The sequence below is a fragment of the Desulfogranum marinum genome (assembly GCF_963675105.2).
GTDB lineage: Bacteria > Desulfobacterota > Desulfobulbia > Desulfobulbales > Desulfobulbaceae > Desulfogranum > Desulfogranum marinum.
Window position 1 is genome coordinate 2,567,132 of the sequence record NZ_CAXXRO010000004.1, and the last position, 57,671, is coordinate 2,624,802.

The window sequence follows — 57,671 nt, forward strand, 5'->3', positions numbered from 1 at the left end:
TAACACCTCGAAAAGAGTATACATTGTCGGGGATGAGAGGTGGCTTTATCCATAAGATATTTCAAGCACGTATTTTTCCGTTTTGGTGCTGCCCAAACAGCGATAAACCCCAACGGGGGAGTGCGTAGTAAGTGATGGGTACAACAGAGATGTCAAAAGTAAGCTCTATGGACATAGAAAAGAGTTTTCGCCATCAACTGGTGGGTCGATTTCAAAAACAAGAACAATTCACCAGCGGCTATTCCCCTCTTTTTTCCCGGTTGTGCGGTATCATAGGGCAGTGGCTTGTAGATGAGAATGATCAGGTCGGCAACTGGTTGGTCCAGGCTGCAGCCAATCGCGCCTCCTTTGATGTCCCCCTTTTACTGATGGCTGGACTCCATAAAAGTGTTCTGGCTGGGAGTGCAGAGGCGAAAGAGCCGGCAGCGTATTTTGCGACAGTTGATGGCACCAAAAGCCCAGATGATCCAAACTTGCCGCAGGTTCTTCGTCAGTCTATTCTGTTGCTGCAAGCAGATCTGGAAGTTTTTATCCAAACCGCAAGCGTTCAGACCAATGAAACCGGTCGTGGTTTATGTTGGTTGCTGCCCCTTTTGTATACCCCCTGGCAGCAAGTGCACCTTGTTGACCTGGGTGCAAGTGCAGGGCTTAACCTACTGGCAGAGCAGCGTAAATACACTTTAGTGGCTGAAGACAGCAGTAAGGAAATTGTCAGCTTAGGGCAGGGGGACAATATCGAGTTTGTGGTCAAGTGCTCTGGACGGTTTGTTCCCCCGGATCGTTCAGCCGAGACGGTGAGGGTCGTTTCCAGAATTGGGTGCGATAGGGCGCCTTTTTATTTGCAAAGCAAAGAAGATGAATATACCTTGGCATCGTTTATATGGGGTGATCAGAAAAAGCGCATGACAAGACTTCAGGAAGGCATTGCAGTGCTTCGTGCAATGGAGACAGCAGGAAACACTCTTTGTTTATATCCAGCCGATCTTCCGATGGAGCTGGATTCTTTTTTGATCCGGCATATTCCCGCTGACCCTGCTTGCCCGGTTGTTCTTTATACTACCTATTTAACCAACTACCTCGCAGATAAAGGGGCTTCTTTACTTGAACGAATCCAGCAGTGGGCTGTAAAGCAAACCAGAGATATTTTGTGGCTGCAAATGGAAATTTCACGTAATGAACTCCAGCCTCCGCACAAGGGATGGGTACTTTGGCAGGCGAATCTGTGGCAAAAAGGCATCCATTATACGTGGAATCTTGGTTGGTGCCATCCCCATGGTTCTCCTGTACACTGGTTACCGGGTGTGGAGCAGTGGGCTCGGTTTTGGCAGGAGTAACCGACGCCATCAACTCTTCAATTATAAATACAACCTAAATCCTGCAATTGCCAAGTTTGCCGAAGGTGCGAGGCTGCGTACACGCAGGCGTACTGTAGTACTTCAAGTGTGCGCAAACAAAGCAGATTCGGTAAAATCGGCAATCCCGAAGGGGGACAAGCATGAGAAAAATTCTCTTAAATGTAACTCACATAAAAAGTGAACTGATTTTTTGTTGATGAAGCCGACAACAGTCTGGAAAAACATAACTAAAAGTATTTTTGTCATGCTTGACATGCAAGATTTAGGTACAAAATTATGACTACAAACGTACTGGCAGCGAGCCGGGTGACCACCCGCCAATTTTATGGATGGGCTGCTGTTTTTGGTTCAGCTTTTTGTTTTTACCTGGCAACACTGATCATTCGTTGGTCCCATTCGACTGTCGATATTGAGACCTCTTTCTTTGTCTTTTCCCGGTTTTTGCTCGGTTTTATCGTGGTGTGCCTGAGCATGGCCTGGAATAAGCAACGACTGCAACCCCGTCGTTATCATTATTTACTGGGCCGGACCATTGCCAATACCGTAGCGGTTTTTTGTTTTTATAAGGCGGTTGCTGTTTCCTCGGTGGCGGAGGCCAATATTCTTAATATGACCTATCCTTTGTTTGTTGCCCTTTTTTCGTGGTTGTTTTTGAAAAAGCAGCGGGATGCAATAGCGGTTGCCATTGTTATGATTGCCTTGGTGGGCGTGTGGATGGTTCTTTCCCCGGGTAGCGTCGGCTTGGGTTTTCATAATTTTTGGGGACTTGCCTCGGGCTTCTGTGCTGCCTTTGCCATTATTTACCTCAACATCAGCCGTCAATATCATGATTCCCAGACCATCCTGTTTTTCATGTTTGGGGTTGGTTTGTTGATCATGTTGTTTTTTTTCAGGCACCAGCTTTTTATTCCTGACAGGAGCGAGTTTTTCTTCCTTTTTACCTGTTCCGTTGCCGGCGTTTTGGGCCAATACCTGCTGACCTACGGCTTTTTCTTTGTCACTGCCGTTGAAGGTGCGGTCATTTCTTCCACCCGTATATTGCTTGCAGCCCTTTTGGGGCCGATCCTGGCTGCCGATCCGGCCTTGAGTGTTGTCGGTTGGTTCGGCGCGCTGTTGATTTTTGGATCCAACGTGGGGTTGGCGTTGCGTCGTAAGAGTCAGGCTCATTAAATGCTCGTTACCCTGCAGCAGGGGCGAATGCCGCTATGATTCAGCCGCTTGGACAAGCCGTTTGAGCTAGCTAAAGAGTTTATACTTTTCAACAATTACAGATATCAGCATATTTTTTCAACAAAGAGGTACCCTTTGATTGCTATTGGTATTGAAGAGCTTTGTCGCCTGCAACCTGGCTGGATTAAAGGAAAACGGCTGGGGTTGCTTTCTAATCAGGCCTCAACAGATCGTAACCTGACCCATAGCCGTGATCTCCTTCTGGCCGCCTTTCCAGGGCAACTCACTTCCATGTTTTCCCCGCAGCATGGATTTTTCAGTGAGAAGCAGGACAATATGATCGAGTCCGGCAATAGTACCGATCCAACAACCGGTCTTCATTGTTATTCTCTGTACGGACAAACCCGGCGACCGTATCCTGAGATGTTCGCAGACCTGGATGTTTTGCTGGTAGACCTTATCGATGTTGGCACCAGGGTCTATACCTTTATCTGGACGGTTGTGTACTGTATGGAAGTTGCTGCAGAGACGGGCGTGAAGGTGGTTATTCTTGATCGGCCCAATCCCGTCGGTGGCCATCTGGTAGAAGGTAATGTTTTGGAAAAAGAGTGCCGATCCTTTGTCGGCATGTGCGACATTCCCATGCGCCATGGTTTGACAATGGGCGAATTAGCCAGCTTTTGCGCCATGGAACTCGGTATTGATGTTGATTTGGAGGTCATACCTGTTAAGGGGTGGCGGCGCGATATGTTTTTTGCTGAAACCGGTTTTCCGTGGGTTTTTCCCTCGCCGAATATGCCAACCGCGAGCACAGCGCTTGTCTATCCCGGGCAGGTCATATGGGAGGGGACGACTGTTTCCGAAGCCAGGGGAACCACCTTGCCGTTTGAAATGTTCGGCGCGCCTTACGTTCGGGTTGAGGAGGTTTTACACTATGTCGAACAGGAAGAATTACCGGGGTGCGTGCTGCGACCGTTGATGTTTGAACCAACCTCCGGCAAGTGGGCAGGGGAACCATGCAGTGGGTTCCAGATCCATGTGACCGCCCCCCATAGGTTCAGACCCTACAAGACCAGTCTGGTTTTGCTTCAGGCCTTGCTGATGCTGTATCCGCAAAATTTTGCCTACAAAGAACCGCCCTATGAGTACGAATTTGAACGGCTCCCCATGGATTTGATCATCGGCAGCAAAAAGATACGGCAGGAACTGGAGCAAGGGGTGCCGATTGCAGAGCTTGAGCAGGCCTGGCAACCGCAGTTGGCTGAGTACGAAAAAAAACGATCATCTGTTTTTCTTTACGAGGCGTAAGAAATACGCTAAGTTCGAGCCGCTGGCGGGGAACTATTACCATGCGGAGCGCAATTGCCGCGCACCGTTTTTACAAGGGAGAATGTCACAATGTCGCGATCATATACTCTCCAGGAACTGGCTGAATTTGTAGATGGGAAAATTGTAGGCGATGGTGCCGTTGAAATCAATGGCTTGAATGGTTTTGACCTGGCCGGACCGGGCGAAATTACCTTTTTGGTAGATAAAAAAATGATGGCAAAGTTGCCGGAATGCAAGGCGAGTGCCTGCATTTTACCCAAGGGCTTCGAATCCCTGGAACTTCCCGGGATCGTCGTTGACAGGCCGGATATTGCTGCTGCCCGCATCCATTCCCTTCTCTTAAAAAAGGACTATGCGGCAACAGGTATTCATCCTTCAGCGGTTATCGGATCCGGTTGTCGCCTCGCGAAAGCTATATCCATTGGTGCCCATGTGGCCATCGGTGATGAGGTGCACATTGGGGAAAGGGTAACCATTCATCCAGGTGTGGTTATCGAAGACCGGGTTACCATTGGCGATGATACGGTTATTTACGGCAACGTTACCATTGCAGCAGACTGTATTATCGGCAACAGGGTCTACCTGCATCACGGGGCTGTTATCGGCAGTGATGGATTTGGCTTTGCCACAGATGCCATGGGTAATCACTATTCCAAGCCCCAGGTTGGGAATGTCCGCATAGATGATGATGTGCAGATAGGTGCGTGTACCTGCGTTGATCGTGCAGCCTTCGGCACCACCTGGATTAAGTCAGGCGTTCGCATAGATAATCAGGTGCAGGTTGCCCATAACGTCGTGATTGGAGAAAACTCGGTGCTTGTTGCTCAAACCGGTATCGCCGGGAGCAGCAGTCTCGGCAGAAGTGTTGTCTTGGGCGCTAAAGCAGGGGTAAACGGCCATATTCATCTTGATGATGGGGTTATGGTAGCGGCCATGGGAGGCGTCCACAACAGTCAGCCCAAGGGAGCGCTGATTGGCGGTGCCCCTGCAATTGATGTGAAAAAATGGGGAAGGGCCACGGCAGCATTTAGTCGCTTGCCGGAAATGATAAAAGAAGTGCGTCGGTTGCGTAAGGAAGTGGACCGGCTTACCGCCTTGGTACAAAAAGGCGAGGATACTTGAGAGTCTCGATATGACCACAGAAAAAGAAATTAAGATGCCAATTGATATTAAAGGGATCCTTAATCTGTTGCCCCACCGGTATCCCTTTATCCTTGTTGATCGAATTATTGATTTTGAGCCAGGACAGAGCATCACCGGACTGAAGAATGTGTCCATGGGTGAACCGTTTTTTCAGGGACATTTCCCTGGTGAGCCTGTGATGCCTGGTGTACTTATTTTGGAAGGGATGGCTCAGACGGGCGGTATTTTAGCCTATCTCACCGAACAATCGATGATAGGCGAGAAATTGGTTTATTTTGCAGGGCTGGACAAGGTGAGGTTCCGCAAGGTCGTTCGGCCTGGTGATCAGCTCATTTTTAAGCTTGAAATGATAAAGTACAAGGCGCGTCTTACCAAGATGGCCGGGCATGCGTATGTCGGTGACGAATTGGTGACCGAAGCAGAAATGATGGCAACTTTTGCCTGAAAAACAATTTCGGGTGCATGTTCCAGAGGACAGCACCCTTTAGATAGGCTGTAACTATTCAGTAGACTCCCAGCTGCATACGATAAGACCGGATACCAGAGTATTCTTTTCATTATCCATTCCGTTTGTTCGCATTTGGTGTACTGCTCAACAGTTACAGCTCGAGTTTAAGGCGAGCTTACTTGTTATTCGCTGAATAGTTAGGATAGGACTTTTTATGAGTATACATGCCACAGCAGTGGTTGATGCGCAGGCTCAGGTTGACAGCACTGCAATTATTGATCCTTATGTTATTCTTGACGGACCTGTGATCGTCGGACCGGAAACCCGTATCTGCGCCCATGCAATGGTCTCCGGACGGACCACAATCGGGGCCCGTAACACCATTGGCTCTTTTACCTCCATTGGTGCTCCTCCGCAGGATATACATTATAAGGGTGAGGAAACCGAGCTGGTCATTGGTGATGATAACCAGATACGTGAATATGTGTCCATTCACCGAGGAACTGCCAAGGGCAATGGACGAACGGTTATCGGTAATAATAATATGATCATGGCCTACAGTCATATAGCCCACGACTGTACCATTTGCGATTATGTGATCATGGCCAATGTTGCGACCCTTGCCGGTCATGTTGAAATCGGCAATCATGCTAATCTCGGCGGTCTGGTCGCTGTCCATCAGTTTTGCCGGATAGGCGACTACGCCTATGTTGGTGGTATGTCGGGTATCGGGTTGGATGTCCCTCCTTATGTTATCATGGAAGGTACCCGTAATCAGATGCGCATATCCGGTGTAAACAAGATAGGTCTTCGCAGGGCCGGGGTAAAGCGCGATACCATCAAGAAGTTGGATGAGGCTTTTCGACTCCTGCTTCGTTCTCCGCAGCTTCTGCTCAAAGATGCACTGGCACAGATAGAAGAAGAAATGATGGACTGCCCGGAAGTACAGCTTTTGGTCGATTTTTTCCATTCAAGTAAACGCGGCGTTGTTAAGCGTACCCTGGAATAATGGGCCCAGCCGTCAACACGTTGAATCATAAATGGATGTAGCCGGTATGTCTGCCATTGGTCTCATTGCCGGAGGAGGGCAGTTTCCTCTTCTTTTTACTCAAGCTGCGCAAAAAAAGGGGCGCAAGGTTGTTGCCATAGCCCATGTCAACGAGACCTTGCCCGAGTTGGAAACCCTTGCCGATGTGATCTGTTGGGTAAAACTCGGCCAGCTCGGTAAGATAATAAAATATTTTAAGCGGGAAGGGGTCGAGGAAACCGTTTTTGCGGGGACAATCACCAAGACCCGTATTTTTAAAGATGTGCTGCCTGATTTAAAGGGCCTCACGCTATGGAATAAAATAGACGCCCGACTCGATGATGCTATTTTGCGCGCAGTTGCTGATACCCTTGAGCAGGAGGGAATAAAAGTTATTGCCTCCACCTGCTATCTTGATCACCTGTTTTTTCCCCGAGGGATTTTAACGAAAAAGAAACCTGATAAAAAACAGTGGGAAGACATTCGGTTCGGCTGGTCCATGGCTCGCCGGATAGGCAAACTTGATATTGGACAGTGTGTGGTTGTTCGTGACCGGAGTGTTCTTGCTGTAGAGGCTATCGAAGGGACAGACGCAGCCATACGCCGTGGAGGAACGCTGGCCGGTTCCGGCGCAGTGGTTGTTAAATTGAAAAAGCCTGATCAGGATTTCCGTTTTGATCTGCCGGCCACCGGCGAGCAGACCATTCAGACCATCGGTGAGGTCAAAGGGGCTGTGCTGGCAGTTGAGGCAGGACAGTCATTGCTTTTTGATCGTGCGGCAATGATCAGGGCTGCGGACAAAGCCGGCATTGTTGTGGTTGGCTTGACAGAAGATGATCAGGGCGTGCCCTGTATCTGATATCCGGCACCATGGGCGTTACCGGGGGAGCTCCTCCAAGGCATCTTCCAGATCATTGTATAGCTCGTCAACAGATTCGTAGAAGACGTTGGTGGCAGTCGAGAAATGAAGTAAAATGTTGTTGAGTTTGGTTGGAATATAAGGAAAAAGTTTTTGTAAATTCACCACCCTGTTTTGCGAGAGCAGAGACAGGTCCCGTTGGTTTATTTCACTTAATTTCTTGAGGCCCAGTTCCGGGTCTTTTTCTATATCTCGGGGATGGTAATTTCCCCGTCCTGTCAGGTAGAGTAGGATATTTCCCAGTTCGAACAGGTCCAGGGCATAGGGTTTCTCCGGCAGGTAGAAGTCGTAATCAAAGTCAATCCAGGAAAAAACACCGGTTGTTCGGTCTACAAAAATATGATCGCGGCGGATGTCGCCGTGACGAAAACCATTTTCATGGAGAATGCCTATCGCTTTGATACACCCCAGATACCGTTCCAGGATGGAGGGCAAATGGTTATAAAAATAGTCTTGGTGGGAACACTGAGGTTTGTGGATATACTTGTCAAGTCTGTTGCCGTTGATGGGGATCAGTACTCGAAGGAGGTTGCCGACGTCGTCAAGTATTGGTTCACCCTGCATAAATTGGGGGTGCCCTGTTGTGAGCTCGAGGATGCCGGCCTCTTTTTCAGGGCTGCGGTAACAGGTGATAAGGTAGCTTCCCAGCCGGATGTCAAAGGTTTCATGAAACACCAGCTTCAGAATGTATTTTTTGCCGGTGGTTAATTCTTCGGTTTTAGGTACCCATGGCTTTATCTGTTCATGGACCCCGAAACGCCCTTCTTTGGTATAGGCTGTAATAAGGTAATAGCGATCCTCAACATGAATGATGTCGCCATAATCGATTGAGGTGAAATCAGTGGTGTCGATAAACACCCTGGTTGGCCTACGCAGGCTGCGGGTAACCCTGTGGTTTGCGAGTTTTTCCTGGATCGCTACCGGAAGCGTGTCTTTATAGGTATATTTAAGCATTAACCCACCACCCACACTGCAATGTCTTTTCCGTTATGGATAAGGGCACTGGATATGGACCCAAAGAGAAATTCTTCAGACTTTGAGATTCCCCTTTTTCCCACCACGATGGTGCCGTAATTTTCTTTTTTTTGCAGGCTGAGGATGGCCTCGCTGATGGTGGTGTTGTCTGCCATCAGGCAACGGGTTGCAATGGATTCTTCAGGGACACCGCCATCTTTGAGATGTTGAGCGGCTTTACGGAGAAAAAATGTGGCCTGTTTTTGCTGGTCTTGCTGGTATTCGTCGAGGGTGGAACCTCCGCGATAGTAGTCAGGCGGCGGGGCGGGGTAAATGTGGAGCAGGCAAAGCTTAACCCCGGTGAGTTTGCCGGTAATGCTGCCGACATAATTGACTGCATTTACGGACATTTGTGAGTTGTCAATCGCAATGATAATTCGTTTCCAGTCCATAAACACCTCGTAAAAAGCATTTGATACGGATGGTAACTGTTTTTTAGCCGTCCAGTGGTACTGCACTGCGGCTGACAGAACAGTGGATGAGCGCTAGTACCTGTATACGATTAATTATATAACGTGGTTCTTGTGAAGTAAATGGAAGGGCAAAATTTTTAGGAAAGGGAAAAGGGTCGTTTGTTGTCGAACGACCCTTTACATGAAGTGGTAAACTAATATGCTGAAGGACGAATTTCCACCCGTTGGTTAAGATAGGCTTTGACCAGGCCTATGGGCACCTCTTTACGATGGAAAATACCGGCGGCCAAGGCTGCTTCCGCCTCTGTTTCAGTGAAGACCTCATAGAAGTGCTCACTGCAGCCGGCGCCGCTGGAGGCAATCACCGGAATGGTTATAGCTGTGCGAACCGCGTTGACCAGTTCGATATCGAAACCTGCATTGGTACCATCGCGGTCAATACAGTTGAGCAGGATTTCGCCTGCACCCAGTTGTTCGCATACCTCAGCCAGTGTGACCGCATCCAGATCACGTCCTTCTCTGCCGCCTTTGATGGTGCATTGGTACCAGCAGTATTTTTCCTTGTTGGGACCCGGGCGAGAGGTTTCGATAACATGGTGGTTCGGAGCGTCATCCGGACTCTCGACATAGATCCGCCGTGGATCGATGGAAATAACTACCGCCTGGTTGCCGTACACCCGGGCAATTTGTTCGATGGAGCTCAGGCCGGTGCTTTTGCCTTGGGCCAACACCTCTTCAACGATCAAAACCGCATCAGAGCCGATAGATATTTTATCTGCTCCGGATCGGAAATAAGCAGAGGCAACCTCCAAGGCTGAGTAATGGCGTCCGTTGCAGTCAGTAAAATCACGAATGCCACCACCTATGGTCAGGGGAACAAAAACGTTTTTAGAAGTCTGCTCAAGAACTTCGATCATGGGCATGTCTTCTAAAGGGAAATCTCTGAACCCGGTGATATTAAGAAAGGTAACCTCATCCGCCCCCTGTTCGTAATATTCCTGGGCAAGCTCGACCGGTTTTCCCAGGTTGCGCACGTCGCCCTTTTCGCGGACATCATACTGGTCCCCCTTGGTAACCACCAGGTCGCCATGGTCATTGGAGCGAACATCCAGGCAGGCTATGATTCTTTTGGCAAGTTTGGTGGTTTGGGGGCAGTGTGCAGGCACGGCGGCCTCTTTGTTGCCGGTCAGAAAGTTTTCCAAAAGTTGTAAACCGGCTTTGCCGCTTTTTTCCGGGTGAAACTGGGTGGCAACAATGTTGTCTTTTTGGATGGCACTGACAAACCTATACCCATAATCAGTGGTTGTCAGCGTGTAGTCGTCCGATTCCGGGGCAATGTGATAGGAGTGCACAAAGTAAAACTTTTCGTTTCCCTTGAGCTCAGCGAAAAGAGGAGACGGTTGATGGATGGTGATCCCGTTCCAGCCGATGTGCGGTACCGCTAATTCTACATCAAATTTTTTAACCGTACCTCGCAAAAGGCCAAGGCCTGGTTCATCCGGGGCTTCTTCGCTGGATTCGAACAAAGCCTGGAGGGCTACGCAGATACCAAAAAAAGGCTTGCCCGATTGCAGGTAGCGTAAGAGTGGCTCAACCAACTGCTTTTGTCGTAAAATCTGCATCATGGCGCCGAAGTTACCAACACCTGGAAAAACGAGACGCTCGGCATTATTAATGCCTTCTGCGCTGTTAACAGGGGTAACGGTCTCGCCAAGTTTTTCAATAGCATTGATAACCGAACGAACATTGCCGGCACCGTAATCAAGTAAAGTAATCATTTTTTTATTTCGAGTAGTTGCAAGGAGAGTAAGGAAACTGTACAAAGGGGTGAACTTAGAGCTGTTGGAACCACAAGTCAAGATCAATCCTCACGGTATATCAAGACTTTTCTTGTTTAATGGAAATGTGAAACATTGGTCATGCTTGAAGGAATGGCTAAGTTAACACACCAGTATGATAGGAAAAGTAGTTTTGTTGTGTGAGGGCATGCACCGGGTATGTCGAATACCATGAAAAAAGCCGCGGCACAGTACGCCGAAGCTGTTGCTGTGCGATCATTTTTCCCCCTGTTGAAGGTATTATTTAAATTATGCAGGCAATATTACTGGCAGCAGGTTTCGGTACTCGGCTCAGGCCTTTCACCGAACATCGGCCCAAACCCCTGTTTCCTGTCCTCAATACGCCGTTGCTGATTATTTTGTTACACAAACTGCGAGATGCCGGCTGTACCCGAATCGTTGTCAATTGTCATCACCTTGCGGAGCAGATAAAAAAAACGTTATCCATTTCTCCTGACATACACGTGCAGCATGAACCGGAGATACTCGGAACCGGGGGAAGTTTACGTAAAGCATTACCGCAGTTTGTAAATGAGCCTGTTTTGGTGATGAATGGCGATATATATCATGATATTGACCTTGCCGTCCTTTATCAAACACACTTGTGCAACCAATATAGGGTGACACTGGCAATGCATGATTTCCCAAGGTTTAATACGGTCTCCGTCGCTGGAGACCGAATATGTTCTTTTCAGCAGAGTAGCCAGGGCGAGAAGCAGGCATTTACAGGCATTCATGTTGTAGACCCCGACGTGTTGGAATTGATTCCTCAGGCGGGTTTTTTCCACATCATTGATCTTTACGAGGAGTTAGCCCGTGACGGCCAGGTTGGGATTTTTAGCGCTGACAACTGTTTCTGGCGTGATATTGGTACCCCCGCAGATTATCTCGATCTGCATCGGGAGCTGCTGACTGATGTGCAGGGGCAGTGTAGATGGCATATTTCTTCTGCTGCCCAGGTTGCCTCTGATGCGGTGTTTGATGACTGGGGTGCCATCGGCAAAGGGTGCGTGGTTGGCAGCGGAGCCAGGCTTGCCAGATCTGTGCTATGGGATAATGCTACGGTGGACTCCGGAAGTGTGATCGAAGACCGGATTGTTATGGGTGATGGAGATGGTGAGTAAACAAACAATGGGCAAGTATACATCCATCATTACAAAAGCAACAGGCCTGTTACAACCACATGGTATTGCCCTTATCCCTGCACAATTGCAGGTGGACCAGCTCGTGCCTGATGGCTCGACCCGTATCTTTTTACGTCTGAAGCAGAAGGACCAGCAGGTTGTCTGCGTCTTACCCCCGGAAGGGGACCGTAACGGTACGGCTGAATCGCGATCTTTTTTTGCCATTGGCCGCCATCTTCAGGGGCAAGGCGTTCCCGTCCCTTTTGTTTATGGTTTTGCTGAGTCCTGCAGTATGGTTGTCTGTGAAGATCTTGGCAACAGTCGGCTTCACGATCTCCTGGCAAAAGAACAGGGGATGACGCCCCGGTTACTTAAACTTTATGAACAGGCTGTCCGAACATTAGCGCACATGCAGGTGAAAGGAGCACGCTCTTTTGACCCAACCTGGTGCTGGGACACGCCTGTGTATGATATGCAGGTAATGCTTGAAAAGGAATCCGGGTATTTTCTCCAGGCCTTTTGCAGGGATTACCTTGAACTGACATTTGACAGTGAGGCTGTCCGGGATGATTGTGTCCGCCTTGCTCAGGCTGCTGCAAAAGCACCTGCGGAATTTTTTCTGCATCGTGATTTTCAAAGCAGAAATATTATGGTTGCAGCCGGTGATGTCCGAATCATCGATTACCAGGGCGGACGTCTGGGGCCTTTGGCCTACGATCTGGCCTCTTTGCTGCTAGACCCTTACGCACGGCTTGCAAAGGAGATCCGTGATCATTTGACCTGCACCTATTTGAAGGAGCTTGATACGCTGTGTAAGTATGATCATCGACAGTTCTTCCATGAACTCTTGCTGCTCTCTCTCCAGCGAAACCTGCAGATTCTTGGTGCTTTTGCCTTTTTAACACGGGTTCGGCAGAAACCTTTTTTTCAACAGTTTCTAGCCCCGGCCCTTACCTCACTCATCGCATTGCTTGAAAAACCTGCAGCTGCTGAGTATGCTGCTCTTTATACCCTCACCCGGCAATGCCGTACCCAATTAGATAAGAAAATATGACAACTGTTGCAGATACACTGATCGCTCTGATTGGTCGACCCAATGTCGGCAAATCAACCTTGTTTAACCGGATGACCAAAAGGCGTGATGCGCTGGTCGATCCGACTCCCGGAGTGACCAGAGATCGTCACTATGCACATGTCGTCTGGGAAGAACATCCTTTTACCCTGGTCGATACCGGAGGCATCGATGACGAAGACGATACCATTACCAATCATATCCGCCACCAAGCGATGCTTGCCATCGAAGAGGCGGATATTATTTTGTTTCTCATGGATGGTCGGCAAGGACTTAATCCGGCAGACATTGAAATTGTGGATATGTTGCGCCGGGTTGATAAGGATGTCTATTATATAGTCAATAAGATTGACGGTCCTGATATTGAACATGAACTGCTTGCTCCCTTTTGGGAACTGGGGGTGGAACAGCTCTGGGCGCTTTCCGGAGATCATGGCTATGGGTTCAAGACGCTTATGAACGCTCTGGTGGAAGATATGGAGCCAACCGGAGAAGTTGCACAATTACCTGAAAATACCATTCGCCTGGCTTTTTTCGGGCGTCCAAACGTTGGTAAATCTTCCATGGTCAACGCCATTCTCGGCCAGGACCGAATGGTGGTTTCCGAGATCTCGGGTACCACCCGCGATGCAGTGGATACACTGGTGAGTCGCGATAAATATAATTACCTGCTTATTGATACGGCCGGCATCAGGCGGAAAGGGAAAACCACGGATAAGCTTGAGAAATTTTCTATCCTTAAGGCACTTAAATCTCTTGCCCGTTGCGATATCGCAGTGGTCATTATTGATGCGGACGAAGGACTCACTGAGCAGGATACCAAGGTGATCGGCTACACCCAGGAACACGGGAAAGCTTTGATTATTCTGCTCAATAAATGGGACCTGATTGAAGGCGATAAAAAACGGCAGGAATGGTTGCTTAATGAAGTGGAGATGGCCACCAACTATATCCCTTTTGCCCCTGTTTTTAGGGTGTCAGCACTGACCGGTTACGGCATTAAACGAATTTTTCCTGAGATTGGCAAGGTCCATCGTCAGTTTCATATGCGTTTTCCGACCAGCAGTCTTAACCGGTTGCTTGAAGCCGCTGTTTCACACCATGAACCGCCCATGTATAGGGGAAGAAGGCTCAAGCTGTTTTACACTGCTCAGTTGGGGACAGCACCGCCGACCTTTGCCGTCATCGCGAGTGCGCCCAAAGGTATCCATTTTTCCTATCAGCGCTACCTTGCCAATCGATTCCGAGAGGGGCTTGGGCTTGACCGGGTGCCGGTGCGTTTATTTTTTAAGGAACGAAGTGGGCGAAAGAAAAAATAAATCTGCAGGAAAACAAGCTGTTGTCATAAAGGCCGGCGTAGGCTGAAGGGTGTCCTTAAACAAAGAGGAGGAGAGTATGAAGCGATGTTGTCTGTTGATACTGATGTCTATTTTTCTGTGCTGTAATCCGGTGACGGCGAAAACGCCCAAGCATATTTTGGTTATGGCGGCACAGATAGATGATATGATATCTCTTGATCCTGCCGAAATATTCGAATTTTCAGGTGCAGAGTATGCTGCCAATACCTATGATCGTCTGATCGGGTATGATGTGGATAATGTTGCTGAAATTTTTGGTGTCCTGGCTGAGAGCTGGACAGTTGCTGACGATGGCATGACCTTTACCTTTAAAATCCGTCAAGGCGTTACTTTTGCTTCGGGCAATCCCATGACCGCTGAAGATGTTGCTTTTTCGCTGCAGCGTGTCATTTTGCTGGATAAATCACCAGCCTTTATTATCAGTCAGTTCGGTTTTACCCCGGAAAATGTAAAAGAAAAGATCAAAGCTGTTGATGCGGAAACGCTTGTGTTTACCACCGATAAACCTTATGCACCGACCTTTGTTCTGTACTGTTTGACCGCTACTCCGGCTTCTGTAGTGGATAAGAAACTGGTTTTGAGCCATGAGCAAGATGGAGACCTTGGGTATAACTGGCTGAAAACCAATTATGCCGGCTCCGGTTCTTTTACATTAAAGACATGGAAACCGGCAGAACTACTCATGTTGGACGCCAACCAAAAGTATTGGGACGGAGTGCCGGCCATGCGGCGAGTGATTATGCGCCAGGTCTCCGAGGCTGCAACCCAGCAGCTTTTATTAGAAAAAGGGGATGTGGACATTGCCCGCGACCTGGGAGCTGACCAGCTCGACTCCCTCAAAGACAATCCAGACGTGAAACTGCACCCAAAGCCGAAAGGCGGGATTTGGTACCTGGGGCTGAACCAGAAAAACGAGGCCCTGAGTAAGCCCAAGGTCCGTGAGGCACTGAAGTATTTGGTTGATTACCAGCAGATGGCCGACACGCTTCTGCGAGGAACCATGATTGTCCATCAGGCATTTCTGCCCATGGGTTTTCTGGGCGCTTTGGAAGATAAACCCTATGCCCTTGATGTTGAAAAGGCAAAACAACTGCTTGCTGAAGCCGGGTATGGTGATGGCTTGACCCTGACTATGGCCACGCGCAACACTAGTCCGACAATGGACATGGCACAGGCCATCCAGGCGACTTTTGCCAAGGCAGGCGTGACGGTGGAAATCTTGCCCATGGATGGTAAGCAGGCTCTGACAAAGTATCGTGCCCGTAATCATGATATCTACATCGGTAAGTGGGGACCGGATTATCAGGATCCGCATACCAATGCTTCCACCTTTGCCTGGAATAGAGATAATTCCGATGAGGCTAAATCTAAACCGCTAGCCTGGCGAAATGCCTGGGATATTCCTGAAATGTCCGAGGCAACCGATGCGGCCGTTACTGAACGTGATCCGGAAAAACGTGCGGCAATGTATCAGGCTATCCAGAGAGAGCATCAGCAGGTTTCCCCTTTTGTGATCATGTTTCAGGAGATTGAGGTGGCTGCGGAACGGACTGATGTGAAAGGGTTTATCCTTGGCCCGAGTTTTGACTCCAATTTTTACTACAACGTTACCAAATAGTTTATAGGGAACGCTGCTTGAAAACAACCCCATCAATTATGGCTGGAATCGGATTAAAGATTCCAGCCATCTTTTTTTCTGTTGCCCTTACTTTTCTCGGCTTGCTTTTTATCACTTTTTTTATAGGCCGAGTGGTCCCCATTGATCCTGTGTTGGCAGCTGTCGGCGACCGAGCGACCCCGGAAGTTTACGAACGGATGCGGATTGAGTTGGGGCTCCATCTTCCTCTGTATCAACAGTTTTGGATATATCTGCTTAAGGTGTTCCAAGGCGATTTCGGCATGTCCGTACTCACGGCTAACCCGGTGCTCAAAGATATCCAGCGTGTTTTCCCTGCAACGTTGGAACTTGCAACCGTTGCCACCGCTATCGGGGTACTGGTCGGTATCCCATTCGGCATTATTGGGGCGGTATTTAGGGGCCGATGGCCGGATCATATTTTACGGGTGGTCAGTCTGTTTGGTTATTCCGTACCCGTTTTCTGGCTTGGCCTGGTTGGGTTGCTCATTTTTTACGGTCGGCTTGATATTGCTCCAGGTCCTGGTAGGATCGAGGTTTTTTACGAGGGGATGGTTGATCCTGTGACCGGACTTCTGGTTGTTGATGCCCTGTTGGCCGGTGAGTGGGATATATGCAAAAATGCGTTGGCGCACCTGGTGCTTCCCGCTTCTATCCTTGGCTATTTTTCAACGGCCTATATCAGCAGGATGACACGTAGTTTTATGCTGGATCAACTGGAGCAGGAATACATAACCACTGCCAGGGTCAAGGGGATTGCCGAATGGCGGGTGATTTGTATCCATGCTTTGGGTAACGTGCGAATCCCTTTGATTACCGTTGTTGCCCTCAGCTATGCTAGCCTGCTTGAAGGATCGGTCCTTACCGAGACGGTTTTTGCATGGCCAGGTCTTGGTATGTATCTTACCCAATCTTTATTAAGTGCAGACATGAATGCGGTGTTGGGTGCGACCATTGTTGTCGGCGGTGTGTTTATCGGCGTCAACTTATTATCTGATCTGCTGTACAAGATCTTTGACCCGCGGGCCAGGATGTAGTCATGGCAAACAACGAGTATCCGCAACAAGAACAAACTGTTGACGGTCTTCGCCAGTGGCTGCTTACCACCACTCCCTGCAGTCGACTGCAGGCAAGAGCCGGCCGGAGCTATATAGCCTGGCTCAGCTTTACCCGGAATCGACTGGCAGTGATCGGGTTGGGCATCATCACCCTGCTGGTGCTGACAGCAGTCCTTGCCCCTTTGATCGCTCCGTATCATCCCAATGTTCCCGATCTGGAGCAGCGGTTGCAGACCATGTCCATGGAACACTGGCTGGGAACAGACCAACTGGGACGAGATATCCTTTCCCGAATTTTGTACGGTTCTCGGCTGACCCTGTATGTGGTCGTGCTTGTTGCCATTATTGCCGCTCCCCTCGGGTTGGTTGTTGGTACGGTTGCGGGGTACAGTGGCGGATTGGTTGATAGTGTGCTGATGCGGATAACCGATATTTTTCTCGCCTTTCCCAAGCTGATTCTTGCTCTTGCTTTTGTGGCAGCGCTCGGGCCGGGAATAGAGAATGCTATTATTGCCATAGCTATTACCTCCTGGCCCCCATATGCGAGAATTGCAAGGGCGGAAACCATCACGCTCCGCAACTCCGATTTTATTGTTGCAGCTCGGCTGCAGGGGGCAGGTCATATTCGGTTGATCGTGCATCACATAATTCCTTTATGTCTTTCATCGGTTATTGTCAGGGTAACACTGGACATGGCAGGGATCATACTGACGGCCGCAGGATTGGGTTTTCTTGGCTTGGGTGCTCAGCCGCCGCTTCCCGAATGGGGTGCAATGATTGCCGGCGGTCGCCAGTTTTTGCTTGACCAATGGTGGGTGGCAACACTTCCCGGTATAGCCATTTTTATTGTCAGTCTCGGCTTTAATCTTTTGGGCGACGGTCTCCGTGATGTCCTTGATCCGCGATCAGGGGGCAAATGATGGAACCTTTGCTCACAGTTGAGAATCTCCAGGTCAGCTTTACCAGCCACCACCGAACGGTGGATGCGGTAAGGGGGCTGAGTTTTACCATGGGCCGGGAAAAACTTGGTATTGTCGGGGAGTCGGGATCCGGCAAGTCGGTGACAGCCAGGGCTATTCTTGGTCTTGTCGGATCTCCGGGGAAAGTGGAGGCGGAAAAGCTTGTCTTTGATGGACAGGATTTGTTGGCAGCCGACCCCGCAACCTGGCGAAGTATAAGGGGCCGTCGCATTGCCATGGTCATGCAGGATCCGAAGTTTTCCCTTAATCCGGTAATGAAAGTTGGGGCGCAGATTGTGGAGGCCTGTCGTGCGCATAGTAAAATGAGTCGAACCCAGGCCCGGGAAGAAGCGCTGGCAATGCTCAGAGCCGTGCAGATTCGTAATGCCGAGCGAGTGTTTCATCTGTATCCACATCAGGTTTCAGGCGGGATGGGGCAGCGGATCATGATTGCAATGATGCTTATTACCAGCCCTGATTTGTTAATCGCCGATGAGCCGACCTCAGCCCTTGATGTGACCGTGCAGCTGCAGCTTCTGGCTATTATGGATGATCTGGTAAGTCAGCAGGGGATGGGGCTTATTTTTATCAGCCATGACCTGCATCTGGTTGCTTCATTCTGTGACCGGGTGATCATCATGTACGGCGGGCAGGTTATGGAGGTGTGTGATGCTGCCGAGCTGCAGAATGCCGGTCATCCCTATACGCAAGGTTTATTGAGCTGCATGCCGTCTATTGATCGCAAGCAGCAGGTATTGCCGGTTTTGCAGAGGCAGGAAGCATGGCTCAACAAGATGTAATGATCGATGTGCAAGGCCTTGGCGTCAGTTTTGGTCATGGTTCAGCCAGGGTGGATGCGGTTCGTGACGTGTCTTTTCAGGTAGCCAGGGGGTGCTCCTACGGGTTGGTAGGCGAGTCAGGTTCAGGCAAATCAACAGTGCTCAAGGCACTCTGCGGTCTGTACCCCCTGCAAGGGGGGAGCATAGCCATTGACGGCAGGGCGTGTATTGGTCGTCGGAATTTGGATTTTTATCGACAGGTGCAGATGGTCTTTCAGGATCCCTATGGTTCTCTCCACCCTCGGCACACGGTTGACCGCGTCCTGCGAGAGCCGATCACAATCCATAAGCTGGAGCGAGCAGAAAGCAGGATAAGGGAGATGCTGGTTGACGTGGGCCTGGGGCCGGATTTTCGGTTTCGTTATAGTCATCAGTTATCAGGTGGGCAGCGTCAGCGAGTGGCCATAGCACGGGCGCTGATTTTGAAACCAAAAATTTTGTTGCTTGACGAGCCGACCTCAGCCCTTGATGTTTCCGTGCAGGCCGAAATGCTGAACTTGTTGCATCGGCTACGGGAAAAATATGATCTGACCTATATTCTCGTCAGCCATGATCTTGCTGTGGTGGCGCACATGTGTGATCGGTTGGGGGTGATGGTTAACGGCAGAATGGTCGAAACACTCTCCGATGTAAGCCTGCTTAATGGCCAGGCAACCCATCCCTACACCCGTCAGTTGATAAATGCCTGCCATGGCTATGACCGGAAAATGATCGATGGTTTTGTCAGGTATGAATGATCAGGGCAACGCCTTAGCCTGGATTTCTCATCAGTTCAGGCGGTGGCAGGTTCAAAGTTTTTGGTAGTGAATCATAGTACCTAAACCCTGCATTTGGAAATTTCGGAGTCTACGCTTACCTTTTACTACCAAAATACTGAAGAAGATGGCGCCGCATGGACTGACCTTTGGTGAACATTTTGTTCCCTGTATATCTCATTTGCTTTCACTGTATCATTTTGAAATTAATACTTTTTTTAAAAAATACAAAGTGTTTATGGAAAATCCTGGTTAGTCGAGGTAGCTGCTAATTAATCGCATGAAAATATCCTTTGCCGGCTGAATCAACGCATTGGGGAAATCGTAGTCCGGATTATGGAGATTCGGGCGATCTGTACCTGCGCCGACGGCAAAAAGTGCACCCTCGCAAGTTGCCGTAATCCTCCCGAAATCTTCAGACCAGCGCAGCGGCTTATTGGGGATGGTCAATGGTGCATCGCCAACCACTTCTTGAATTCGTTTTACGGCTTGGGCACCATTAACCGTTGCCGGAAAGACGTCTTGGTATTCGATGCTAACCCTAAGGCCATCTTCGGCTGCCGCGTCATGCACTATGTGTTCAATGTACTGGGTCAGCTTTTTCATGGTTGCATCTGTTTCGCTTCTTAATGTGGTCCATATTTGAGCTTCGCCAGGCGCGGTGCCAAAGGCTTTTTTACCAAGCTGGGCTCCGACAACGGTTGCAAATGCAGTTTCATCTGCAGGTACTGTTGCCGGGGGGAGGACGGACATTTTTTGGATGCATGTACACATTGCCGCTGCCGGGCTTTGACCGGTTTCAGGCTGTGCAGCATGGGCTGTGCTGCCTGAAAGTTTTACGCTCATTCCACGTGAGGCGCAGTTAAAGGTACCAGGACGGACAATTATTTGGCCAAGAGGATATCCAGGGAGGTTATGCAAGGCAAAGGCAACGTCTGGTCTGATTGCCTCAAATCGTGGATCTTGAAGCACAGCCTTGGCACCCATGCCGTTTTCTTCCGCTGGTTGAAAAAGGAGCACCACTCTGCCGTGTTGTGTTCGTTTTGCTGCCAACTCCATACCCACCGCTGCAACAATAGCCATGTGTCCATCGTGACCGCATTGATGAGCAACCCCATTGATCTTTGAACAGTAGTCGAGCTGAGAGCGTTCTTGAACCGGGACTGCATCGAGTTCACAGCGCAGCATCACTGTCGGACCTGGTGCCTGCCCTGAAAAAACCAGCGCCACTCCGCAACCGCCTAACTCTTCAAGGATGGCGTCCGGGCTGAGGGGACTGAAAAACCGGACAATTCTTTTTGCCGTATTGTGCTCTTCGCCGGATAGTTCAGGGTATGTATGGAGGGTGTGGCGAAGCTGTCGTATAGGATCATTCATGGTGCAGGCTTGGAGATGGAGGTATGTGAAAGATACAGGGCTGCTAATTGCTCTTTTAGTAAAAAAAGTTCATGAGAAATACGGGCTTTTTGGAGATTCATGCATGCTTTGCATTGCTGCTGTGTTCAGTTGCTTGGGGTGGTTCCTCCCCTTCCGGGGAAGAATCTTCGCTTTTTGAACCGAGTAAGCCGGAACTCAATAACAAGTCGGCAATCTCTGCCGTATGCATGTTAATTATTTTAATGGCATCCATCAGCTCAATATGCACAGAATGGGTTTCAAGGCTTTCCTGACGCTCTGAAAATAAACGCTGCAGGTGTGCCTGGCGGTATTCAGCATCGAGTTCTGCGTAACGGTTTTTTCTGGTAATTACCTTGCGGGCCAGTGAGTGGGCCATGGTGGTCATAGCTTCCTGCAGCCTTTGCAATTGATGACCGACTTTTCTGTGGTAAATGATAAGTTCCCGTTTACCCTCGTTGGAAAAGTCCTGTTTAAGTTTTTGTTTTTTAGAAATTAATGGAACCAGCATCTTCGTTATAGTGTCACCAATACCCTCAAGTGCATCAAGCAGCGATATTAGATACATGGTTTCTGCCGCCTGTTCCGCGGTGAGTTCGTTGCGATGAAGCTTGAGAATATAGTTACGGGTCTGTTTTTCCAGGTAATCTATCTTGTGCTCACGCATTTCGATGCCTTCAAGCAGTGTCAGGTGAGGATAAATGACATCGTGGCGGGGCTTACTGGAAACAAAGGGATAGATGGCGGCTCTATGCATCCGGTACAGGATTTTTGCCATTCGTGCTATCTCGGCCCGAACCAGCTCGATTGCAAGAGCCGGTGTCGAGAGAACTGCATCGTCGAGATGCCATGTGGCTGGTACAACACCTTTAACTACTTTTTTGTCAGGGAGGATAAAGGTGCATAGTCTAGCAATAAGTCCGACAAAGGGCAGGAACACAAAACCCAGACTGACATTGAACACTGTGTGCGCATTGGCAATTTGCCGAGCGACCCCTGCACCTCCCATATCGGTGAGATGTCTGACGACCTGCGCAAATGGTTCTATCCAGAAGAGAAATAGAAACACCCCGATTACCTCTATGATGACATAGGAAAGAGCAACTCTTTTGGCCTCTCTGGTTCTGCCGATTGCTGCAAGCACTGCAGTGATGCAAGTACCGATATTGGCTCCAAGGATGAGAGGAATGCCTGCTTCAAGGGTTATGAGACCCTGTTGGGAAATGACTATCACTACCCCGATGGAAGCGCTGCTGCTTTGTACGAGAGCTGTGAAAATCATCCCAACCATAAGACCGAGAAATGGCGTTTCCAGTCCCTTCATTACATCAATAAATTCTTGTGAGGTGCGCAGGGGAGTCATTGCATCACCCATGAGTTTCATCCCGTAAAAGAGCATGCCGAAACCCAGGAGAATATCGCCGATGGACTGAATTTTTTGACTTTTGCCAAACATCCGCATCCCAAAGCCGATACTGACCATGATCAAGGCAAGGTCAGTGAGCTTAAAGGCCACCATCTGGGCAGTGATAGTGGTGCCGATGTTTGCGCCCAGTACGACTCCAAGTGACTGGGTAAAGGTCATCAGTTGAGACTGGACAAAACTGATCACCATGACCATGGTGGCGCTCGATGATTGGATGACCATGGTGACAAAAGCACCGGCAATGAGTCCTATAAACGTGTTGCGGGTGAGGGCGGCCAGGATGGAACGCATTTGGTCTCCGGCTGACTGCTTAAGGCCGGAGCTCATTTTTTCCATGCCGTACAAGAAAAAAGCAAGCCCTCCTACCAGACCAACACTCATCATAATCCATGACAAGGGGGGCTGTTCAGAACCGGCAGCCAGAGCTGACAGCGGGATAAAAAATATCAATGAAGGTATGAGCAAAAAGCGAAGCAACATGGGCAAAGAAACTGCAAAAAAAGTCATGGCGTCCTGAAATGGTTGAATATACAGTTAATCTTCGTTGAAATGGTATTGATAATAAATTATATCCTTAATTATTAAAGGGTTCTACCAGAAAAGATTTTTCATGATCGGCAAAGGGTGAAGATATGTTGACATTCCTGTCAGTCTTGGCTAGCTTCGAGCCCGCTTGAAAGATATGTGTTGTATGCAAGAGACGGTTAAAATCTTATTACGGAGGAAAATATGAAAAGTCTCATCGGTGATTTGTTCGGGACCTCTCCGTTCGGACCTATTGTAGAGCATAGTAAAAAAGTACACGAATGTGTAGAAATGCTCTGGCCCATCATGGAGGCATTGATAGGGGAAGATTATGCTACCATCCGCCAATTGCATTCCAAGATGTCCCGTCTTGAACACGAAGCCGACTTGATTAAAAATGAGGTGCGGGCCTTTCTTTCCCAGCGGACGTTTTTACCTGTGGATCGTAGTCAGCTTATTGCTTTTCTTTCCCGTCAGGAGCAGATGGCGGACCTGGCAGAGGATTTTACCGTTATTCTGACCTTGCGTGACACCCGCATTCATCCAAGTATTCAGGAACTTTTTCTTGAATTTCTCAATCAGGTGTTTCAGGTAAGCGGTACTTTCCTCACGGCTTCAGTTGAATTTAAGAATCTTGCCGGAACGGCTTTTGGTGGCGCTGAAGCCCGAGCTGTCCTTGAACATATCAAGGAACTCAGCAATGAGGAATGGAAGTGCGATAAAATGTCGAGACGTCTTTCCAGGGAAGTCTTTGCCCTGGAAGGTGAAGAAACGATCCTGAATATTCTTTTTTATGAAAAATTGGTAAAAATTCTTGGTGATATTGCAGATCAGGCACAAAAGGCCGGCGAATTGCTGGAAGTGATGATAGCAAAACCATAATTTTTTTTACTAGCCGACACCCTTACCCTCCTGTCAAGAACTGATAATACGCATACGGACTACGTATCATGGATTTCTATTACATAGTTATAGTATTTACTGCTCTTCTTGGGCTCTACATGGCCTGGAACATCGGGGCAAATGATGTTGCCAATTCCATGGCGGATGCTGTTGGTTCGGGGGCCCTATCCATCCGTAATGCCGTTATTGCAGCCGGACTATGCGAGTTTGCAGGGGCGGTACTTGTTGGCGCGCATGTAACCAATACAGTTCGCAAAGGTATTGTTGACCCAAGCGTTCTAGCCTCGCTTCCCGGAGTCAGTCCGGATGAAGTCGCTGTTATGTTGATTATCGGTATGTCCGGTGCCCTTTTATCAGCAGCATTTTGGCTCAATATGTCAACCTTGGTGGGGATGCCGGTTTCTACCACACACTCCATTGTCGGGGCTGTGGCAGGTTTCGGTATTGTTGCCGCTGGTTGGCATGCCGTTAACTGGGTAAAAATGGGACAGATTGTTTCTTCATGGTTTATTTCCCCCATTGCAGGAGGCGTTTTGTCCTACCTGCTGTTTGTTTATATAAGCAAGGCTATTTTAGGAAAAGAAAAACCAGTGAAGGCCGCTGTTATTCATCTACCTATTATCGTGTTTCTCCTGACTATGGTTGTTCTTTTAGCAACCATCTATAAGGGATTAAAACATGTTATTGGTGATATGCCGTGGCTGGCCGGCCAAAATTCTATCTGGATATCTTTTGCCATTGCCGTTGTCATGGCGTTTATTGCATGGATGTTTGCGAAAAAGAAGCTCGCTGCCCGCCAGAATGAGTCCTTGGGCGATCAGTTGGAGGCTGTTGAGAGCTCTTTTGTGCCTTTGGTCATTGTCAGCTCGTGCTCTGTTGCGTTTGCTCACGGAGCAAACGATGTTGCCAATTCGGTCGGTCCATTAGCTGCTATTATTCATGTCTTGGAGACTGGGAGCATTGAGATGAAGGTTCCCGTACCCATATGGATACTTGGTCTGGGTGGTGCCGGAATCGTGCTCGGTCTAGCCACTTACGGCTATAAAGTCATGAAAACAGTGGGGTATAAGATCACCGAGATAACTCCCTCCCGAGGCGTAGCAGCAGATATTGCCGCTACTGCAACCGTACTTGTCTGCACCAGGCTTTCCCTGCCGGTTTCGACCACACACACGCTTGTAGGAGCGATCCTTGGTATCGGTCTTGCTCGAGGGCTTGGCGGCGTAAACAGCAGGGTCGTGGTTTCCATATTCGGTTCCTGGTTGTTCACCGTACCGGCAGCTGGAGTTATGTCGATTGTTTTCTATCTGTTAGGGATGCGATTCTTTTTTGAGCCACTGCTATCCCTTGTTAGTCGTTGAAGTGTTAACTCGTTGTAAAATGGCTTTAACTACGTCGCTGTGGTAGGGCTGCTTCAGGTGCTATCTTTGCTTGACACAGATGACGGTGCCTGTTATCACCACAACAGATCTTTTTCAAAATGTAAAGTGCAACCGGGTAAAGAAAATGAAAAAAAAATATCTTATGGCGCTGCTTCTGGTGCTGGCTGTCTGTCACCCGAGCTTTGCTGCAGAAGAAGATACTGTACTCAGTACTATTGAAGAGGCTGTAAAGCAGTATAAAGCCGGTGAATATGCCGATGCTGCATCAAATCTTGATTATGCCTCGCAGCTTGTTCGTCAGCAGAAAAGTGAGAAAATGAAGCAGTTACTTCCGGAACCCCTTCCTGGCTGGGAGGCTGGTGAGGCAAGTGCACACACCATTGGTGCCGCCGTTTTAGGTGGTGGCGTCACGGTGAGCAGAGATTATTTTAAGGAGGACGCATCTTTGAGTTTGGAGATAGTTTCCGACTCACCTGTCCTGCAAAGTGTGTTAATGATGATTAATAATCCCATGTTTGCAGGTGCCGGCGGAGGGAAACTTGAAACGCTGAAAGGCCAACGTGCAATCATTAAATTTGATGCCAACAAGCGAAGCGGGGATGTCTATGTGGTTGTTGCCGGTCGGTTTATGGTAACTGTCAAGGGCGATAAGGTCGATCGTGAAGATTTGATTCAACTCGCTGAAGCTGTCGATTATAAGCGGTTGAGTGAAAATTAGGTCGTACACGAGGTAACTTTTTCATACAATTGTTGGTTGTAAGTAATTCTCCCGAAAAGTGCTTAACAGGTTTTTTTCGTGTGAGATTGAAAACCCCTGTTACACCTGGTTAAGAATTGGCCTTCTTCCGGTAGCAGGGGTTTTTTTGTCGAAGTGTAACTGCTCACAGTACCCCATCTTGGAACGATCGCAGTTTCCTGCAGAGATTAAGTGTAGCAAGAAACCGTGCTTGACCAAATATGGACCACCTGTAATCAGTTACAGGTTTGATGACTAATAAATCAAGGGGTACTCACCCCGTGACAAGTTACGTCAAGCGTGCAATCCATGAGGGAAACAGTGAAAAACGAAGAGAATAAAACTCCGCAGTTTCATCGTCCGGTAACCGATGAGGCTATTTTTAAAGGGGCTAAGGAAATAGTGGTTAAGTTTATCGAGGTGGGGAGGTTGACTCCCGGTAATTTCGCAGAAACCTTTGATCAGGTGTACAAGGCCGTCAAACGATCGGTGCATTCAGAATGAGCCGGGCTGCAACATTGGACCCTGCACGTAACTGCTGTCCTGAAAATCCAAGTCATATTCATATCATTGGTATCTGTGGTACCGGAATGGCTGCTTTGGCCGGTATGCTCAAACAGGAGGGCTATCGTATTACCGGTTCTGATCAGAATGTGTACCCGCCTATGTCGGATTTTTTAGCGGAGTGCGGCATCCCCGTACTGGCTGGATATTGCGCTGAAAACCTGAGAGATACCCCGGATCTTGTAATTGTCGGTAACGTTGTTCGCGCTACCAATCCCGAAGCCATCGCCCTTGCCGAACAGCAGATTCCATACCTTTCGATGCCCCAGGCATTGGGCGAATTTTTTCTGGCCGGGCATCGATCATTGGTTGTTGCCGGTACCCACGGCAAAACAACCACTTCGTCACTGTTGGCGACTACCCTGCATCGCGCTGGCTGTACCCCAGGATTTATGATTGGTGGGATAGTCGAAGCCTTTGGCCGCAATTTCAATATCAGTCAAGCACCTTATTTCGTGGTTGAGGGGGATGAGTATGATACGGCCTTTTTTAACAAAGTCTCAAAGTTTCACCATTACCGGCCGGAATGCGCAATTCTGACCTCTGTTGAATTTGATCACGCGGATATATTTGCCGACCTTGAGGCCATAAAAGCCTCTTTTGCCGAATTTATTGAACGGATCCCTTCCCATGGCGTTTTGGTGGCGCATACCGATGATGAAGTTGTTCGTGAGCTGACTGCGCAGGCACGATGTCCGGTCATTGGTTATGGTGTACAGGATAATTGCCGCTGGCAGGTAAAAGATGTTACCCCGCACGGGGTGTCGACCACCTTCACTCTGGCTTATGACCATAAAAATATCGGTGAGTTTTCCTTGCCTATGCCTGGCGTTCATAACGTGCTTAATGCCACGGCTGTCATTACTTTGTTGCACCACTTGGGGTTTGCCCTGGATGACGTTCGCCGGGGGCTCGCTTCTTTTGAGGGGGTAAAGCGTCGACAGCAGATACGGGGGTGTGTTGCCGGAGTAACCGTTATCGACGATTTTGCCCATCACCCTACTGCTGTGGCTGAGACCGTCAAAGCATTGCGCATGGCCTGGCCGACGAGCAGGTTGATTATCGTTTTTGAACCACGCACCAATTCAAGTCGAAGATCAATTTTTCAGCAGAATTATGCCGTAGCTTTTCAAGGAGCTGATCAAGTCATCGTGCGTGAACATGTTCCTCTTGATGGCATACCAGCAGAACAGCAATTTTCCTCGACTACCCTGGTTAACGACCTGAAGGCGAGAGGGATGGAGGCAGCTTACTTTCCAGATACCGACACTATCATTGCCCATGTGGCTGGTGTCGCTCAGGATGGTGATGTCGTTGCTGTGCTTTCAAACGGCGGATTTGATAATATTCACGATCGGTTACTCATCGCGCTTGCTGCTACAGGGAAAAAGTCTTTTGCCTGATTGCCCGTTGCGGGGCGTTTATCAAGAGCAATTTCAGTCTGCTTTCCGCACACCTGAACGGTAAGCTGCGCCTAGAAAAGGGCAGGCCTTTTATCGAGAATGTTTCGCTGGACTTGGGTATGGTATGGCTGTAGATTTCCCTTGACAGCTGCGGTGGGTAACCGCTAGATTAACGAATTTTCATGTTAATTTTAGAAGATTACGGCTGTCCCAAGGTGCAAAACGCATAATTTGCACATCGTAGGATTCTACTCAATTTTTTTTCACGCTCCCAAGACAAGAAGGCTGATATTTTGGCGAACGGCTTTTTTTTAGCCGAGTGAAAGAGCACGCGGTGTGGAATTGGGAAGGGGGGGAACAGTTTCGTAATTATTTACTCTTTATCGCTACATCTTCGTTTAAGAGAGGAGTTATTGTATGAAAATAGCGGTGATGAAAGAAGTACATGCAGGTGAAAATCGGGTACCGCTGATTCCCGCTACGGTGGAGAAATTGGTGAAGCTGGGGGCCGAGGTTGTGGTTGAGACCGGGGTCGGTTTGAGTTGTCGTTTTGAAGACTCTGCTTATACCGATGTCGGGGCCACCATCGGCGAGGATAGGCAAGAGCTGTTGAAAAGCAGTGATATCATCCTCAGGCTGCGCAAACCGCCTGTGGAAGAAATTGGGCTGATGAAAAAAGAGGCCCTGCATATCAGCTATCTTGATCCGTTCAACGAAGAACCATTGGTAAATGCCATGGTTGAAGCTGGGGTTAACGGGGTTAGCCTTGAGATGATTCCCCGTACAACTATTGCCCAAAAAATGGACGTCCTGAGCTCCCAGGCAAATCTGGGCGGGTATATTGCTGTTATTTTGGGTGCAGAGCAACTTGATAAGATTCTGCCGATGATGACAACTCCAGCAGGGACGATTAAACCAGCCACAGTGTTTATCATCGGTGTTGGTGTGGCCGGACTGCAGGCTATTGCCACAGCCAGGCGTCTTGGCGCAAGGGTTGAGGCCTTTGATACCAGGCCGGTTGTGGAAGAGCAGGTCAAATCACTGGGCGCTAAGTTTGTCAAAGTAGACCTCGGTGAGACAGGGCAAACCAAGGACGGCTATGCCGTGCAGCTCACTCCAGAGCAAATGGAGATGCAGAAGCAAGGTATGGCCAAGGCATGCGCGAAGGCGGATATTGTCATCACCACTGCCCAGCTTTTCGGCAGACCTGCTCCTCGAATTGTAGATCGGGCGATGATTGAACAGATGAAGCCTGGGTCTGTTATCGTGGATATGGCTGTGGAGACCGGCGGTAATGTTGAAGGCTCGGAGCTTGATAAAATTGTCGAGATTGCCGGAGTAAAGGTTGTCGGACTTTGTAATTTGCCCGGCCGGGTGGCGGAGACTGCCAGTCAGGTCTATTCTGCCAACCTAGGTAACTTTATCGAACATTTCTGGAACAAGGAAACCAAGCAGTTTGATCTTAATGTAGAAGACGATATCATCAAAGGATCGCTCATCACCCATAACGGTGAGATTTTCAGCGAGATGTACAAGTCTATTATGAATAAGTGAGGAGTGGAATGGAAGCCGTATATTTAACATTTGTTTTTGTCCTGGCCATATTTCTTGGATTTGAGCTGATTTCAAAGGTCCCTTCAACTCTGCATACCCCTCTGATGTCAGCGTCCAATGCTATCTCGGGTATTACCCTGATCGGAGCTTTGGCCTCATTGAAAACAGACAGCCCGGGCTTTACCGCTTTTTTGGGAACGTTGGCCGTCACCTTTGCCACTATTAATGTTGTCGGCGGGTACGCTGTGACCAACAGAATGCTTGAAATGTTCAAGAAGAAAGATCAGGGAGACTCCAAATGAACTTGGGTGCGCTAGGTATTAACTTTGCTTACGTAGGCTCAGCTGCGCTGTTTATCTTTGGTTTAAAAATGCTCAGTTCGCCCGCAACAGCACGTAAGGGCAATCTTTTTTCTGCCTTGGGCATGCTGCTGGCGATCGTCGTAACCTTGCTTGCCAGTGGGCTTGATTATAAATGGATCATCTTTGGAATAGCTATAGGTGGCTCCATTGGTCTGTTTGCCGCTTACAAGGTAGAAATGACTTCCATGCCGGAAATGGTGGCCCTGTTTAACGGTTTCGGCGGGATATCGAGTGTGCTCCTTGCTTGGGGCGAATACCACCAGAATCCGGAGATGTCTCCTTTTCTTGGTGCGATTGCTTTTCTGTCGGCATTTATTGGTGGCGTCACTTTTACCGGGTCAATGGTTGCCTTTGGTAAACTCAGTGGAAAAATTTCCCAGCAGGCAGTTGTCTTCAAAGGCCAGCATCTCATTAATGGTGCTATCCTTGCCGGTGCCATAGGCTCGGCAGCTATTTTCTGCGCTGTGCCAGGATCATGGGTCGGTTACCTGTTTTTTGTGCTGATCGTACTGATCGCTCTAGGTTTTGGTGTAACTTCAGTCATTCCCATCGGTGGCGCTGATATGCCGGTGGTCATTTCCCTGCTCAACAGTTACTCCGGTCTTGCTGCTTGTGCGGCCGGTTTTGTTATTTCCAATAATATCCTTATTGTTGCCGGTGCATTAGTTGGTGCCAGCGGTATCATTCTTACCAAGATTATGTGCAAGGCCATGAATCGTTCGCTGGCTAATGTGCTTTTTTCCGGATTTGGAACGACCACCGCTGGTGCTGCAGCCGGCGATGGCGGTCCCCAGGGTGAAATCAGGCCGGCCTCCGCTGAAGATGTGTATTATATTCTTGAAGCGGCGGATTCTGTTGCCTTTGTACCCGGCTATGGACTTGCCGTTGCTCAAGCACAGCATGTGGTGCGTGAGTTGGGAGATCTGCTCGAAGAAAATGATACTGAAGTTTTCTATGCCATCCATCCTGTAGCAGGGCGAATGCCTGGTCACATGAACGTGCTTTTGGCCGAGGCCAATGTACCCTATGACCAGTTGGTTGAGATGGATGATATTAATCCACGCATGGATTCCATTGATGTTTGCGTGGTCATTGGGGCCAATGACGTTGTCAATCCCGCCGCACTTGATGATGAAAACAGCCCGATCTACGGGATGCCTATCATTGAGACCCACCGTGCCAAGACTGTTATCGTGCTCAAACGTTCCATGAACCCTGGTTTTGCGGGCATTCAAAATGCCTTGTTTTTTGCTGATAATGCACGCATGTACTTTGGCGATGCCAAGGAATCAATTCAGGCTCTTGTTGCAGAGTTTAAAAGTTCAGACTAAAGTAGCGATACGCTATGTTACCCGGCAGAAATTTTCGTTCTGCCGGGTAATTGCTGTATTTTGAAACAATTGGCTTGGAACGTGATGATGACAAAGAGTAAAAATAGAATAAAAAATATTGTTCGACTGGCTGCTGCCGGCCTGGTTGTTCTGGTGTGGTTGATCATTAATCTCCGCGTTTCAGCTGGAGTTGCTTCACCCCTTGAGCGTACCCTTGATGGATTGGTTGCAGGGGGAGTTCTGTTGATCGCTGTTTTTTGGGCAGTCTCTTTTTTCTTCTTGCCTCACAAGAAGAACAGGGAAAACAATTCCTGAAAATTTTCAAATCCCTCGCTTCATTGGGGGATTTGTAACCAGGACGCTCACTTTCTTTAGTGAGATCATCTTGTCTTTGCTTTTCTCCTTTCTTTTGCCTTCTTTCCATGCATCCTGTTGAACGTACCGTCTATAAATGGATGAGCTCCGCACTGCAGGGTGAGCAAGGCAATACCATTATCATTGGCTGCTCGGCTGGACCGGATTCCATAGCTTTGGTCCATATTCTCCATGCGCTTGCCCTTAAATGTCATCTCAGGCTGATTGCTGTGTATGTGGATCATGGTCTGAGACCGGCAGAAATTCCTGGAGAGCGTCAGCTGGTGCAGCAGACAGCCGGCAAACTGGGACTGGACGCAGAGATCGTCGAAGTTGCTGCTGAAAGCGAGGCCAAGTATTACAAGAAGTCGCTGGAACATGCTGCCAGGGACTTGCGCTATGCCGCCCTGCATCGGATGAAAGAACATTATCAAGCTGACTATATTGCCGTTGGCCACAACGCTGATGACCAGGTGGAAGAGGTGTTACTTCGCCTGCTTCGCGGCAGTAGTCGCAAGGCGCTTTCGGCTATGCAGCAATTGGAGAATGGTATTCTTCGCCCCCTGCTTCAACTGAGCAAACAGACGCTCTTGAATTATCTTGCGGAGCAGCGGATTCCATTTTGTCATGATTCCAGTAATGATGACCACTCGTTTTTGCGTAATCGCATTCGTCACGAACTGTTGCCGCTACTTGAGCAAAAGTATGATCCTGGTATTCGCAAGGCGCTTTTAAAGACTGCCGCTAATCTTGGTGAAGATGAAGATTTTCTGGAAGGACAGGTCCAGCAAATGTGGGACCAGGTAGATGTGCCAATGGCTACTCCCAGCAGTCCCGAAGCCATGGTGTTGAGCGTCAATCGTCACATGGTGAGCCGGTACCATCCCGCTCTACAGCGTCGGCTGTTTGAACGTATTCTGTGGAGCATAGGCACTCCGGCACGTTATGAGCATATCCTGGCCATAACAAAGGCGGTCAGTCAAGGGCGTTCAGGCAGTGAACTGCATTTGAGTAAGGGACTGAGGGTCGCGGTCTTTCGCGATCATATTCAGTTTTCCTACCCTCGGGGGAGAGCAGCCTGGCGTGGGAGTCTGAAAAATGAACACAGCCGGAAATAATTACCCTTTGCCTGTGTTCTTGGCAATACCACTTTTTTCCATCTTGTAGCGTAAGACCCGTTCACTAATGCCCAGGCTTTGGGCGGCCTTTGTTTGCACCCAATCGTGGTCATCCAGAGCATCAAGTATCATCTGACGCTCTACTTGAGCCAGCCGCTGATTGAGCTTTCCACTGCGATCATGTCCTGCGTTATGTCTGACTACCTCCGGCAGGTCCCGCAGTGAGATTACCTGCCCACGGGCAAGGGTAATGGTTCTTTGAATGATATGTTCAAGCTCTCTTATGTTTCCAGGATAATCATACTTGGTCAGTTGGCTGAGTGCCTGGTCGTCGAATGTAATGGTACTGTTAAATGTATTAAGAAAAAACGGCACCAGCGCATGGATATCCTTTTTTCGCTCTCGCAGTGGAGGAATTTCAATTTCAATAACATTGAGACGAAAGTAGAGATCTTCGCGAAAATTTCCGCGGGCAACCATATCCTTCAGGTTGCGGTTGGTTGCGGCAACAATGCGTACATCAACCGCTAGCGGAGTTTCACTGCCGACCCGCATGATTGTTTTATCCTGCAAGGCCCTGAGCAATTTGGCCTGCATTGGAAGCGGGAGTTCGCCTACCTCATCTAAAAACAGGGTGCCGGTATGGGCCTGTTCAAATACCCCTTTTCTCCGTGCCTCTGCGCCGGTAAAAGCCCCTTTTTCATGGCCGAACAACTCTGATTCAAATAGGTTTTCCGGAATGGCTGCACAGTTGAGTTCTATAAATGGTCCGTTTTTATGCGAGCTGAGGAGGTGGAGCAGGCGTGCTATCAATTCTTTGCCTGTTCCCGTTTCGCCGTGGAGCAGGATTGTCCACGGGGTTGGGGCAGCGCGAAGAACCATGGACAGGACATTTTTCATGGCCCTGCTTTCTGCAATCATGCGAACAGGAAGCTGAGCAGTATGGATTTCATCGGCAATAATAGCGACATCGTTGCTGATGAAAAGTTGTTCCTGGATTTCCTGTATTTTCTGTAGCAGCTGGGTAAGATCAACCGGCTTTTCCAGAAAATCGTCAGCGCCAAGCTGCATCACTTTGACTGCGGTATCAACGGTCGCAAAGGCTGTGATCATTATTGCCCGAACCAGTGGATTCTGTGCTTTCATGCGCGCCAGGAGCTCATCGCCATTCATGTCCGGCATGCGATGGTCCAGCAATACCAGTTCCACCGGAGTGTGACGAAATATTTGTAGAGCTTCTGCACCGTTAGCTGCGCTCAAAACCTGGAAGCCCTGTTTTTGCAAAAATCCTTTTAACAAGGAACGCTGTAGCTCTTCGTCATCAACGATAAGGATATGCATAAGTTGTCGTAGTGGTGTTTGTGATTATAGGATGTCAATCGTTTCGATCGTTTACGGCAGGCCCAAAGGAAGTAAAATCTGCACTGTTAGTTGCTGTTGAGCAACATCGGGCAGCAGGGAAAGCTTTCCTCCATGGGCCTCGACAATTTTCTTTACCAGGGCAAGGCCCAGTCCATTGCCGTTGGCCTTGGTGGTGAAATATGGTGTGCCTAGTCGCCTCCACTGGTCTTGGGGCAAAGTAAATCCCTTGTTGGTAATGGCAATACCTACCATAGCCTTTTCCTGAAATAAACGTATCTTTATGGAGCCGCCTGCGGGTTGAGCTTGAATGCTGTTTTTCAACAAATTTTCCATGCACTCGTTGAGCAGGTTGTTGTCGGCTCCAATAGTGCCAGTATACGTATAATCTGTGGAAAGGCTGATGCGTTGCGATTGTAACTGCTGGTGGTAGAGTGTCAGGAGTTGGTCTATAAGCTGTGCAGGTTCAATATTTGTTTTATCTGGAACCAATGGTCTGGTAAAACGCTGTAGCTCAGCGATGATAGTGCCGGCTCTGTGCACCGCCTGGCCCATGGCCTGAAGCAGTTGCTGCTCTTCGTCATTCAGGTTGTCCGATTCCAGTTGCAGCCGTTGTAGCCCCATGCCAATGGCATTAAGTGGATTACGTACCTCGTGGGCAATGGTTGCTGTTGCTCTGCCTAGTGCCGCCTCCTCCTGTTCTTTTGCAATCGTTTGTTCATAGGAGCGGGTCCGGCGAATGTCTGCTTGCTGATACTGATAGAGGAGCCACGAGAAAAGGGTGCCAAGTGCGAAGAGCAGGGTGGTGAACAGAAGAAACTGTTTGCGCAGTTGTTGCTGTCTTTTTTCAAAATTGGTTGCATCAAGCATAACCGAAAGGTGGCCCCACCGGGTATTCAATTGCGCTTCGGCAACCATCAGCTGGTTGACCTTACGCAGAGTGATGGCCGCTTGTTTACTTTCTGCAGCACCATCGCTGTTAAGTGTTACCTCGTGGATCCCGGGTAGGCTGGAGAAGACCTGCAACATCTTGGCGAGGCTTGTTTCTTCGCGAAGGGCGAAGATACTCTCGGCATCAAGAATAATACTTATGCATTCTGTGGCTGATTGGGTCGCTGAATAGTTGAGATAGCCAACCTGTTGCTTGTGTGCGTACTGGACTTCGTTAAACGGTGGTTGACATTTAACGGTAAGTGCATCGGTTTTCGGAGAAGAAGATACCTGGCCGGCATGAGCAGACACGGTAATGTGCAGCAGACCTGTTTCTTGGGCCAATTCCGTCAGTTCTTCTGTCGAAAGTGGGGCAACATTGTTTAAGTAGTCTATGAACCTGGCCTTATCGAGCAAAAAGGAACTAACAATCTCATCAATGGTGGCTTGCGTCAAGGCGTTGTTCGCCATATTTTTTTCGATAAGGGTGGCCACCATCCCGGCCCTGTTTCCTGCATTTTTTTGGAGCGTATTTCTGATGTTTTTTTGCTGCCATATAAACAAGGCCAGCACTATTGCAATCAGAATTGTAAAGCCAATGACATTAACAACCCACGAAGGATATTTTGGTTGTTTTTGTCTGTTTGCAATCGGCAAATTCATCGAGTTAACTTCTAAAAAGAAGGCTGACAGCCATCGTTGTTTTCCAAATGACGACACCGGCCAAGGCGAAGGCGAACCCCTGTTCCATCTTTGAAGTGGGCTTTGTTCCCTTGAAAGATTCTGGTTGCTACAAAGAGATCAGGTTGTTGTGTGGAAAAAGTACCTGAAATAAAGATCTGTTTTCCTTTACACAGATATTGTAGCGGCACCCTGTTACATTGACCATGGGAGGCATCCTCTTTTGGTAGTTTGACAACAACAGGGGAAGGGTGGGCGCTCGTGTTTTGCTGGGGAGTCACCGTCACTTGCCCCTGTTCTTCGTCCACGTCGATTACCACTCCCCTGAAGGTCTCTGCAAGGACCGGATCATGGGAGTGAAAGAATGCTGCCATTAGAAGCACCAAGAAAAAACTATTGAGCAGTAGCGACTTCATGGATGATTTCAAACAGTGCATGTGGATCGGAATCGTTGTCGGTTGCGATTTGCTTGAGCGATTTGTCAGGATCTACAGCCATGCCTTTGGCAGTAAAGGCGCTCATCACTGCCGCAAGGTCAAGATCATATGTGTCACATAGATCTTTGAGTACTTTTCGGCCCAGTCCCGGGAAGGGTTCGTCTGGGAATGCGGGTGTTTCGCCTGCCTGTAATTGAGGCTGAGGCTCTTGCATATGTTCATAAATGACTTTGGGCGTGGTGTTGTTGGTCTTGGCAATCTCAAGCAGGGTTTGCTCATCACCCGTAAACGTCACGTTTGCTGCTGTCAGTTGCTTTTTCATTTCTTCAAGATCAAGGCCGGTGCGCTTGGCGAACATCTTGAGTGAGGAGAGTTCTGCGTGGCCATAAGGCGGTTCGCCGTATTTATCAGCGGCGGCATCCTTAAACGAACCGCCAAAGTCAAGGATTGAACTGAACGGGGGAATATGAAACAGAGTACCAATGGTGAAAACCAGCGTGATGATTAGAGCGACATTAAAGTTGGGGGTAAAAATTTTCAGTTCCCTTGCTTTATTTTTCATATATGCTGTCATCGGTTTCCAGTTGTAGTACAGATGCAGCAGCCCTGCGGCCAGAAAGAGGAACCCGAGATTAATGTGTATGTCACCCCATTGCGTTTTGCTGAGTCCCATCATTTTCCAGTCAGACCAGTACGCGACCCTTCCTTCCGGGACAATATACAAAATGATACTGGTGAGCGTTAACAGAATAAAGGACAACAGCATTGTCAGGGCTGTGATTCTACGTATACTCATGAGTGCTTCTCCTTGGTAGGTTGAAAGTATATAGTTGATTGTCTTAAGCATGATTCGCACCAATTTGTTTTTTTTGTTATTGTACAATATTTTAGGAGAGATAGAAAAGAAGAACAACGCTTGCTCTCGCGTACTGGCTGCTATTTCGACAAAAGTGTCGAATGGCGCGCGTTGATTGTCGAATGCAGGCCACTGTTTATGACCACCAGTCGTGTACTTAATAATCCTGAAGAATTGGTGCAATTATGGAAGCGGAATATCAGAATATCTCTGTTGAGCAGGTGAAAAAAATGACCGGCTCACAGCATGAAAAAAAATATGTTTTAGTCGATGTCCGTCAGGAAAATGAGTATCAAAACGAACATATTCCAGGAGCAACTCTGATACCACTAGCAGAGCTGGCAGAACGGGAAGCCGAATTGCCGGCGGACAGGCCGCTTATTTTTTATTGCCGCTCAGGGAAGCGTTCCCAGGCAGCGGCAACGCTGATTGCATCCAGCCGTAGTGGTAGTGATCAAAAAAACGAGCTGTATAATATGGTGGGCGGGATAATGGCCTGGAATGGTATGCTGCTCTCCGGTATTCCTGATTTGAAAACCTTTACCCAAGCCGAAAGCGTAGGCCGGGTTTTTCACCAGGCGTTGGAGTTGGAACGTGGGGCAGAGCGTTTCTACACTGCATTGCTTGGTCAGGTAAAAGAAGAAAAACTGAAGAAACCGCTGGCAACCTTGGCACGGGCGGAAGAAGGGCATGCGCGAACACTGCATCGTCACTGGGCTGCACTGGAAAAGGATGTAGCGCCTTTTGACGAGATTTATGGTCAGCTTACTGGTGATATTGTTGAGGGAAATCAAGATATAGAGGCGTTGTTGGACTTTTTCGAAGCGAATATGGAACGTCCCTGTTTGACGGCCATGGAAATGGCCTTACAGATTGAATGCATGGCCTATGATATGTATCGTAACCTTGCCCACAATTTCAGGGACAAGCCATTGGCAGAGGTTTTTCTTGATATTGCCCAGTCGGAAAAAAGCCATATTCAAATAGCTGCCGAGTCTATTGCCCTTTGTCCATAACTCTTGAGCGACATGCCACGGAGCACTGCTCAAAAGTCTAAGGTCAAGGATAGGTTGAGGGAATTTGTAATTGGTAGAATAGTTGTCTTTTTTTCAGTGAGATGCTCAATACAAATGAGAGGTGGAGACATACATGAGCTTGTCGATTGATTTCAGCGGGATCACACAAATAATGAAAACTGCCGTGAACGACGGCAGGGATTTTCTTTATGAATATGAAGTGTATTCTCTGCTTGCTTTGTCCGGAGCTGAAACACCCCCCAAATCCATGTTTATACCACGTGGTTCAAAACTCTCGGAGCAATCATTGACTGCCCTCCCTGGTGACAGGGTGGTGTTAAAAATCGTCTCTCCTACAATCATCCACAAGACAGAGGTGGGCGGGGTAAGAATTGTTGCCAACCATGCCGACCGAATTCGCTCAGGTATGCGGAGGATGCTGTACGAAGTGCCGGAGCAGTATAGTCTCTGGCTCGAACGGCACCGTGAAGCAGCCCCTGCAGCCTACCGAAATCTGCGGGGGGAAGCTTTAGAGGCTGCCATCCGAAAAGATCTCGCCGGTGTTTTGCAGGTACAGTTTATGCCTCCCGACTCAAATACGTTCGGCAATGAATTGATTGTCGGCCTACGCCATACCCGTGAGTTCGGGATGGTGATCAGCGCTGGGCTGGGTGGCACCGATACCGAGTTGTATGCCGAGCGTTTCAGAAAAGGGCAGGCCATTGTTGCCTCGTCCACATCGTTGACCGATGGACATGGTTTTTTTGAAATATTTCGGACTACCATTGCCTATAAAAAACTGGCAGGCCTGACCCGGGGCCAGCGCCGAGTGGTGGCCGACGAGCAGTTGATAGAATGTTTTGCTTCATTTATTGAAATTGCCAACCATTATTCTCCAGACAATCCTCAATCCCCTTTTATTATAGAAGAATTGGAGATAAACCCCTTTGCCTTTACCGATTACCTGATGGTACCGCTTGACGGCATGTGTCGCTTTGCACCTCAGCAATCAGCGGTAGAGGCAAGACCGGTGGAGAAAATTGATCGCCTGCTCCATCCCAGGTCAATCGCCATTGTCGGTGTTAGTGCGACCAGGAAAAATTTTGGTCGCATTATTTTGGAAAACATCATCGGGGAAGGGTATCCAAAGGAAAATCTGCGTGTTATTCGTCCCGGTGAACAGCAGATCGAAGGGGTGGACAGTCTCACTGATTTGGACAAGCTGCAGGAACCGGTTGATTTACTCATTGTCGCTGTTGGTGCAGAACAGTTACCTGAACTCATTGAGAGAGTCATTACCCTTGGCTGTGCCCACAGTGTCATGCTCATTGCCGGTGGCCTGGGGGAGACCGCTGCCAGCCGCCAACGAGCAGAAGGGGTGATAAAGCAGATTAACCAAGCACATACGGCACCTGATGGCGGTCCTGTTTTTCTAGGTGCCAACTGCATGGGGGTCATTTCCCGGCCTGGGGGCTATGACACCTGGTTTATTCCCAGGGAAAAACTGCCGCTGCATACAGCAACCAAAGTGCAGCGGGCAGCACTCATCAGCCAGAGCGGTGCCTTTATGCTGCATCGCAGCCACCAGTGCCCGGAACTGCATCCTGCCTATATGATTTCCATGGGAAATCAAACTGACCTTACCCTGGGAGACATGTTGCATTATTTTAAGGACTCTTCAGCGGTTGATGTTATTGCAGTGTATGCCGAGGGGTTTAATGACATGGACGGACTAGCCTTTTGCGAGGCTGTGCGGAGTGCGGTTTTTGCCGGTAAAGTGGTGATTTTTTATAAGGCGGGGCGTACTCCGGAGGGTAAGGCCGCGACCAGCGGCCACACTGCATCGCTTGCCGGTGATTACATGGTGTGTGAAAGTTGTGTTCGCCAGGCCGGGGCCATTGTGGCGAGGACTTTTTCTGAGTTTCAGGATCTTTTCTTTTTGGCGGAGCGACTGCATGGATGCAGCATTCATGGAAATCGCCTTGCCGCTGTCAGTGGTGCAGGATTTGAGGCCGTAGGCATGGCTGATTCCCTGACCTCCGATGATTTCCATATGCAGCTTGCCGATTTTAGTGACCAGTCCGTTAAAAAAATACAATCCCTGCTGGAAAGCAAACAATTAGAGTCCCTGGTGAGTGTTGTTAATCCTCTAGACATTAATCCAACTGCCGATGACGAAGTCCATGCCGGAGTAGCCGAGATTCTGCTTGAAGACCCCGATGTTGATGCATTGGTGATCAGTTTAGATCCACTTTCCCCTGCAATGAGAACCCTTCAAGATCCAGAGAATACCAAATACGACATGAACGCCGGAGGCAGCATTAAAAATCGAATGGTAGAACTTTGCGAAACGGCAGATAAGCCTATAGTTACTGTTGTTGACGGGGGAACATTGTACCAGCCGCTGCGACAGGCACTTATTGACCTCAATATCCCTGTTTTTTCTGTGTGCGACAGAGCTGTAAAAGCCTTGTCCCTGTACATGCAGGGCCGCCTGGCGGCTGATTCCATTTGTGCTGCCAAGGGAATTGATGCCTGGAATTGAAAAAAAGAGAGTTGTTTGCAGCATTCGGTCTGCGCATGATCGACATGGAAAGCATAAGCACACGATAGTTTTTCAAGTGATTTATGCATATCATATGCAAAGCTTTGCTGATTCGTTAAAAAAATGAAAGGGTAGATCGAGGGAGCCGAGGTGGGTAGCCTCTATAGCTCTATTACTTCTTTATTAAATAAATTGCTTCTATGAATATTCATGACCGTCTTCTTCATATTCAGACCAGTGTGGATTGTAAACAGCTTGAACAGATTCTGTCACGAGCCGCACAAGCAGGAAGGAATTCGCTTTTTGAGCACGAAGCCTATGCCTTTTTATCCGCTCTAGGTTCGGAAACCGTCCCCCGCTGTACGTTGTTGCCGGCAGGCGGGAAACCCGGAGATGAACAACTACAGCAGTTCCCGGGCCCTTCGGTGGTCATGAAAATAGTCTCTCCAACCATCGTCCATAAAACAGAGGTGGGCGGGGTCTGTATTGTCGCCAATGATCCTGACACTATCCGTTCAACCTGGCGTCGAATGCTGTATGAGGTACCGGAAAAATATAAAAGGCTCATGGAGAGCAAAGAATTACCGGTTCCTGAATCCTATCAAGGGTTGCACGGAGATCCACTTTTCGAGGCTATTGCCGGCGATATCCAAGGGGTGCTGCTCATCGAGTTCATGCCGCCGGATTCCGAGGCCTTTGGTAATGAGTTAATCGTTGGCCTGCGTCAAACCAGGGAATTCGGGATGATGCTCAGTGCCGGCCTGGGGGGAACCGACACGGAACTGTACGCTACTTTTTTCCGCAAGAACAAGGCCATCGTAACAGCTGCCACCCAATCTATAAGCGGTGTGGAATTTTTTAAGCTCTTTAGGCAGACGGTCTCCTACCAAAAACTTATCGGGCTGACCCGGGGACAGAAACGTATTGTAACTGATGAGCAGCTTGTAGAGTGTTTTTCCGCCATGATAGAGGTGGGCAATCATTTTTCGTCAGCCAATAAGGAAGCGTTGTTTCACATTGGTGAATTTGAAGTCAACCCCTTTGCCTTTACAGATTTCCGTATGGTTCCCTTGGATGGTTTGCTCCATTTCAGTTTGCCCGAACAGGTAGCTCCGGAGCGGCCCGTGGCAAAAATAAATAATCTTCTCCACCCGAAATCAATCGGTATTATTGGTGTTTCTTGCAAACGGGTGAATTTCGGGAGGGTGATCCTGCGTAACATCCTCCAGGCCGGTTTTGATCCGCAGCAACTGCTTATTATCCAACCTGATGAGCAGAGCATTGATACTATACGATGTATACCTGATCTTGCAGCACTGGAGACGCCTCTTGATTTACTGGTGGTCGCCGTTGGTTCCGAACATGTTCCGGGGCTCATCGATACGGTTATCGAAACCGACTGTGCCAAGAGCGTGTTGCTGATTCCAGGTGGGATAGGCGAGACGGAAGAGAGCAGAGAGCGTGCTGAAAAACTCCGCCAGGCAATTCATGCCTCAAGAAAGAATCCGTCTGGGGGGCCCATTATTCTCGGAGCCAATTCCATGGGCGTCATCTCCCATCCGGGGCGTTATGATACCTGGTTCTTACCTGAAGATAAGTTGGCCAAGCAAAAACAGAGCGGCAGGCAGCGAATAGCTTTTATAAGTCAGAGCGGTGCGTTTATGGGAACCAGAATGAGCCGTTTTCCCGATTTAAATCCAGAGTATCTTGTTTCCATCGGCAACCAGACAGACCTGACTCTGGGTGATTTTATGGAGTATTTCAGCACCGCTGACAATATTGATGTGATCGGTGTATATGCTGAAGGTTTTAATGATCTGGATGGGGATGTTTTTTCAACAGCAGTCCGTGAAGCCGTTAAAGCAGGCAAGGATGTTGTCTTTTATAAGGCCGGCAGAACTCCGGAGGGGCAACTGGCAACCTCAGGCCACACAGCCTCTCTTGCCGGCGATTATGTAGTTTGTGAGGCCTGTCTTCGCCAGGCAGGCGCTGTTGTCGCACAGACCCTTGATCAATTTGCTGATCTGTTGAACCTGGCGGCACAGCTCAACGGTGTCAGGGTGCCGGGCAAACGCATTGCCGGTTTTTCCAGTGCAGGCTTTGAAGCGGTGGGACTGGCTGACTACATCCATACGGACGATTATTCGATGGAGCTGGCCGAATTTTCAGAAGAAACGGTTACCACGCTCAGCGAGTTGATGAAGGCCAACCGGCTGGACAAGCTGGTGACCGTGCACAATCCCCTGGACATTAATCCCGGTGCTGATGACAGTGTTTTTGCCGAAGTTGTTCGGATTTTGGCTGAAGATGATGCCGTGGACGGGGTTATAGCAGGTCTTATTCCCATCACCCCAGCCATGCATAGCCTGGCTGACGGCAGTGATGCTTACCGGGAGGGAATTTACCATCATATCAGTACCCTTAAACATGGTTTACAGAAACCGTTGGTGCTGGTTGTTGACGGAGGCAGCGTTTTTAACCCCTTTGTCGAAGACCTGGAGGCCTTAGGGTATCCTGTGTTTCGCAGTATCGATCGGGCGGTGATGGCACTGGCCCTGTATGTGGAAGCTAGGCTTGATCAGCAAAAAAAGAGAGGGTAACTGCTCTCAGGCACCCCACGGAGTCTCCCGTTGGTCGCTTACCTCTTTGGACGATCACGGTTTCCCGCATAGATAGGCTATCGGAGTCTCACGATGTTCGTTTACCTGCGGCAAACCGTGCTTGTCCAAATATAGCGCACCTGAGAGCAGTTACAATTCATAAGTAAGGAAAATTATAGCGTTACAAATCGTAAGAGTAGTTACGAGAGAGATAAATATCTTTTTTATTCTATTGTAGGCCTGTCGATTGGCTACTCGGCTCTAATCCGAATTTCTCATGAGCATTTTGTCATTTTTCGAAAAGATATGTGATTTCAGCTTGATGCTATAAAAATAAATTAGATACAAAGTTAACAAAATGCTCATGAGAAATTCGGGCTAATGGCTTGGAGCTTTTTAAACTGCAAGGAGGAGAGGGCAACAGATCCTCTTGTCTCTATGATTTACGGAGAACCCTTTTGTCGCCTACCCGGATGGTGAGCTTGATTTTGTCAAAGTATTCAAGCAGGGGGATGGAAAATTTTCTTGTTAAGCCGGTGAGCTGTTTAAAGCGGGGTGCATCTATCTCGCCTTCTTTTCGTATAAAATCAGCAACTTCTCGGCCAAGCTTGTCCACCTCGTCAGCACTGAAAAACAATGCCTCGTTTACTTTGATAAGTTTTTTTTGCTCAAGCAGCAGGGCAAAAACCTGCATGATCTGTTGAGGGGGGAACTCGTCAAATGTTGCCAGCACATCTTTGAGGATGGGCGGGGTCAGACCCGATTTTTGATAGAGTGACCCAATTTTTTGCTGCATTTCCTGTTCGTCGACCTGCAGGGTTACGGTGTGCCCGGCCAGTCTGATTTCAGCCCCGGTCTGTTCAATGTCTCCTTTGCGAGTCATGCTGGTCAGCGTATATTGGAGGAATTTGGCGTCAACAGGCGGCTGAAGCTGGGAACGAAGTTCTTCCTTGTCAAGTCCTGATTTGAGCGGGTTTTCCTGATGGTAGTGTTTGAGGAAATCAATTATCTGCTGCTTGAGCTGCGTAAAGACAGGGGCGGAGACCAAGCGCTGGGTTTCTGACTCAACTACCATGATCTGACCACTGCTTGTTGGCTGCTGGAGCAATTTTTTAAATTTTTTGCCGAAAATCCCCAGCCGAACAGCCAAGGCATCAGCGGTAATCCCTGCACGACCACTTTCATCAAGAAAAAGCAGCATTCTCTCCACATCATCAGTGCCACTCATAATCGCAAAGGCGCGCTGGTTATACTCTCTGTGCTTTTCTCCACTTCGCTTGCGTTTACGTGGGGCGGAATTGAGGATAGATCCACCGCCGATGGTGGTTATGGGAGAATAACTCCTTATCACAAAGGTATCGCCGGGCCAGACGGCAACCGGCTCTTGCAGGATGAGTTGCACATTCGCATCGGAACCTGGAGAGAGGCGATCTTCGTCGAGCAGCAAAACCCTGCCTATGATTTCCCTTGTTCCCACATGTACCCGAACCTGGGCACGGTTTTTTAATTCTTTTTTAAGGGAGGCTAAATAGTGGAGTTTTACGTCGAGCAGGGTCGAATCTGCAAGGGAGCCTGGTGTAGCTGCGACATCTCCACGATTTATTTGTTCCTTCTCTATCCCCTGGAGATTAATCGCGGTACGATGGCCGGCCTCAACCAGTTGGACTTCCTGCCCATGGACCTGGATGCCGCGTATTTTCGCATTGAGCCCGCCTGGATAAAACATGATCTCTTCCCCGAGACTCACTCTTCCGGAAAGAGAGGTGCCGGTGATGACCGTGCCAAAGCCTTTCATACTGAAAACGCGATCAACTGCCATCCTGAATGGTCCGAATTCTTCTTGGAAGTCCAGGGCACGAACGTTTTTATCCAGTAATGCAACGACATCGTTTATGCCCTCTCCGGTAAGAGAGGAAACCGGTATGATCGGTGCATCCTCGAGAAAGCTGTCGACGAAAAAATCGCGTACTTCTTCCTCAACCATTTCCAGCCAGTCCGGCTCAACCATATCTTTTTTGGTGAGAATGATGATACCGTTGCGCACTCCAAGAAGTCTGCAGATATCGAAATGTTCTTTGGTTTGGGGCATGATCCCTTCATCAGCAGCAATGATAAAGGCTACCATGTCCATGCCGGCTGCACCGGCTACCATGTTGCGGATAAATTTTTCGTGGCCGGGAACATCAACAATACCCAGTCGATGACCGCAGGGTAAATCAAGGTGGGCAAACCCCAGTTCTATGGTTATGCCGCGTTGTTTTTCTTCTTTGAGTCGATCTGTATCTGTTCCGGTGAGCGCCTTGATAAAGCTTGTTTTTCCATGGTCGACATGTCCGGCTGTTCCAAGTACGATTTCACGCATAATTGTTGAATAGAGGTGTGAGGTTGTTGGTATGTTTTATCGAAACTGTTTCGCGCAGGTCTAAAAGATCGTCAACCTTCCTCGAATTGTAACTGTTCACAAACCGACCTGTTAGCTCTACATCGGTATGTTTGGCGGGAAGTTCGTGAGCATTTGCAATGCTGGCCAATAGTTACATTTGTATAATAAAAAAACGTCCCATACAAGGGACGTTTTCTACAACTGCAGGGTAATATAACAGAAGTGTGTCAGGTTGAACATACCCTCCGTTGCAACTAAAAGTACGGGTTGGAACGTGCTTCTTTTTCAATGGTTGACTTGGAACCGCCATACCCGTGTCCGGGCCAGACAATGGTTTCGGGCGGTAGGGTCAGCAGTCTGGTCTTGATGGATTTACTGAGCTCGGCCATGGAACAGCGCGGAAAGTCTGTACGCCCGACCCCGCCGACAAAAAGGGTGTCGCCGGTAAAGAGATGGGGTGCGCAATAGAGACAAACACCGCCGGGAGAGTGACCAGGAGTATGTATAACTTCAAACTCTTCCTCGCCGATGGCTATTTTATCGCCATCGGCGATAAGCACATCCACCGGAGGTGATTCCGGCAGTCCAAGCGAAGAAAAATACCGTTTCAGGTCTGGTTCGGCAAAGTATTCAACATCTGCAGCGTGCATAAGAATTTGGGCACCGGTGGCTTCCTTGATAGGCCCGTTACCACATACATGGTCAGGGTGACCGTGGGTATTTATGATGTATTTTACCTGCAGGTCGTTTTGCCGACAGTAAGAGAGGATAGTGTCCTCATCTCCACCAGGGTCAATTACGGCTGCTATTTTTGTATTTTCACAGGAAACGACATAAGCGCAAACACCCATCATGCCAACTGTAAGTTGTTGAACAAGCATAAATTAAGGCTCCCTAAAAAGTAAGGCTATCTTGAATAATTGTTATTTCGCCCGATCTCAGCGTTATGCTTAAAATTTTATCCTCGGAATATTAATTATATGCCTGTGGTAAAATTTATCGCATGCCTTGACCTCGAACGAAATTACTAATAATTCAAGATACCCGTAAGTCCCGCAGCCTGGAGCAAGCAGGCTGCGGGGAAAAAGAAGATTAACTGCAGCCACCACCGCCGCAGGCACAACCACTGCCGGCGTCAACCGTATTAAGTGTCACGGAACCGGTAGGAGGCAGTCTTTTTTCAACGGCTCCTACAATTTTTTCAAAGGCTTTGGTTGCCGGGGTATCCTCTTCGGAAGACAGGTAAGGCGTGCCTTTGTCGCCGGCAATAACAACTCGTGGGTCCATTGGGACTCGGCCAAGAAAAGCAAGGTCATAATCACGGGCTGTTTGCTCGCCGCCGCCGCTGCTGAAGATATCAATTGTTTGTTCGCAATGTGGGCAGATGAAACCGGACATGTTTTCAACTACGCCGACAATCGGCATTTCAACGGTCTTGCAGAAGTTAATGGATTTACGTACATCAGCGAGCGCAACTTCCTGCGGTGTTGTTACCACGACAGCCTGTACACCAGGCATGGTTTGCGCAACCGACAGGGGCTCGTCACCAGTGCCTGGAGGAGCGTCAACCACAAGATAATCCAACTCTCCCCAATCCATGTCGGAAACAAACTGACGAATGGCCTGAATTTTTAACGGGCCGCGCCAGATAACAGCATCGTCGCGATCCTTCATCATGTACTCGAGGGAGACAACCTTAAGGTTGTCATTATAGGTAAGGGGTGGAACCAAATCGTTGGGATTCTCAGGTGCCTCGAGTGAGCCTTTGAGATCCAGCATTCGGCAGATGTCAGGGCCGTGGAGGTCGACGTCCATTAAGCCGACTTTATGCCCTTTGTTTGCCAGGCTGAGTGCCAGGTTGACGGCAACTGTGGATTTTCCTACCCCACCTTTTCCGCTCATGACCAGAATTTTGTTTTTAATTTTTCCAAGGGATTTGTTGATGGCGATATCCTGCTGCGCCAGGTGAGCATCTGCAGAGTTGCAGCTGCCTCCCTGTTCCGACCCACAAGATCCGTCGCATGAACTGCTCATAATTGCCTCCGTAAAAAAGAATAAAAAATGTGATCAAATGAGGCCGTCAGAAGGTCACTGCTCCACATGGCCCGGTACCTTTTTTGACCGGGTTGAATATAGAGAAGGGCGATTTTGTCTTATGTGTAAAAAAACACCCTTGAAACATGTAAGGCCTAAAACGGGATCACGCCCAAGTCATTCCTGTTGCTATCTGTAATCAAACATTGGCTATCACTTTGAATAACCAATGTTATTGGTAAATGTTTTTTCTGTTTTGAAGAGAAAAAAGGCTTACAGCAAGCATCTTGATGATCACTTGAAAATTACCGGAAAGTAATCTAATTCCTGTTTAATGAAATGCAATGAAAAAAGGAGGAAAAACGAGAACGACTGCTTTTCTCGTTTAATCCGTTTGCTCAGCATGAGTATAAGTAGAGGCGTAAACGAGAAACAAGTTGCTTCTATCTCACCGTTGACAGCGACAAATAATCCATGGTTCCGTCGATTATGTTCTGTCTTTTTCTTGATTTATAATTGTTAGAATAGTTATAGTGCTTATTTATTTTGCATCGCGCAGCCTGAACTGATGAGAAATCAGGGTTAATCCCACAAGGGAATGGTTATAATCTTTTAGCTCTTGTGTGAGAGCAATTGATTCTCTCAAAAGAGGGTCTTTGCATCAAGTATACGAGAGGAGGAATACAATGGATCCGTTCAGTAAGAAGCTTTTTAAAGAACTGGAGCAGATGCAGCAGCAGACCGGCCGCATGTTAAGGAATATGACTATAGCGCGGATGGTGCCCATGGACACAGGTGGATGGGAACCTCCGGTTGATATTTATGAGGCTGAGGATGAGATATATGTCTATGTGGATATTGCAGGTGTTGACCGACAGAATCTACAGGTTACTGTTGATGAACAACGGCTGTTGATAAAAGGAAAAAGACAACTTCCGGCACAGGCATCCATTGCATGTATTCATCAGTTGGAAATAGAGTTGGGTAATTTTCAACGGACAGTTGTTCTTCCCTCTATGGTGGACGTCGAAAATACCAGTTCTTCTTATGCAGATGGTATTTTAGTGGTGAGGCTTCCCAAGCGGGTCAAAAAAGGAAAAGTCAATATAGAGATACAACCTGGTGAATAATATGACAGAAGAACAGCATACAGAGCAGAAAAAGGTTGATCCAACCTCTCTTGAAGTACCTGAGTCACTTCCTATACTGCCTTTGCAGGGATTTGTATTTTATCCAGGGATGGGTTTCCCTTTGCAAGTGGCCAGTGAATCTTCCAAGCAGCTTATTGACGATGTCTTGCTCGGCGACCGCATGCTGGGCATGGTAACCAGTCGAAAAGAGAAGGTCGAAGAGGGCGAGGTATTAGGTAAAGAAGAGTTGTATGATATCGGGGTGGTCGGCTACCTCCATAAATTGACCAAGTCCCAGCAAGGATATTATCAGGTGTTGGTCAGCGGTACCAAAAAAATTAAGATTGATGAGTATACGGAAACAGAACCGTATCTTCGTGCTAAAATATCTGAAGTACCCATGGATATCGTTGAGGATAAGAAGATAGAGGCACTTGTTTTCAATATTCGAAATCAGTTCCAGAAACTGGTTAACGCCACTGAACTTCCACAGGAAATGCTGGCAACGGTAAATACCCTGGAAAACCCATTTTATGTGGCGTATCTGGTCAGCTCCCAGTTGCACCTGAAAATAGAGATAGAGCAGGAAACTCTGGAATTGGTTGATCTTCACGACTTGCTCCATCGTGTGACCCGTGAGTTGAATGATCGGATAGAAACGGTGGAGATGAGCAATGAGCTGCAGAAAAGCATGAAAAAGGACATGGATGGACGGCAGCGTGAGTTTTTTCTCCGCCAGCAGCTGCAGGCCATTCGTAAGGAATTGGGGGAAGGGGAGGACGATAAAGTCGAGATTCAGGAGCTGCGTGACCGGGTTGCGGAAAAGGCACTCAGTGAAGAAGCGAAAAAGGTGGTTGACAAAGAGATTGCCAGGCTTGATCGTATTTCGCCTTCATCCCCGGAGTATACGGTATCGAGAAACTATCTTGATTGGATTCTTGATTTACCGTGGATGGAATCTACCACTGATACACTTGACCTTGAACAGGCCGAAAAAGACCTGGACAAAGATCATTACGGGCTGAAAAAGATTAAAAAACGCATTATAGAATTTCTGGCGGTACGTAAACTCAAAGAAGATATCCATGGCCCTATTCTTTGCTTGAGCGGCCCTCCGGGCGTGGGTAAAACATCTCTTGGGCAGTCCATCGCCCGCACCATGAATAGAAAGTTTGTCCGTATTGCTCTTGGTGGCGTGCGTGATGAAGCCGAGATTCGCGGACATCGCCGGACCTATATCGGTGCTTTGCCGGGTCGAATTATCCAGAGTTTAAAAAGGGCTGAGGCAAATAATCCGGTTTTTTTGCTGGATGAGGTTGATAAACTTGGTAACGATTTTCGAGGCGATCCATCGTCGGCCTTGTTGGAAGTTTTGGATCCCGAACAGAATTCAACATTTACCGATCATTATCTAGACATTGAGTTTGACCTGTCTAAGGTCATGTTTATTGCCACTGCAAATGTTTTGGATACCATCCCTGGGCCACTGCGTGACCGGATGGAAGTGGTAGAGCTTTCCGGCTACACCCAGCAGGAAAAAGTAGCCATTGCCACCCGACACTTGGTACCCAAACAGCTTGAGGCCCACGCCTTGACCAAGGATGATATTGAGATTCCCGAGGAGACGGTTGAAAATGTGATTTCCTCCTACACCAGGGAAGCCGGCGTTCGTAACCTGGAAAGGGAGATAGCAACCATTTGCAGGGGCATTGCTGCGGAAATAGCAAAAGGAAAAACAGAAAAAACGGTTGTCACTCCCGACAGTTTGTACACTTATCTTGGTCCGCTACGCTTTTTTCCTGAGATGAAGGCTCGTACCTGGGGACCGGGGCTTGCCACCGGGCTTGCATGGACGCCTGTTGGCGGACAGATTCTCTTTATCGAGACTTCGATCATGAAAGGAAGAGGCGGGTTGACTCTGACCGGAAAACTTGGCGATGTGATGAAGGAGTCCGCGACCGCCGCCTTGACCTATATACGATCTCATGCTGAAGAACTGGATATTGCTGAAGACCGTTTTGCTAAGATTGACCTGCATGTTCATGTGCCGGAGGGAGCGATTCCGAAAGATGGGCCCTCAGCAGGTGTTTCCATGGTTTCTTCTTTGGTTTCGGTTATTACCGGCAATCCAGTGCGTCAAGATGTGGCCATGACCGGTGAAATCACCCTCCGTGGAGATGTGTTGCCGGTGGGTGGTATTGGTGAAAAGGTGTTGGCAGCACTACGGGCAGGCATTAAAGAACTTATCCTGCCGGTCTTGAATGAAAAAGATGTACTGGAAATTCCGGAAGATATTCGAGAAGGGGTAATTTTTCATTATCCCCATACTATTAGTGAAGTTCTTGCAATAGCATTACAAAAAAAGGCGGATAGCTGATGCTTGGCTGGTTTAAGAAAAAGTTTGGCCGTAAAAAGAAGGCTGAACCGGAAGGAGTAGAAGTCGCTCAGGAAGTTGAAGTTGAAGAAAGCCTCGCTCCTGAATCTTCACCTGTGGCGGAAACGCCACAGGTGGAGCGGGATGAGTTCCCTGCTGTTGAGAAAGAGATTCCGATAGAGGATGTTCAACCCGATGAAGTGCAGGCTGCGGTTTTGCCTGCGGAAGAGGAAGCACAAAAAACGCCTGCAGAACAAATACATGCAGACGATGAGGGTGCTGCAGAACCTGTGCCGGAGGAGGAACCACAGCCGGTTGATGCTCAACCGGACAAGGTGGAAGAAATATTGCCTGCCGGTGAGGTTGAAGTCGATGAGCAGGTAAGTGAAAAGCCTACTGAAGTACCGACTGCAGAGAAGTTGGAACAGACAGAGGCCATTGAGCCGGAAGAAGCCCTTGTTGACGAGAGTGAACAAGAGGCGGTGGAGGTAGACAAAGAACCTCTTGACCTTGGCCGAACAGAAGCAGATATTGCCGGTGAAATTGAAACCGCGGTTGAACAAGAAGTCGATGTGGTTAAGGCTGCAGACGACGTTGCTGACGTTGTCCACGCCATTGATGTGGAAGAGGCCCCGCAAGATGTCGACCAAAGTACTTCTGCACCAGCAGAAGGAACGGCTGCAGAGGAAAAGCTTCTTATTGATGAAGAAGAAGAGCTTGCAGAGGAGGACGTCCTTCAAGAGCAAGAAGAGCAAGAGGCCGAAGCCGTTGCTCCTGTGCAGAAAAAAACATCCTCTCCTTCGCTTTTTAAACGGTTGCACCAACGCTTGGGAAAGACCAGGGATTCATTTGTTTATCGAATGGACACTCTTTTTCTGGGGCGTAAAGAGATTGACCAGGAACTGTTCGATGATCTGGAGGAGATCCTGATCACCGCAGATCTGGGTGTTGAGACGACCATGGATTTACTTGAGCACGCCAGGAAAACCGCCAAGCGCGACCAGCTCAGTGATCCCAAATCATTGAAAAAGGTGCTACGTGATCGCATCTATAGCTATATAGAGTCTTCTGATCAACCTGCAGAATTGGTCATGCCGGATAAGGGGCCTTTTGTGATTATGGTTATCGGGGTGAACGGGGTTGGTAAAACAACCACCATCGGCAAGGTTGCAAATAAATTTGTTAACGCAGGGCAATCGGTACTGCTTGTGGCTGGTGATACCTTCCGGGCCGCAGCCATTGACCAGTTAAAAATTTGGGGTGAGCGAGTCGGGGTGGAGGTCGTGGCCCAACAGCCTGGTGCAGACCCTTCTTCTGTTGTTTTTGATGGGATGGAATACGGGATAGCCCATAAATTTGATGTTATCATCATCGATACTGCCGGTCGTCTCCACACCAGTGTAAACCTCATGGAAGAGCTCAAGAAAATCAAGCGGGTTATCGGCAAAAAGTTGCCTAAAGCTCCCCACGAGGTCATGCTGGTGCTTGATGCAACCACCGGCCAGAATGGTATCTCCCAGGCTAAGCTGTTTGACGCAGCTGTGGATGTGACCGGATTGACCATGTCCAAACTCGATGGTACTGCCAAGGGTGGTATTGTCGCCAATATTTGTCGAGAGATGAAAATCCCGGTACGCTTCATCGGTATTGGTGAACAAATGGATGACTTGCGGGATTTTGATTCCCGGGAATTCGTCGATGCTTTGTTTGCCGACCGGGAAGAAGAGTAAGTTCACTGCCTCCATTTCTCAGGTTATTTTTCTTTATTATTTTCTCACACTATTATGGAATATAGACAACACAACCAGCCGGGATGTGGCGGCTGCCTGCTGATTATCGGCCTGTTGCTGCTGGTAACAGGAGGGGCTCCAGCTCTTTTTAATTTTCTTGGTTTTATTTTCTTTTCCGGTCTTTTCGGGATTTTGCTTCTTGTAGCCGCTTTCTGGGGATTTTCCTACTATGTGCGGCAGCGAGTGTCCACCTATGAGTCAGCCCAGACAGAATCCCATAAGCGTTTTGTGTATCTGCTGGTACATATATTAGTCAAGATTGCCCAGGCAGACGGTCATTTTACGCGGGCGGAACTCAATACCATAATCAGGTTTTTTCAGCAGAGCCTGCGGTATAATCAAGATCAGATGTACTGGGTGAAGCAACTCATTAAGGATGCCCGTGACGCCGACATGAGCATGGATCAATTGCTTGAGGAATTTCGCAGTTCCTTTGCCTACGAACCTCGATTGATCCTGCTTGAGCTTGTTTACCAGATTATTTATACCAAACAGCCACCCGTTGAAAGTGAGCTGGAAACCGCGAGAAGGATTGCTGCTTTTCTGCAAATTTCAGCGTATGACCAGCGAACGTTTGAGGCAAAATACAAATACCATCAATATCGGGAGGCAACCAGTGGTGTAGCTGCCGATGAGCGATACTACGGTGTGTTGGGGCTTGAGCCTGGAGCAGATTTTGCTGCCATCAAAAAAGCATACCGGAAACTTTCCATGCAGTATCACCCAGACAAAGTTGCCCATCTAGGTGATGAGTTTAAAGGCGTTGCTGAAGAAAAAATGAAAGAAATTAACGCTGCTTACGATTATTTTCGGCGTAAATTTGAATGAGAGTGACCCGTGAGCAGTTTTGAGACGACAGTATACAAGCATGAAATTATTCACCAGATAAGGGGGAAGCAATATGGCGATAGCTAAAAAAATGAGGTCCTTTGCTGAAAAATCGTCCTGGATCAGGAAGATGTTTGAAGAAGGGGCAAAGATGAAGGCGGAGTTTGGTGATGAGAATGTTTTTGATTTTAGTATCGGTAATCCGGACGTGCCACCGCCGGAAAAGTTTTCAACCGTACTGCAGGAGCTGGTGAGTAATGATAAACCGGGCAGTCATGGCTACATGCCCAATGGCGGCTACCCGTATGTACGTGAAGCCCTGGCTGATAGGCTTTCTCGTGATCAAGAGGTGAGCCTTGATCAGGGGGATGTCCTGATGACCTGCGGCGCCGCCGGTGCACTCAATGTTACCTTCAAGGCCTTGCTTGACCCTGGGGACGAGGTCATTGTCCTCTGTCCTTTTTTTGTGGATTATCATTTCTATGTGGATAACCACGGCGGAGTTGTCAAGGTTGTGCCTACCGATGCGCATTTTAACCTGGATCTACAGGCGCTGGAAGAAGCAATTACCGACAAGACCAAGGCGGTGCTGATCAACAGTCCGAATAATCCTACCGGACAGATATATTCTGCTGAGGCACTGGCAAGTCTAGGCAAAATGCTTGATGCGGCAAGTGATAAGTTTTGTACCTCTATTTACCTGATATCGGATGAGCCGTACCGGAATATCGTGTACGACAACCACGAAGTACCAGCCTTGATGACGGCAACGACCAATTCGATTGTTGTTTCTTCCTATTCCAAGGAGTTGTCGTTACCCGGAGAACGTATCGGCTACATCGCCGTGCATCCTGATATGGCTGAAAAGCAGGATGTGCTCAATGCCATGACCTTGGCAAACAGAATTCTAGGTTTTATCAATGCGCCTGCCTTAATGCAACGGGCAGTGGCTCAACTGCAGGATGTTTCCGTAGACAGCAGCATCTATGCCGCCAGGTTGGAAGTTTTCTGTAAGGTCCTTGATGATGCAGGATTTGAATATGAGCGGCCCAAAGGTGCATTTTATTTGTTCCCTAAAGTACCCATTGATGATGTTGAGTTTTGCAGTTTGTTGCAAGATGAGAAAATTCTTGCCGTTCCAGGGCGTGGTTTCGGCATGCCGGGCTACATCCGATTAGCCTTTTGCGTGGACGAAGAGATTATCAAAAAAGCTGCGGAAGGCTTTAAGCGAGCAATGGCAGCAGCGAAAAAATAAGAGTAAAGTACGAAAAGAAAAGGAGTTCGGCTTCGCACCTGGTTGCGGAACCAAACTCCTTTTTTATTGTAATTTGATTACGTATAAAACTCAGCCATTTATCTATCGAAGCAGACAGGGGACTGATTTTATTTCTCTTTTAAACCCGGGAGACAGATCGAAGTCTAATGGTCTGAAAGTAAAATTTGAGGATGCCTTTTTGCCCTATGCTCAGGCTAAAATCTAGGTTCTACCTGTCGGCTCGACGGATGACATCGCACAGTTCCAGAGCGATGGTTTCTATTTCCTGATGATCCTCTCCCTCTGTCATCACTCTGATAACCGGCTCCGTCCCCGATGGGCGGACGAGAATCCTTCCCCGTTTCCCCAATTTTTGTTCAGCAGCAGTCAGTGCTTCCGGAAAGCCAGGGATCTGAGTTGGCGTTATTTTGCTCGCCATACGCACATTTTCAAGCACCTGTGGATAGGTCGACATTATTTTCGCTAATTCAGAGAGCGGTTGTTTCTTTTTAATCATTATCGCCAAAAGTTGTAAGCCGGCGAGGATGCCGTCACCTGTGGTGTTGTGGTCTAAAAAGACCAGGTGGCCGGATTGTTCGCCGCCAAAGTTATACCCTTTGGCACGCATGGTTTCCACCACATATCGGTCGCCGACGTTGCTCCGTACCATTTGGCCGCCCATGTCGTGCATTGCTTTTTCCAAGCCCATGTTGGACATGACGGTGGCAACAAGGGTTTTCTTTTTGAGTTTTCTGCGACTGAGCAAATCCTTGGCACATATGGCCATGATGTGGTCGCCATCGACGATTTTGCCCTTTTCATCACATACTATCAGACGATCCCCGTCCCCATCAAGGGCAAGGCCGATATCGGCCCCGAGCTGTTTTACCTTCTCCGCCATCAGTTCGGGGTGCAGGGCACCGCATTCATGGTTAATATTTTTGCCGTTTGGAGCAACGCCAAGGGTCGTAACCTTTGCCCCCAGTTCCGTGAACACGTGGGGCGCTACTTTATAGGTTGCACCGTGGGCACAATCCAGCACAATGTGAAAGTCATCAAGGGTATATTGCTTGGGAAAGGTGTTTTTGAGGTACACAATATAACGCCCCTGTGCATCTTCTATGCGCGAGGCCTTGCCGACTTCGTCTGCAACCGGTCGGAGTGCAGCCATTTTTTGTGAAAAAATGAGGTCTTCTATGTCGGCTTCAACCTCATCGGGTAACTTGAAGCCATTATGGGAAAATATTTTAATGCCATTGTCCTGAAACGGATTGTGCGAAGCAGAAATAACCACGCCGGCCTCTGCACGCATGGAGGTGGTTATAAAGGCAATGCCGGGGGTCGGCAATGGCCCCACTACCTGTACATTGACTCCCATGGAGCAGATGCCGGCAGAAAGAGCATTTTCAATCATGTAACCGGACAACCGGGTGTCTTTGCCGATGACAATAGTATTGCCCTTGGCACTGTTTTTAACAATAAAGGCTATTGCCCTGCCTATTTGCATGGCAATTTCGGAGGTCATCGGATAGGTGTTGGCGACACCGCGTACTCCGTCGGTGCCAAAAAGTTTACGCATGGTTGTTCCTCTTACTTTGAAATAAATGAAACAGGTTATGGAGAGTGTGCATTAGAGAAAAATCAGAGTTGAGGCTGTGACTCCGGCACCGAGCTATTTTCAACAGGTATCAGGCGAACTTTTTTTGGTTTTACCTGCATAATTGCAATAGGTTTGTGACCGGGAACGTTGATACCGTTGACCGTTAACGGGATAAAACCATCGATATCCGGTTCTGTTTTCGAACTTACAGACGCCCTGAACAGCATAGCTAGTTCCGGTGTATCGCGGATCAGGTTTTCAGGAATATTTGCTTCCACGGTTACCATGGATGGGATCGTCCGGAAAGGAAGTTCCGCATCTCGCACATTGACAGGAATGCCGCGAACCGTCTTGATGAGCATGGTTTCATCGACCTCCAGCGTCGCCGTGACCACTGTTTCACCGATGAGCTTGAACATTTCATCGCTTAAATCGAGTGCGACCTGCAGTTTGGTTGACTGCTCCAGGCCGTCAAGGACGATAACCACTGTTTTGAGGGCAGTTTGTTTCTCCAGTAGGGTTTTGGGACCGGTCACAGGGAGCCTGTCAGGGTCTATGGTTATTGACTTGAGTACATACCCTGCAGCAGGTTCCCCTTCGAGGACGGGATTGATGGCAAAATCTTTTTGTTCAAGCTGGTCGACCAGGAGTGTGAAACTGCTAGGTTGCAATCGTTGGACGGTAATTCCCTGGGGAAAAGGTATTGAGTTGCGGTCATTGGCGATAACGATGGCCCCTGCTTCCACCTTGGAAAGGTCAACCGGTCGGGAAATATTTTGCTGCCTTATCTCTTGGATGACACGTCTGGATCCTCTGATGGAAACCTCGATATCTTTTTTAAACTTATTGGCAATCACCAGGTTGGCAGGTAGGTTGTGTACTTCAATGGGTACATTGATCGTGATATCTATCTGGTCTTCGCCCACCACAAAATACCAGAGGCCGGCACCGATAATAAGGGCGAATAGTTTGAGCACCCAGTTCTTGGGCATCAATGCGGAAAGTTTAGCTCGGGTCATTTTTTTTGTATGGTTTTATGCGGTGCAAACCAGTTTTTCCAGCTGTTGGTATTTTTAGCTTTTCGTTGCTTGAGTATGGATTGCAGGGCGGAGTGGAGTGCTTTTTCATCAAAAAGAGTGGCGATTCGCCCCTGTTTTACCAGGGAAATCTCCTGGGTTTCTTCGGAAACAACCACTATAACGGCATCGGTTTCCTCAGAAAGTCCTAAGGCTGCCCGGTGTCTGGTGCCGTAGCGTTTGTCTATCCGCGTATTTTTGGAAAGAGGCAGCAGGCAACCGGCTGAGTGTATTTTCCCTTTGTGAATGATCACACCACCATCATGC

The 57,671-nt window shown here is 48.5% G+C and carries 48 protein-coding genes (1 of these 48 cut by a window edge); 33 read left to right on the plus strand and 15 right to left on the minus strand.

Annotated elements, in window-relative coordinates; all coding sequences use genetic code 11:
- Positions 1-167 precede the first annotated feature (167 nt).
- The 7 genes from ACHZCY_RS19935 (at position 168) to ACHZCY_RS19965 (ending at position 7,331) form a co-directional block, all read left to right on the plus strand.
- Entirely contained in the window at positions 168-1,334 is a 1,167-nt protein-coding gene (locus tag ACHZCY_RS19935; RefSeq protein ID WP_319550128.1) for a DUF2332 family protein, read from the plus strand.
- Positions 1,335-1,631: 297 nt separating this feature from the next.
- Complete coding sequence (locus ACHZCY_RS19940; protein WP_319550129.1) at positions 1,632-2,525, plus strand: DMT family transporter; 894 nt, start codon at positions 1,632-1,634, stop codon at positions 2,523-2,525.
- Between the two features lie 135 nt (positions 2,526-2,660).
- Entirely contained in the window at positions 2,661-3,833 is a 1,173-nt protein-coding gene (locus ACHZCY_RS19945; RefSeq protein ID WP_319550130.1) for an exo-beta-N-acetylmuramidase NamZ family protein, read from the plus strand.
- A 90-nt stretch (positions 3,834-3,923) separates the two neighbouring features.
- Complete coding sequence (gene lpxD, locus ACHZCY_RS19950) at positions 3,924-4,976, plus strand: UDP-3-O-(3-hydroxymyristoyl)glucosamine N-acyltransferase (protein WP_319550131.1); 1,053 nt, start codon at positions 3,924-3,926, stop codon at positions 4,974-4,976.
- 10 nt (positions 4,977-4,986) lie between these two features.
- On the plus strand, positions 4,987-5,442 hold the full coding sequence (fabZ, locus tag ACHZCY_RS19955) for a 3-hydroxyacyl-ACP dehydratase FabZ (protein ID WP_324292247.1): 456 nt from the start codon (positions 4,987-4,989) through the stop codon (positions 5,440-5,442).
- A gap of 217 nt (positions 5,443-5,659) precedes the next feature.
- The gene (gene lpxA / locus ACHZCY_RS19960) at positions 5,660-6,454 is read left to right on the plus strand and encodes an acyl-ACP--UDP-N-acetylglucosamine O-acyltransferase (protein WP_319550132.1); all 795 of its coding nucleotides are present in this window, start codon (positions 5,660-5,662) and stop codon (positions 6,452-6,454) included.
- A gap of 46 nt (positions 6,455-6,500) precedes the next feature.
- Complete coding sequence (locus ACHZCY_RS19965; RefSeq protein WP_319550133.1) at positions 6,501-7,331, plus strand: LpxI family protein; 831 nt, start codon at positions 6,501-6,503, stop codon at positions 7,329-7,331.
- 18 nt (positions 7,332-7,349) lie between these two features.
- Here the strand turns inward: ACHZCY_RS19965 and ACHZCY_RS19970 are convergent, their stop codons facing one another.
- The 3 genes from ACHZCY_RS19970 to hisF all read right to left on the minus strand — a co-directional run bounded on the left by ACHZCY_RS19970 (position 7,350) and on the right by hisF (position 10,596).
- Complete coding sequence (locus tag ACHZCY_RS19970; protein WP_319550134.1) at positions 7,350-8,345, minus strand: hypothetical protein; 996 nt, start codon at positions 8,343-8,345, stop codon at positions 7,350-7,352.
- Positions 8,345-8,797 carry a universal stress protein gene (locus tag ACHZCY_RS19975; protein WP_205222524.1) on the minus strand — a complete coding sequence of 151 codons (453 nt, stop codon included), beginning with the start codon at positions 8,795-8,797 and terminating at the stop codon, positions 8,345-8,347. Before ACHZCY_RS19975 ends, ACHZCY_RS19970 begins: the two co-directional genes overlap by 1 nt.
- A 215-nt stretch (positions 8,798-9,012) precedes the next feature.
- Positions 9,013-10,596: an imidazole glycerol phosphate synthase subunit HisF gene (gene hisF, locus ACHZCY_RS19980; protein WP_319550135.1), complete on the minus strand. Its 1,584-nt coding sequence runs from the start codon at positions 10,594-10,596 to the stop codon at positions 9,013-9,015.
- 311 nt (positions 10,597-10,907) lie between these two features.
- On the opposite strand from hisF, the gene ACHZCY_RS19985 reads away from it, so the two are divergent.
- The 8 genes from ACHZCY_RS19985 (at position 10,908) to ACHZCY_RS20020 (ending at position 19,439) form a co-directional block, all read left to right on the plus strand.
- A complete protein-coding gene (locus ACHZCY_RS19985) occupies positions 10,908-11,780 on the plus strand; it encodes a sugar phosphate nucleotidyltransferase (protein WP_319550136.1) in 873 nt (290 codons plus the stop codon).
- Positions 11,770-12,834, plus strand: coding sequence for an aminoglycoside phosphotransferase family protein (locus ACHZCY_RS19990; RefSeq protein ID WP_319550137.1), 1,065 nt, complete (start codon positions 11,770-11,772; stop codon positions 12,832-12,834). The genes ACHZCY_RS19985 and ACHZCY_RS19990 overlap by 11 nt, the downstream gene beginning before the upstream one ends.
- Positions 12,831-14,171 (plus strand): ribosome biogenesis GTPase Der, encoded by a 1,341-nt coding sequence (gene der, locus ACHZCY_RS19995; RefSeq protein WP_205222520.1) that lies wholly within the window; start codon positions 12,831-12,833, stop codon positions 14,169-14,171. The genes ACHZCY_RS19990 and der overlap by 4 nt, the downstream gene beginning before the upstream one ends.
- A gap of 76 nt (positions 14,172-14,247) precedes the next feature.
- Positions 14,248-15,828, plus strand: coding sequence for an ABC transporter substrate-binding protein (locus ACHZCY_RS20000; RefSeq protein WP_205222519.1), 1,581 nt, complete (start codon positions 14,248-14,250; stop codon positions 15,826-15,828).
- A gap of 38 nt (positions 15,829-15,866) precedes the next feature.
- Positions 15,867-16,883 carry an ABC transporter permease gene (locus ACHZCY_RS20005; RefSeq protein WP_205222540.1) on the plus strand — a complete coding sequence of 339 codons (1,017 nt, stop codon included), beginning with the start codon at positions 15,867-15,869 and terminating at the stop codon, positions 16,881-16,883.
- A gap of 2 nt (positions 16,884-16,885) precedes the next feature.
- Positions 16,886-17,824, plus strand: a complete 939-nt coding sequence (gene nikC / locus ACHZCY_RS20010; RefSeq protein ID WP_205222518.1) for a nickel transporter permease — start codon at positions 16,886-16,888, stop codon at positions 17,822-17,824.
- The gene (locus tag ACHZCY_RS20015; protein ID WP_369125054.1) at positions 17,824-18,663 is read left to right on the plus strand and encodes an ABC transporter ATP-binding protein; all 840 of its coding nucleotides are present in this window, start codon (positions 17,824-17,826) and stop codon (positions 18,661-18,663) included. The genes nikC and ACHZCY_RS20015 overlap by 1 nt, the downstream gene beginning before the upstream one ends.
- A complete protein-coding gene (locus tag ACHZCY_RS20020) occupies positions 18,645-19,439 on the plus strand; it encodes an ABC transporter ATP-binding protein (RefSeq protein WP_319550138.1) in 795 nt (264 codons plus the stop codon). Before ACHZCY_RS20015 ends, ACHZCY_RS20020 begins: the two co-directional genes overlap by 19 nt.
- A gap of 270 nt (positions 19,440-19,709) precedes the next feature.
- Here ACHZCY_RS20020 and ACHZCY_RS20025 read toward each other — a convergent pair whose 3' ends face one another.
- Together ACHZCY_RS20025 and ACHZCY_RS20030 are read right to left on the minus strand one after the other, a co-directional pair.
- Entirely contained in the window at positions 19,710-20,834 is a 1,125-nt protein-coding gene (locus ACHZCY_RS20025) for an amidohydrolase (protein ID WP_319550139.1), read from the minus strand.
- A 97-nt stretch (positions 20,835-20,931) separates the two neighbouring features.
- On the minus strand, positions 20,932-22,785 hold the full coding sequence (locus tag ACHZCY_RS20030; RefSeq protein WP_319550140.1) for a Na/Pi cotransporter family protein: 1,854 nt from the start codon (positions 22,783-22,785) through the stop codon (positions 20,932-20,934).
- Between the two features lie 222 nt (positions 22,786-23,007).
- Here ACHZCY_RS20030 and ACHZCY_RS20035 point away from each other — a divergent pair, with 222 nt between their 5' ends.
- The 10 genes from ACHZCY_RS20035 to tilS all read left to right on the plus strand — a co-directional run bounded on the left by ACHZCY_RS20035 (position 23,008) and on the right by tilS (position 32,510).
- Entirely contained in the window at positions 23,008-23,685 is a 678-nt protein-coding gene (locus tag ACHZCY_RS20035) for a TIGR00153 family protein (RefSeq protein ID WP_205222513.1), read from the plus strand.
- A 68-nt stretch (positions 23,686-23,753) separates the two neighbouring features.
- On the plus strand, positions 23,754-25,067 hold the full coding sequence (locus ACHZCY_RS20040; RefSeq protein WP_319550141.1) for an inorganic phosphate transporter: 1,314 nt from the start codon (positions 23,754-23,756) through the stop codon (positions 25,065-25,067).
- Positions 25,068-25,212: 145 nt separating this feature from the next.
- Positions 25,213-25,806 carry a hypothetical protein gene (locus ACHZCY_RS20045; RefSeq protein ID WP_205222511.1) on the plus strand — a complete coding sequence of 198 codons (594 nt, stop codon included), beginning with the start codon at positions 25,213-25,215 and terminating at the stop codon, positions 25,804-25,806.
- A 339-nt stretch (positions 25,807-26,145) separates the two neighbouring features.
- Positions 26,146-26,328 carry a hypothetical protein gene (locus ACHZCY_RS20050; RefSeq protein WP_232371024.1) on the plus strand — a complete coding sequence of 61 codons (183 nt, stop codon included), beginning with the start codon at positions 26,146-26,148 and terminating at the stop codon, positions 26,326-26,328.
- Positions 26,325-27,791, plus strand: a complete 1,467-nt coding sequence (gene mpl, locus ACHZCY_RS20055; protein ID WP_319550142.1) for a UDP-N-acetylmuramate:L-alanyl-gamma-D-glutamyl-meso-diaminopimelate ligase — start codon at positions 26,325-26,327, stop codon at positions 27,789-27,791. The genes ACHZCY_RS20050 and mpl overlap by 4 nt, the downstream gene beginning before the upstream one ends.
- A gap of 417 nt (positions 27,792-28,208) precedes the next feature.
- A complete protein-coding gene (locus ACHZCY_RS20060) occupies positions 28,209-29,345 on the plus strand; it encodes a Re/Si-specific NAD(P)(+) transhydrogenase subunit alpha (protein ID WP_319550143.1) in 1,137 nt (378 codons plus the stop codon).
- 8 nt (positions 29,346-29,353) lie between these two features.
- On the plus strand, positions 29,354-29,647 hold the full coding sequence (locus tag ACHZCY_RS20065; RefSeq protein WP_205222507.1) for an NAD(P) transhydrogenase subunit alpha part 2: 294 nt from the start codon (positions 29,354-29,356) through the stop codon (positions 29,645-29,647).
- Positions 29,644-31,038, plus strand: a complete 1,395-nt coding sequence (locus tag ACHZCY_RS20070) for an NAD(P)(+) transhydrogenase (Re/Si-specific) subunit beta (RefSeq protein WP_205222506.1) — start codon at positions 29,644-29,646, stop codon at positions 31,036-31,038. The genes ACHZCY_RS20065 and ACHZCY_RS20070 overlap by 4 nt, the downstream gene beginning before the upstream one ends.
- An 84-nt stretch (positions 31,039-31,122) precedes the next feature.
- The gene (locus tag ACHZCY_RS20075) at positions 31,123-31,353 is read left to right on the plus strand and encodes a hypothetical protein (RefSeq protein ID WP_319550144.1); all 231 of its coding nucleotides are present in this window, start codon (positions 31,123-31,125) and stop codon (positions 31,351-31,353) included.
- A gap of 107 nt (positions 31,354-31,460) precedes the next feature.
- Entirely contained in the window at positions 31,461-32,510 is a 1,050-nt protein-coding gene (tilS, locus tag ACHZCY_RS20080; protein WP_319550145.1) for a tRNA lysidine(34) synthetase TilS, read from the plus strand.
- Here the strand turns inward: tilS and ACHZCY_RS20085 are convergent, their stop codons facing one another.
- Genes ACHZCY_RS20085 through ACHZCY_RS20100 form a run of 4 tightly spaced genes read right to left on the minus strand, consistent with a single transcriptional unit; the run spans position 32,511 to position 36,713 of the window.
- A complete protein-coding gene (locus ACHZCY_RS20085; RefSeq protein WP_319550146.1) occupies positions 32,511-33,851 on the minus strand; it encodes a sigma-54-dependent transcriptional regulator in 1,341 nt (446 codons plus the stop codon).
- A 51-nt stretch (positions 33,852-33,902) separates the two neighbouring features.
- Positions 33,903-35,462 carry a sensor histidine kinase gene (locus ACHZCY_RS20090; RefSeq protein ID WP_319550147.1) on the minus strand — a complete coding sequence of 520 codons (1,560 nt, stop codon included), beginning with the start codon at positions 35,460-35,462 and terminating at the stop codon, positions 33,903-33,905.
- 11 nt (positions 35,463-35,473) lie between these two features.
- On the minus strand, positions 35,474-35,854 hold the full coding sequence (locus ACHZCY_RS20095; protein WP_319550148.1) for a hypothetical protein: 381 nt from the start codon (positions 35,852-35,854) through the stop codon (positions 35,474-35,476).
- A gap of 19 nt (positions 35,855-35,873) precedes the next feature.
- Entirely contained in the window at positions 35,874-36,713 is an 840-nt protein-coding gene (locus tag ACHZCY_RS20100; RefSeq protein WP_319550149.1) for a DUF4405 domain-containing protein, read from the minus strand.
- Positions 36,714-36,958: 245 nt separating this feature from the next.
- On the opposite strand from ACHZCY_RS20100, the gene ACHZCY_RS20105 reads away from it, so the two are divergent.
- From ACHZCY_RS20105 to ACHZCY_RS20115, 3 genes are all read left to right on the plus strand, one after another.
- A complete protein-coding gene (locus tag ACHZCY_RS20105) occupies positions 36,959-37,789 on the plus strand; it encodes a rhodanese-like domain-containing protein (protein WP_319550150.1) in 831 nt (276 codons plus the stop codon).
- 133 nt (positions 37,790-37,922) lie between these two features.
- Positions 37,923-40,334 (plus strand): acetate--CoA ligase family protein, encoded by a 2,412-nt coding sequence (locus ACHZCY_RS20110; protein ID WP_319550151.1) that lies wholly within the window; start codon positions 37,923-37,925, stop codon positions 40,332-40,334.
- 200 nt (positions 40,335-40,534) lie between these two features.
- Positions 40,535-42,934, plus strand: coding sequence for an acetate--CoA ligase family protein (locus tag ACHZCY_RS20115; protein WP_319550152.1), 2,400 nt, complete (start codon positions 40,535-40,537; stop codon positions 42,932-42,934).
- A 436-nt stretch (positions 42,935-43,370) separates the two neighbouring features.
- Here the strand turns inward: ACHZCY_RS20115 and selB are convergent, their stop codons facing one another.
- The 3 genes from selB to ACHZCY_RS20130 all read right to left on the minus strand — a co-directional run bounded on the left by selB (position 43,371) and on the right by ACHZCY_RS20130 (position 47,351).
- Entirely contained in the window at positions 43,371-45,296 is a 1,926-nt protein-coding gene (gene selB, locus ACHZCY_RS20120) for a selenocysteine-specific translation elongation factor (protein WP_319550153.1), read from the minus strand.
- Between the two features lie 275 nt (positions 45,297-45,571).
- Complete coding sequence (locus ACHZCY_RS20125; protein ID WP_205222495.1) at positions 45,572-46,198, minus strand: MBL fold metallo-hydrolase; 627 nt, start codon at positions 46,196-46,198, stop codon at positions 45,572-45,574.
- A gap of 211 nt (positions 46,199-46,409) precedes the next feature.
- Complete coding sequence (locus tag ACHZCY_RS20130; RefSeq protein ID WP_205222494.1) at positions 46,410-47,351, minus strand: Mrp/NBP35 family ATP-binding protein; 942 nt, start codon at positions 47,349-47,351, stop codon at positions 46,410-46,412.
- A gap of 686 nt (positions 47,352-48,037) precedes the next feature.
- On the opposite strand from ACHZCY_RS20130, the gene ACHZCY_RS20135 reads away from it, so the two are divergent.
- The 5 genes from ACHZCY_RS20135 (at position 48,038) to ACHZCY_RS20155 (ending at position 54,728) form a co-directional block, all read left to right on the plus strand.
- Entirely contained in the window at positions 48,038-48,481 is a 444-nt protein-coding gene (locus ACHZCY_RS20135; protein ID WP_205222493.1) for an Hsp20/alpha crystallin family protein, read from the plus strand.
- A 1-nt stretch (position 48,482) separates the two neighbouring features.
- Positions 48,483-50,858, plus strand: a complete 2,376-nt coding sequence (lon, locus tag ACHZCY_RS20140; protein ID WP_319550154.1) for an endopeptidase La — start codon at positions 48,483-48,485, stop codon at positions 50,856-50,858.
- Entirely contained in the window at positions 50,858-52,585 is a 1,728-nt protein-coding gene (gene ftsY, locus ACHZCY_RS20145; protein ID WP_319550155.1) for a signal recognition particle-docking protein FtsY, read from the plus strand. The genes lon and ftsY overlap by 1 nt, the downstream gene beginning before the upstream one ends.
- A 54-nt stretch (positions 52,586-52,639) precedes the next feature.
- Entirely contained in the window at positions 52,640-53,473 is an 834-nt protein-coding gene (locus tag ACHZCY_RS20150) for a DnaJ domain-containing protein (RefSeq protein ID WP_205222490.1), read from the plus strand.
- A gap of 73 nt (positions 53,474-53,546) precedes the next feature.
- Entirely contained in the window at positions 53,547-54,728 is a 1,182-nt protein-coding gene (locus tag ACHZCY_RS20155) for a pyridoxal phosphate-dependent aminotransferase (protein ID WP_319550156.1), read from the plus strand.
- Positions 54,729-54,957: 229 nt separating this feature from the next.
- Here the strand turns inward: ACHZCY_RS20155 and glmM are convergent, their stop codons facing one another.
- The 3 genes from glmM to cdaA form a co-directional block, all read right to left on the minus strand.
- The gene (gene glmM, locus ACHZCY_RS20160; RefSeq protein WP_319550157.1) at positions 54,958-56,307 is read right to left on the minus strand and encodes a phosphoglucosamine mutase; all 1,350 of its coding nucleotides are present in this window, start codon (positions 56,305-56,307) and stop codon (positions 54,958-54,960) included.
- Positions 56,308-56,369: 62 nt separating this feature from the next.
- Complete coding sequence (locus ACHZCY_RS20165) at positions 56,370-57,347, minus strand: CdaR family protein (RefSeq protein WP_205222487.1); 978 nt, start codon at positions 57,345-57,347, stop codon at positions 56,370-56,372.
- Positions 57,344-57,671, minus strand: the 3' end of a protein-coding gene (gene cdaA, locus ACHZCY_RS20170; protein WP_319550158.1) for a diadenylate cyclase CdaA. Its footprint extends 485 nt past the window's final position; 328 of the gene's 813 nt are visible here — the last part of the coding sequence; its start codon lies beyond the right edge, outside the window — the gene reads right to left on this strand; its stop codon occupies positions 57,344-57,346. The genes ACHZCY_RS20165 and cdaA overlap by 4 nt, the downstream gene beginning before the upstream one ends.

What these genes read in the sequence shown, in the direction of transcription:
- ACHZCY_RS20155 (WP_319550156.1), top strand. Translation starts at nt 53,547, where the DNA reads ATGGCGATAGCTAAAAAAATGAGGTCCTTTGCTGAAAAATCGTCCTGG.
- ACHZCY_RS19940 (WP_319550129.1), top strand. Translation starts at nt 1,632, where the DNA reads ATGACTACAAACGTACTGGCAGCGAGCCGGGTGACCACCCGCCAATTT.
- ACHZCY_RS20115 (WP_319550152.1), top strand. Translation starts at nt 40,535, where the DNA reads ATGAATATTCATGACCGTCTTCTTCATATTCAGACCAGTGTGGATTGT.
- ACHZCY_RS20090 (WP_319550147.1), bottom strand. Translation starts at nt 35,462, where the DNA reads ATGAATTTGCCGATTGCAAACAGACAAAAACAACCAAAATATCCTTCG.
- ACHZCY_RS19970 (WP_319550134.1), bottom strand. Translation starts at nt 8,345, where the DNA reads ATGCTTAAATATACCTATAAAGACACGCTTCCGGTAGCGATCCAGGAA.
- ACHZCY_RS20060 (WP_319550143.1), top strand. Translation starts at nt 28,209, where the DNA reads ATGAAAATAGCGGTGATGAAAGAAGTACATGCAGGTGAAAATCGGGTA.
- tilS (WP_319550145.1), top strand. Translation starts at nt 31,461, where the DNA reads ATGCATCCTGTTGAACGTACCGTCTATAAATGGATGAGCTCCGCACTG.
- ACHZCY_RS20125 (WP_205222495.1), bottom strand. Translation starts at nt 46,198, where the DNA reads ATGCTTGTTCAACAACTTACAGTTGGCATGATGGGTGTTTGCGCTTAT.
- ACHZCY_RS20035 (WP_205222513.1), top strand. Translation starts at nt 23,008, where the DNA reads ATGAAAAGTCTCATCGGTGATTTGTTCGGGACCTCTCCGTTCGGACCT.
- ACHZCY_RS20135 (WP_205222493.1), top strand. Translation starts at nt 48,038, where the DNA reads ATGGATCCGTTCAGTAAGAAGCTTTTTAAAGAACTGGAGCAGATGCAG.
- ACHZCY_RS20100 (WP_319550149.1), bottom strand. Translation starts at nt 36,713, where the DNA reads ATGAGTATACGTAGAATCACAGCCCTGACAATGCTGTTGTCCTTTATT.
- ACHZCY_RS20045 (WP_205222511.1), top strand. Translation starts at nt 25,213, where the DNA reads ATGAAAAAAAAATATCTTATGGCGCTGCTTCTGGTGCTGGCTGTCTGT.
- ACHZCY_RS20070 (WP_205222506.1), top strand. Translation starts at nt 29,644, where the DNA reads ATGAACTTGGGTGCGCTAGGTATTAACTTTGCTTACGTAGGCTCAGCT.
- ACHZCY_RS20085 (WP_319550146.1), bottom strand. Translation starts at nt 33,851, where the DNA reads ATGCATATCCTTATCGTTGATGACGAAGAGCTACAGCGTTCCTTGTTA.
- ACHZCY_RS20165 (WP_205222487.1), bottom strand. Translation starts at nt 57,347, where the DNA reads ATGACCCGAGCTAAACTTTCCGCATTGATGCCCAAGAACTGGGTGCTC.
- ACHZCY_RS20020 (WP_319550138.1), top strand. Translation starts at nt 18,645, where the DNA reads ATGGCTCAACAAGATGTAATGATCGATGTGCAAGGCCTTGGCGTCAGT.
- ACHZCY_RS20040 (WP_319550141.1), top strand. Translation starts at nt 23,754, where the DNA reads ATGGATTTCTATTACATAGTTATAGTATTTACTGCTCTTCTTGGGCTC.
- nikC (WP_205222518.1), top strand. Translation starts at nt 16,886, where the DNA reads ATGGCAAACAACGAGTATCCGCAACAAGAACAAACTGTTGACGGTCTT.
- ACHZCY_RS19990 (WP_319550137.1), top strand. Translation starts at nt 11,770, where the DNA reads ATGGTGAGTAAACAAACAATGGGCAAGTATACATCCATCATTACAAAA.
- selB (WP_319550153.1), bottom strand. Translation starts at nt 45,296, where the DNA reads ATGCGTGAAATCGTACTTGGAACAGCCGGACATGTCGACCATGGAAAA.
- ftsY (WP_319550155.1), top strand. Translation starts at nt 50,858, where the DNA reads ATGCTTGGCTGGTTTAAGAAAAAGTTTGGCCGTAAAAAGAAGGCTGAA.
- lpxA (WP_319550132.1), top strand. Translation starts at nt 5,660, where the DNA reads ATGAGTATACATGCCACAGCAGTGGTTGATGCGCAGGCTCAGGTTGAC.
- der (WP_205222520.1), top strand. Translation starts at nt 12,831, where the DNA reads ATGACAACTGTTGCAGATACACTGATCGCTCTGATTGGTCGACCCAAT.
- ACHZCY_RS20075 (WP_319550144.1), top strand. Translation starts at nt 31,123, where the DNA reads ATGATGACAAAGAGTAAAAATAGAATAAAAAATATTGTTCGACTGGCT.
- ACHZCY_RS20005 (WP_205222540.1), top strand. Translation starts at nt 15,867, where the DNA reads ATGGCTGGAATCGGATTAAAGATTCCAGCCATCTTTTTTTCTGTTGCC.
- hisF (WP_319550135.1), bottom strand. Translation starts at nt 10,596, where the DNA reads ATGATTACTTTACTTGATTACGGTGCCGGCAATGTTCGTTCGGTTATC.
- fabZ (WP_324292247.1), top strand. Translation starts at nt 4,987, where the DNA reads ATGACCACAGAAAAAGAAATTAAGATGCCAATTGATATTAAAGGGATC.
- ACHZCY_RS19935 (WP_319550128.1), top strand. Translation starts at nt 168, where the DNA reads ATGGACATAGAAAAGAGTTTTCGCCATCAACTGGTGGGTCGATTTCAA.
- lpxD (WP_319550131.1), top strand. Translation starts at nt 3,924, where the DNA reads ATGTCGCGATCATATACTCTCCAGGAACTGGCTGAATTTGTAGATGGG.
- glmM (WP_319550157.1), bottom strand. Translation starts at nt 56,307, where the DNA reads ATGCGTAAACTTTTTGGCACCGACGGAGTACGCGGTGTCGCCAACACC.
- ACHZCY_RS19985 (WP_319550136.1), top strand. Translation starts at nt 10,908, where the DNA reads ATGCAGGCAATATTACTGGCAGCAGGTTTCGGTACTCGGCTCAGGCCT.
- ACHZCY_RS20150 (WP_205222490.1), top strand. Translation starts at nt 52,640, where the DNA reads ATGGAATATAGACAACACAACCAGCCGGGATGTGGCGGCTGCCTGCTG.
- ACHZCY_RS19975 (WP_205222524.1), bottom strand. Translation starts at nt 8,797, where the DNA reads ATGGACTGGAAACGAATTATCATTGCGATTGACAACTCACAAATGTCC.
- ACHZCY_RS20015 (WP_369125054.1), top strand. Translation starts at nt 17,824, where the DNA reads ATGGAACCTTTGCTCACAGTTGAGAATCTCCAGGTCAGCTTTACCAGC.
- ACHZCY_RS20130 (WP_205222494.1), bottom strand. Translation starts at nt 47,351, where the DNA reads ATGAGCAGTTCATGCGACGGATCTTGTGGGTCGGAACAGGGAGGCAGC.
- lon (WP_319550154.1), top strand. Translation starts at nt 48,483, where the DNA reads ATGACAGAAGAACAGCATACAGAGCAGAAAAAGGTTGATCCAACCTCT.
- ACHZCY_RS20110 (WP_319550151.1), top strand. Translation starts at nt 37,923, where the DNA reads ATGAGCTTGTCGATTGATTTCAGCGGGATCACACAAATAATGAAAACT.
- ACHZCY_RS20030 (WP_319550140.1), bottom strand. Translation starts at nt 22,785, where the DNA reads ATGACTTTTTTTGCAGTTTCTTTGCCCATGTTGCTTCGCTTTTTGCTC.
- ACHZCY_RS20000 (WP_205222519.1), top strand. Translation starts at nt 14,248, where the DNA reads ATGAAGCGATGTTGTCTGTTGATACTGATGTCTATTTTTCTGTGCTGT.
- ACHZCY_RS20025 (WP_319550139.1), bottom strand. Translation starts at nt 20,834, where the DNA reads ATGAATGATCCTATACGACAGCTTCGCCACACCCTCCATACATACCCT.
- ACHZCY_RS20095 (WP_319550148.1), bottom strand. Translation starts at nt 35,854, where the DNA reads ATGGCAGCATTCTTTCACTCCCATGATCCGGTCCTTGCAGAGACCTTC.
- mpl (WP_319550142.1), top strand. Translation starts at nt 26,325, where the DNA reads ATGAGCCGGGCTGCAACATTGGACCCTGCACGTAACTGCTGTCCTGAA.
- ACHZCY_RS19965 (WP_319550133.1), top strand. Translation starts at nt 6,501, where the DNA reads ATGTCTGCCATTGGTCTCATTGCCGGAGGAGGGCAGTTTCCTCTTCTT.
- ACHZCY_RS20065 (WP_205222507.1), top strand. Translation starts at nt 29,354, where the DNA reads ATGGAAGCCGTATATTTAACATTTGTTTTTGTCCTGGCCATATTTCTT.
- ACHZCY_RS20105 (WP_319550150.1), top strand. Translation starts at nt 36,959, where the DNA reads ATGGAAGCGGAATATCAGAATATCTCTGTTGAGCAGGTGAAAAAAATG.